The 56709-nt window shown below is 59.9% G+C and carries 51 protein-coding genes, 2 tRNA genes and 1 pseudogene (2 of these 54 running past the window's edge); 33 read left to right on the forward strand and 21 right to left on the reverse strand.

Translation table 11 applies throughout. From position 1 onward, the window contains the following. Positions 1-87, forward strand: the final stretch of a protein-coding gene (locus tag EK369_RS01120) for an FGGY-family carbohydrate kinase (protein ID WP_127111849.1). 1377 nt of this gene lie to the left of the window's left edge; only the last 87 of its 1464 coding nucleotides appear in the window; its start codon lies off the left edge, out of view; it ends in the stop codon at positions 85-87. Positions 88-191: 104 nt separating this feature from the next. Here the strand turns inward: EK369_RS01120 and EK369_RS01125 are convergent, their stop codons facing one another. Beyond that, positions 192-1124 (reverse strand): LysR family transcriptional regulator, encoded by a 933-nt coding sequence (locus EK369_RS01125; protein WP_127111850.1) that lies wholly within the window; start codon positions 1122-1124, stop codon positions 192-194. A 198-nt stretch (positions 1125-1322) separates the two neighbouring features. Between EK369_RS01125 and EK369_RS01130 the strand changes: the two genes are divergently transcribed. The 6 genes and pseudogenes from EK369_RS01130 to EK369_RS01155 all read left to right on the forward strand — a co-directional run bounded on the left by EK369_RS01130 (position 1323) and on the right by EK369_RS01155 (position 9476). After that, complete coding sequence (locus EK369_RS01130) at positions 1323-3017, forward strand: ABC transporter substrate-binding protein (protein ID WP_235871311.1); 1695 nt, start codon at positions 1323-1325, stop codon at positions 3015-3017. A 118-nt stretch (positions 3018-3135) separates the two neighbouring features. Next, the gene (locus tag EK369_RS01135) at positions 3136-4173 is read left to right on the forward strand and encodes an ABC transporter permease (RefSeq protein ID WP_127111851.1); all 1038 of its coding nucleotides are present in this window, start codon (positions 3136-3138) and stop codon (positions 4171-4173) included. Between the two features lie 4 nt (positions 4174-4177). Next, the gene (locus tag EK369_RS01140) at positions 4178-5329 is read left to right on the forward strand and encodes an ABC transporter permease (RefSeq protein ID WP_127111852.1); all 1152 of its coding nucleotides are present in this window, start codon (positions 4178-4180) and stop codon (positions 5327-5329) included. Continuing rightward, positions 5319-6956, forward strand: coding sequence for an arylsulfatase (locus EK369_RS01145; protein WP_127111853.1), 1638 nt, complete (start codon positions 5319-5321; stop codon positions 6954-6956). The genes EK369_RS01140 and EK369_RS01145 overlap by 11 nt, the downstream gene beginning before the upstream one ends. A 103-nt stretch (positions 6957-7059) precedes the next feature. Continuing rightward, positions 7060-7926: pseudogene (locus EK369_RS21960) on the forward strand (formylglycine-generating enzyme family protein). Further along, positions 7923-9476 carry a sulfatase gene (locus EK369_RS01155; protein ID WP_127111854.1) on the forward strand — a complete coding sequence of 518 codons (1554 nt, stop codon included), beginning with the start codon at positions 7923-7925 and terminating at the stop codon, positions 9474-9476. The pseudogene EK369_RS21960 and the gene EK369_RS01155 overlap by 4 nt, the downstream one beginning before the upstream one ends. Before the next feature lie 327 nt (positions 9477-9803). Here EK369_RS01155 and EK369_RS01160 read toward each other — a convergent pair whose 3' ends face one another. The 6 genes from EK369_RS01160 to fabI all read right to left on the reverse strand — a co-directional run bounded on the left by EK369_RS01160 (position 9804) and on the right by fabI (position 16472). Then, positions 9804-10028: a hypothetical protein gene (locus EK369_RS01160; RefSeq protein WP_127111855.1), complete on the reverse strand. Its 225-nt coding sequence runs from the start codon at positions 10026-10028 to the stop codon at positions 9804-9806. A gap of 78 nt (positions 10029-10106) precedes the next feature. Beyond that, complete coding sequence (trpE, locus tag EK369_RS01165; protein ID WP_127111856.1) at positions 10107-11618, reverse strand: anthranilate synthase component I; 1512 nt, start codon at positions 11616-11618, stop codon at positions 10107-10109. Between the two features lie 36 nt (positions 11619-11654). Beyond that, positions 11655-13496 carry a peptidylprolyl isomerase gene (locus EK369_RS01170; RefSeq protein ID WP_127111857.1) on the reverse strand — a complete coding sequence of 614 codons (1842 nt, stop codon included), beginning with the start codon at positions 13494-13496 and terminating at the stop codon, positions 11655-11657. Positions 13497-13597: 101 nt separating this feature from the next. Further along, positions 13598-14773, reverse strand: coding sequence for an aminotransferase (locus EK369_RS01175; protein WP_127111858.1), 1176 nt, complete (start codon positions 14771-14773; stop codon positions 13598-13600). A 346-nt stretch (positions 14774-15119) separates the two neighbouring features. Further along, positions 15120-15638: a xanthine phosphoribosyltransferase gene (gpt, locus tag EK369_RS01180; RefSeq protein ID WP_127111859.1), complete on the reverse strand. Its 519-nt coding sequence runs from the start codon at positions 15636-15638 to the stop codon at positions 15120-15122. A 15-nt stretch (positions 15639-15653) separates the two neighbouring features. After that, positions 15654-16472, reverse strand: coding sequence for an enoyl-ACP reductase FabI (gene fabI, locus EK369_RS01185; protein ID WP_127111860.1), 819 nt, complete (start codon positions 16470-16472; stop codon positions 15654-15656). 95 nt (positions 16473-16567) lie between these two features. Here fabI and pdxH point away from each other — a divergent pair, with 95 nt between their 5' ends. The 5 genes from pdxH (at position 16568) to EK369_RS01210 (ending at position 22728) form a co-directional block, all read left to right on the forward strand. Further along, a complete protein-coding gene (gene pdxH, locus EK369_RS01190; protein ID WP_127111861.1) occupies positions 16568-17173 on the forward strand; it encodes a pyridoxamine 5'-phosphate oxidase in 606 nt (201 codons plus the stop codon). 96 nt (positions 17174-17269) lie between these two features. Next, positions 17270-17827 (forward strand): cold-shock protein, encoded by a 558-nt coding sequence (locus EK369_RS01195; protein WP_127111862.1) that lies wholly within the window; start codon positions 17270-17272, stop codon positions 17825-17827. Next, on the forward strand, positions 17827-18312 hold the full coding sequence (locus EK369_RS01200; RefSeq protein ID WP_127111863.1) for a DUF192 domain-containing protein: 486 nt from the start codon (positions 17827-17829) through the stop codon (positions 18310-18312). The genes EK369_RS01195 and EK369_RS01200 overlap by 1 nt, the downstream gene beginning before the upstream one ends. Before the next feature lie 21 nt (positions 18313-18333). Next, a tRNA-Pro gene (locus EK369_RS01205) sits at positions 18334-18410 on the forward strand. 631 nt (positions 18411-19041) lie between these two features. Then, complete coding sequence (locus EK369_RS01210) at positions 19042-22728, forward strand: vitamin B12-dependent ribonucleotide reductase (protein ID WP_127111864.1); 3687 nt, start codon at positions 19042-19044, stop codon at positions 22726-22728. 186 nt (positions 22729-22914) lie between these two features. Here EK369_RS01210 and EK369_RS01215 read toward each other — a convergent pair whose 3' ends face one another. After that, the gene (locus EK369_RS01215) at positions 22915-23412 is read right to left on the reverse strand and encodes an RNA polymerase sigma factor (RefSeq protein ID WP_164726780.1); all 498 of its coding nucleotides are present in this window, start codon (positions 23410-23412) and stop codon (positions 22915-22917) included. 259 nt (positions 23413-23671) lie between these two features. Here EK369_RS01215 and EK369_RS01220 point away from each other — a divergent pair, with 259 nt between their 5' ends. Continuing rightward, positions 23672-23917: an EF-hand domain-containing protein gene (locus tag EK369_RS01220; protein ID WP_127111866.1), complete on the forward strand. Its 246-nt coding sequence runs from the start codon at positions 23672-23674 to the stop codon at positions 23915-23917. A gap of 151 nt (positions 23918-24068) precedes the next feature. Here the strand turns inward: EK369_RS01220 and EK369_RS01225 are convergent, their stop codons facing one another. The 3 genes from EK369_RS01225 to soxR form a co-directional block, all read right to left on the reverse strand. After that, a complete protein-coding gene (locus EK369_RS01225; protein ID WP_127111867.1) occupies positions 24069-25607 on the reverse strand; it encodes a trimethylamine methyltransferase family protein in 1539 nt (512 codons plus the stop codon). 218 nt (positions 25608-25825) lie between these two features. After that, positions 25826-27013: a pyridoxal phosphate-dependent aminotransferase gene (locus EK369_RS01230; RefSeq protein ID WP_127111868.1), complete on the reverse strand. Its 1188-nt coding sequence runs from the start codon at positions 27011-27013 to the stop codon at positions 25826-25828. A gap of 147 nt (positions 27014-27160) precedes the next feature. Then, the gene (soxR, locus tag EK369_RS01235; RefSeq protein ID WP_127111869.1) at positions 27161-27634 is read right to left on the reverse strand and encodes a redox-sensitive transcriptional activator SoxR; all 474 of its coding nucleotides are present in this window, start codon (positions 27632-27634) and stop codon (positions 27161-27163) included. Positions 27635-27711: 77 nt separating this feature from the next. On the opposite strand from soxR, the gene EK369_RS01240 reads away from it, so the two are divergent. Beyond that, a complete protein-coding gene (locus tag EK369_RS01240; RefSeq protein ID WP_127111870.1) occupies positions 27712-28086 on the forward strand; it encodes a VOC family protein in 375 nt (124 codons plus the stop codon). Then, positions 28079-29014, forward strand: coding sequence for a DMT family transporter (locus EK369_RS01245; RefSeq protein ID WP_127111871.1), 936 nt, complete (start codon positions 28079-28081; stop codon positions 29012-29014). The genes EK369_RS01240 and EK369_RS01245 overlap by 8 nt, the downstream gene beginning before the upstream one ends. On the opposite strand, the gene EK369_RS01250 is transcribed toward EK369_RS01245, so the two are convergent. Continuing rightward, a complete protein-coding gene (locus tag EK369_RS01250) occupies positions 29015-29257 on the reverse strand; it encodes an MmcQ/YjbR family DNA-binding protein (protein WP_235871312.1) in 243 nt (80 codons plus the stop codon). Between the two features lie 306 nt (positions 29258-29563). Here EK369_RS01250 and cysS point away from each other — a divergent pair, with 306 nt between their 5' ends. The 4 genes from cysS to EK369_RS01270 all read left to right on the forward strand — a co-directional run bounded on the left by cysS (position 29564) and on the right by EK369_RS01270 (position 34135). Continuing rightward, positions 29564-30928, forward strand: coding sequence for a cysteine--tRNA ligase (gene cysS / locus EK369_RS01255; protein WP_127111872.1), 1365 nt, complete (start codon positions 29564-29566; stop codon positions 30926-30928). Positions 30929-31010: 82 nt separating this feature from the next. After that, positions 31011-32642, forward strand: coding sequence for a citramalate synthase (cimA, locus tag EK369_RS01260; RefSeq protein ID WP_127111873.1), 1632 nt, complete (start codon positions 31011-31013; stop codon positions 32640-32642). A 3-nt stretch (positions 32643-32645) separates the two neighbouring features. Beyond that, on the forward strand, positions 32646-33356 hold the full coding sequence (locus tag EK369_RS01265; protein ID WP_127111874.1) for a class I SAM-dependent methyltransferase: 711 nt from the start codon (positions 32646-32648) through the stop codon (positions 33354-33356). Then, entirely contained in the window at positions 33353-34135 is a 783-nt protein-coding gene (locus EK369_RS01270; protein ID WP_127111875.1) for a squalene/phytoene synthase family protein, read from the forward strand. Before EK369_RS01265 ends, EK369_RS01270 begins: the two co-directional genes overlap by 4 nt. Positions 34136-34188: 53 nt before the next feature. Here the strand turns inward: EK369_RS01270 and EK369_RS01275 are convergent, their stop codons facing one another. After that, positions 34189-35397, reverse strand: a complete 1209-nt coding sequence (locus EK369_RS01275) for an MFS transporter (protein WP_127111876.1) — start codon at positions 35395-35397, stop codon at positions 34189-34191. A gap of 248 nt (positions 35398-35645) precedes the next feature. Here EK369_RS01275 and EK369_RS01280 point away from each other — a divergent pair, with 248 nt between their 5' ends. From EK369_RS01280 to EK369_RS01295, 4 genes are all read left to right on the forward strand, one after another. Next, the gene (locus EK369_RS01280) at positions 35646-36275 is read left to right on the forward strand and encodes a DNA-3-methyladenine glycosylase family protein (protein WP_127112488.1); all 630 of its coding nucleotides are present in this window, start codon (positions 35646-35648) and stop codon (positions 36273-36275) included. Beyond that, complete coding sequence (locus tag EK369_RS01285) at positions 36272-36937, forward strand: alpha/beta hydrolase (RefSeq protein WP_127111877.1); 666 nt, start codon at positions 36272-36274, stop codon at positions 36935-36937. The genes EK369_RS01280 and EK369_RS01285 overlap by 4 nt, the downstream gene beginning before the upstream one ends. Positions 36938-37164: 227 nt before the next feature. After that, positions 37165-38703, forward strand: a complete 1539-nt coding sequence (locus EK369_RS01290; protein ID WP_127111878.1) for a hypothetical protein — start codon at positions 37165-37167, stop codon at positions 38701-38703. A 326-nt stretch (positions 38704-39029) separates the two neighbouring features. After that, positions 39030-39614: an HNH endonuclease gene (locus tag EK369_RS01295; protein WP_127111879.1), complete on the forward strand. Its 585-nt coding sequence runs from the start codon at positions 39030-39032 to the stop codon at positions 39612-39614. Positions 39615-39727: 113 nt separating this feature from the next. On the opposite strand, the gene EK369_RS01300 is transcribed toward EK369_RS01295, so the two are convergent. Next, positions 39728-40645 carry a hydrogen peroxide-inducible genes activator gene (locus EK369_RS01300; protein WP_127111880.1) on the reverse strand — a complete coding sequence of 306 codons (918 nt, stop codon included), beginning with the start codon at positions 40643-40645 and terminating at the stop codon, positions 39728-39730. 121 nt (positions 40646-40766) lie between these two features. On the opposite strand from EK369_RS01300, the gene EK369_RS01305 reads away from it, so the two are divergent. Beyond that, positions 40767-41738 (forward strand): sodium-dependent bicarbonate transport family permease, encoded by a 972-nt coding sequence (locus tag EK369_RS01305; protein ID WP_127111881.1) that lies wholly within the window; start codon positions 40767-40769, stop codon positions 41736-41738. 105 nt (positions 41739-41843) lie between these two features. Here the strand turns inward: EK369_RS01305 and ocd are convergent, their stop codons facing one another. The 3 genes from ocd to rocF are packed head-to-tail and all read right to left on the reverse strand — an operon-like array spanning position 41844 to position 44742. Beyond that, complete coding sequence (gene ocd / locus EK369_RS01310) at positions 41844-42890, reverse strand: ornithine cyclodeaminase (protein ID WP_127111882.1); 1047 nt, start codon at positions 42888-42890, stop codon at positions 41844-41846. Next, entirely contained in the window at positions 42887-43819 is a 933-nt protein-coding gene (gene ctlX / locus EK369_RS01315; RefSeq protein ID WP_127111883.1) for a citrulline utilization hydrolase CtlX, read from the reverse strand. The genes ocd and ctlX overlap by 4 nt, the downstream gene beginning before the upstream one ends. Beyond that, positions 43819-44742 carry an arginase gene (gene rocF / locus EK369_RS01320; protein ID WP_127111884.1) on the reverse strand — a complete coding sequence of 308 codons (924 nt, stop codon included), beginning with the start codon at positions 44740-44742 and terminating at the stop codon, positions 43819-43821. Before rocF ends, ctlX begins: the two co-directional genes overlap by 1 nt. Before the next feature lie 117 nt (positions 44743-44859). On the opposite strand from rocF, the gene EK369_RS01325 reads away from it, so the two are divergent. Next, positions 44860-45285, forward strand: a complete 426-nt coding sequence (locus tag EK369_RS01325; protein ID WP_127111885.1) for an Lrp/AsnC family transcriptional regulator — start codon at positions 44860-44862, stop codon at positions 45283-45285. Positions 45286-45338: 53 nt separating this feature from the next. Here the strand turns inward: EK369_RS01325 and EK369_RS01330 are convergent, their stop codons facing one another. Next, positions 45339-45815: a disulfide bond formation protein B gene (locus EK369_RS01330; protein WP_127111886.1), complete on the reverse strand. Its 477-nt coding sequence runs from the start codon at positions 45813-45815 to the stop codon at positions 45339-45341. Further along, complete coding sequence (locus EK369_RS01335; RefSeq protein WP_127112489.1) at positions 45812-46390, reverse strand: YqaA family protein; 579 nt, start codon at positions 46388-46390, stop codon at positions 45812-45814. The genes EK369_RS01330 and EK369_RS01335 overlap by 4 nt, the downstream gene beginning before the upstream one ends. Positions 46391-46707: 317 nt before the next feature. Here EK369_RS01335 and EK369_RS01340 point away from each other — a divergent pair, with 317 nt between their 5' ends. From EK369_RS01340 to EK369_RS01365, 6 genes are all read left to right on the forward strand, one after another. Continuing rightward, positions 46708-47742, forward strand: coding sequence for a TRAP transporter substrate-binding protein (locus EK369_RS01340; protein WP_127111887.1), 1035 nt, complete (start codon positions 46708-46710; stop codon positions 47740-47742). 60 nt (positions 47743-47802) lie between these two features. Beyond that, positions 47803-49056, forward strand: a complete 1254-nt coding sequence (locus tag EK369_RS01345) for a flavin-dependent oxidoreductase (RefSeq protein WP_127111888.1) — start codon at positions 47803-47805, stop codon at positions 49054-49056. Positions 49057-49068: 12 nt separating this feature from the next. Beyond that, entirely contained in the window at positions 49069-49653 is a 585-nt protein-coding gene (locus EK369_RS01350; RefSeq protein ID WP_127111889.1) for a TRAP transporter small permease, read from the forward strand. Beyond that, positions 49650-51002: a TRAP transporter large permease gene (locus EK369_RS01355; protein ID WP_127111890.1), complete on the forward strand. Its 1353-nt coding sequence runs from the start codon at positions 49650-49652 to the stop codon at positions 51000-51002. The genes EK369_RS01350 and EK369_RS01355 overlap by 4 nt, the downstream gene beginning before the upstream one ends. Positions 51003-51079: 77 nt before the next feature. Beyond that, positions 51080-51165: transfer RNA gene (locus EK369_RS01360), tRNA-Leu, on the forward strand. A gap of 324 nt (positions 51166-51489) precedes the next feature. Then, a complete protein-coding gene (locus tag EK369_RS01365) occupies positions 51490-52623 on the forward strand; it encodes an acyltransferase family protein (protein ID WP_127111891.1) in 1134 nt (377 codons plus the stop codon). Positions 52624-52625: 2 nt separating this feature from the next. Here the strand turns inward: EK369_RS01365 and EK369_RS01370 are convergent, their stop codons facing one another. Then, positions 52626-52880: a hypothetical protein gene (locus tag EK369_RS01370; protein WP_127111892.1), complete on the reverse strand. Its 255-nt coding sequence runs from the start codon at positions 52878-52880 to the stop codon at positions 52626-52628. Between the two features lie 174 nt (positions 52881-53054). On the opposite strand from EK369_RS01370, the gene EK369_RS01375 reads away from it, so the two are divergent. Further along, positions 53055-54116 (forward strand): autotransporter outer membrane beta-barrel domain-containing protein, encoded by a 1062-nt coding sequence (locus EK369_RS01375; protein ID WP_127111893.1) that lies wholly within the window; start codon positions 53055-53057, stop codon positions 54114-54116. A gap of 3 nt (positions 54117-54119) precedes the next feature. Here EK369_RS01375 and EK369_RS01380 read toward each other — a convergent pair whose 3' ends face one another. Continuing rightward, a complete protein-coding gene (locus EK369_RS01380) occupies positions 54120-56186 on the reverse strand; it encodes a mechanosensitive ion channel family protein (protein ID WP_164726782.1) in 2067 nt (688 codons plus the stop codon). 186 nt (positions 56187-56372) lie between these two features. Between EK369_RS01380 and EK369_RS01385 the strand changes: the two genes are divergently transcribed. After that, positions 56373-56709, forward strand: partial view of an alpha/beta hydrolase gene (locus tag EK369_RS01385; protein ID WP_127111895.1) — the beginning only. The gene runs 1325 nt beyond the window's last position; the window shows 337 of its 1662 coding nt (coding positions 1-337); its start codon is at positions 56373-56375; its stop codon lies off the right edge, out of view.

The raw sequence follows: 56709 nt of genomic DNA on the forward strand, positions 1-56709 counted from the left end.
GTCTACAGCCACCTGGCCGCCGAAACCGACACACTTTTGCAGCGATCCCAGGAAATTCTACAGGCGTCGAGCAATCCCGGACAATAAAACCTGAACCACTCCCCATCATCATTTTTACCATGTTGCCTTAGGTGGTGCCAACACGCCTGCCTAGGCATCCAGGGTTTGCGCGGTCATCTGATTCCCGCCCGTCAGCAAGCGAGCAGGAAATCCACCAGTTTCTGGCTATCCGGATCGATCCGGGAGTTTTTTGGCACCGTGACATAATAGCCAAAACCCCTGTCCAGTTCTGCCGAACCGATTTCAACCAGCTCGTTTTTCTCAAGGTACTTAGAAATCATCTGGCGGCACCCCAAAGCGACCCCTTTGCCTTCGATGGCCGCTTCGATTGCCATTTTGTAGGTCGAGTAGATAAAGAGCGGCTCGACATCTATCTTAGGTCCGTAACATTCATGAATCCAATTCACCAGGCTGAACGAATTAACCCCTGTGGTTCTGGTATCCAAAAGATCCATTTCCAATATGTCGTCGGACGTCAGGCTGTCTGGGGCTTTATTTGTACATTTTTCAAGATAAGCTGGTGCGGCCACAGGAACCAAAAGCTCTTTGAACAGCAAAACCTGATCCCACCCTTCCAACTCTCCGTTGCTAACCAAGATTGCGATGTCGTTATCCCTACCCGACAGTTTGACAGAGTTTTCGGTTGTGAAGAGCCTTACCAGTATATCCCGGTTGCATTTCGCAAATTCCACAAGTTTGTCACTGAGCCAAAGGTCCGAAACAGAGGGTGCCGCCGAAACGGATACGACTTCTTTAAAGGCACTTCCGTAGCGACTTATAGTTTCGACCTCCTGTGCGAGAAACTCCAGCGCTATGGTGGCACTCTCATAAAGTTTTTTCCCTTTAGGCGTGAGGCTCAGCTTTTTCCCACGTCTTATGAACAAATCAACGCCCAGAAGAGATTCTAAGGTCGAAATCCTCCGGCTGATCGCTGCCTGGGTTACAGACAATTCGTCTGCCGTTGCAGTGAAGTTCATGTTCCTTGCGCAGGCTTCAAAAACGCGCAACGCATCAAGTGGGATTTTGTCTATCAACCGCCTGGATCTGTGCTTTTTTTTGTTCATCTCTGTTCTCTTATGGAGCGCTCAGTTCGGTTCGTTCATCAGGCTAATTCAGCCCTTAGATAACATCAGATTATCCATTTGCCCAAGCATTCTATAGGTTTTGATAACCTGAACAATTGCTATTCTGTTTCCCTAGGGGATAGGACCGAGATGCAGCGTTGGTGAAGAGGAGAACGCGCCAATGCAGGGCAGAGCCAAATGGCCAGAACCCGCAAAACATCTCTGTTCTCGCTTGGCGACATGGAGGAAAACATGAGAATTAATAACATCAGATCAATTGTCGGTACGTTGGCGACCGATGCAAAACAAATTGAGAACGGCACCGAAATGGATCGCCGCGAGTTTCTTGCCACGGCGACTGCACTGGGAGTTTCGAGTGTGGGTGCCTATGGAATGCTGGGCCTTACCGCCCCGGCACACGCCCAAGAAACGCCTCAAAAAGGTGGCAGGCTGCGGCTGGCGATACTGGTACGCGAACAAAAGGACCCCAGGACATATGACTGGGGTCAACAAGCGGGCATCGCCCGGCAGGTGAATGAATATCTCGTCCGCTACACCAAGGATTTCACCTTCGAAGGGCAACTTCTCGAAAGTTGGTCGGTCAACGACGAGGCAACCGAGTATACGCTGAATGTTCGCAAGGGCGTGCTTTGGAACAATGGCGACGAGTTCAATGCCGAGGATGTCGTATTCAACCTCACGCGCTGGTGCGAAAAAGAGGTCGAGGGTAACACCATGGCCAACCGGGTCTCGGCGCTGATTGACCCTGAGACCAAATTGGCTGCTGAAGGGGCGATTACCAAGGTTGACGATTTTACGGTGGTTCTGAAGTTGAGCAAGCCGGACATCGCCTTGATTCCAGCGTTGGCAGAATATCCGGCGTTGATCGTCCACCGCGACTTTGAGAAAATGGGGTCGGATTGGATTGCCAATCCCATCGGGACCGGGCCTTTTGAACTGGTCAGCTATGACGTCGGAAACCGGGTGGTGTTGAAGCGACGCGAGAACGGCTGGTGGAAAGGTTCGGCGCATCTGGATGAGGTCGAATTCATCGATTACGGCACCAAGACCGACGCCCTGATTTCAGCCTTTGAAGCGGGTGAGATTGACGCAAACCACGAAAGCAACGGACAGGCAATCCAGATCCTCGACTCGCTTGGTTTGGCCAAAAGCGAAGTTGGCACCGCAGCGACCGCCGTGGTGCGCATGAACGCCAATAATGCACCTTATGACGACCAGAGGGTTCGTAATGCCGTCCAGCTTTCGGTTGACAATAACGTGCCTCTTCAGCTTGGCATCGATGGTCTGGGTGAGGTGGCGGAAAACTTCCATCTTAGCCCGATCCATCCCGAATTTGTGCCGCTTGCCCCGATCACCAGGGACCTGGAAAAAGCTAAAGCTTTGATGACTGAAGCCGGACAAATGGATTTTGAGTTCGAGATCATCTCGGTCGATGATGACTGGCGGCGCCTAACGGCAGATGCCGTGGCAGCGCAAATGCGCGATGCAGGATTCAATGTTAAGCGCACAGTAATGCCCGGATCCACTTTCTGGAAAGACTGGACGAAATACCCCTTCTCAATCACAAACTGGAACATGCGCCCTCTTGGCGTGCAGATGTATGCGATTGCGTATCAGACCGGTGCCAAATGGAACGAATCCGGCTTCTCTGACGCCAGATTTGACGAATTGATCCAGCAAGCGCTGTCCACGCCGGGCGTCGAAGCGCGTAAAGTGTTGATTGGTGAAGCTGAGCAAATTCTTCAGGACAGTGGGGCGATCGTTCAGCCTTACTGGCGCTCGCTCTACTGCCACCATTCGCCAAATGTTCACGGTTACTACAAACATCAAACCGGCGAAGTCCACCTCGACGACGTCTGGATGTCTACGTAACCAAACCGCATGTTGCCGCAGGCCCTCTCCCACCTGCGGCAACATCAATCGACACCTATTGCGGGCAGAATTGCTGTATCGGTGACATGATGCAGCCTGACCTTTGGAGTTCCTCGTAATGTTCCGCTTTATTATCAGACGATTGGGTGTGCTGCTGCTGTCCGCATTTTGCCTATCTTTGATTATTTTTGCGGTCACAAATCTCGAACCGAACCTGCGCAACCTTGCGGTGACTCAAACCAATATGCGGGCAGGTGACGAGGCTCTGGACAGTTGGCTGGAAAAGAACGGTTATCGCGAACCGATGCTGTTGCGGTATGGACAGTGGCTTGGCGTTGTTCAGAAACAACCAGTTTTCGATCCCGCAACCGGCCAGCCCGCCAACCGGTTTGGGTTTTGCACGGACGTTCAGGAACCAAAATTCTCCGGCGTCCTGCAGGGCGATTGGGGGTGTTCAACCCGCTTCAAACGAGACGTGCTGGTCAGAATTGTTCCGGCGGTCAAGGCCACTGGTATTTTGATGTTTTGGGTCATGATCACGATGGTTCCGCTGGCTCTGGTACTGGGTGTTCTTTCCGGGATGCGCGAGGGATCCAGGCTTGACCGGGTCCTGTCATTCATCTCGATCGCCGGAACCGCGACACCCGAATATGTTTCCGGTGTGGTGTTTACCGTTATTTTTGCCTCCTGGCTTGGCATCCTGAACGGGTCGGCGGCCACGGCGACCAATATTGGGCCGACGCTTTATAACTTTACGCTGCCGGTCGTTACTGTGGTCTTTTTCGGCATGGGTTACATTGCGCGCATGACTCGGGCCTCAATGGTTGAGGTCATGCAACAGCAATATATCCGCACCGCACGACTAAAAGGCGTCAGCTTTCCCCGGATTGTCCTCCGCCACGCGTTGCGCAACGCACTGGTGACACCATTCACCGTCGTGATGCTTCAATTTCCCTGGCTGTTGAACGGCGTCGTTATCGTAGAAATAATGTTCCGATATCAGGGCTTCGGGTATGTGCTGGTTGAAGGGGCGGCCAATAACGACATTGAAATGCTGATGGCTTGCGGAACGATCTCGGTCATTCTCGTTCTGGTCACGCAGTTCATTTCGGATATTGGCTATGTCTACCTCAATCCAAGGATCAGGGTGAGTTAGACCAATGGAAGTGCAGCTGGTTATAAGTATCATTGCCGGGATCCTGGCGAAGTTGTGGCTACCACTTCTTGTCTTTGCAGCGATTGTGGCGGTCAGTGTCCGCTTCAGAGATCGCCTGGGGATCTTTGGCCGGCTGTGGAGCCACGGATTTGGAACGCTGGGGCTGTCGATCATCCTGATCTGGTCCCTGATTGCCATATTTGCCGAACAAGTTGCCCCTTTTGACCCGCTTCAACAGTTTGTCTTGATGAAGAACCAGCCACCCGGCGCGGTCGAGGCGCAGTCGGGGGAAATGTTCTTGCTGGGAGCAGATCGGTTGGCGCGGGATGTGTTCAGCCGAATTGTGCATGGCAGTCAGTTCGTTCTTTCCATCGCGCCGGTGGCAAGTGCCCTGGCGCTTTTGACCGGTCTACTACTTGGGCTGCCAGCGGGGTATTTCGGCGGCAAAGTGGACACGGTACTGTCTTTTGCCGCCAATCTGATACTGGCCTTCCCGGTTATCCTGGTGTTTTACCTGCTGGTTTCCCCTGGTGTCAGTTCGTCGGGGCTGCCCCAGATGTTGGGCGCGCTGGTGTTGATATGCCCGATTGCATTTACGCTTTTGCTTATCTTCTCGCGTTACACCCATCAACGGCTCAAGCCGATTTTGTTGACTGCGATCACACTCGCCGTCGGGGGCTGGCTGTTTGCTGCGGTGATCTTTGATGCCGATCCACTCGGGGTGCTTTTTGTGCCCGATGCCGTTTTGAACATCTTGGTTGCGGTTGTGCTGATTGCCTGCCCGGGGATATTTCGGGTGACGCGCAGCCTGACGCTGGATGTGCTGTCGCGGGACTTTATCGCAGCGGCCAAAACCCGGGGCGAAACCAGTTGGTACATCATGCTGTTTGAAATCCTGCCCAATATTCGCGGGCCTCTTGTCGTGGATTTCTGTTTGCGCATTGGGTTCACGACCATCCTGCTCGGAACGCTTGGGTTCTTTGGCCTGGGACTTGCCCCCGACAGCCCTGATTGGGGCACTTCCATCAAGGATGGCAGCGCGATACTGCGCCTGTTCGCCTGGCCCGCACTCTTTCCCGCTCTGGCGCTAATGTCGCTTGTTCTGGGTCTCAATCTACTTGCTGACGCCATCAGAGAATTATTCCATGAAGACTGACCAAACCAACCTGAAAGCCGGATCAACGCGGCCCAATATTATTCTCATCCTCGTCGACGATATGGGGTATTCGGATATCGGCTGCTATGGCAGTGAAGTCAAAACCCCCAACCTTGATCGGCTCGCACGGCAGGGAATGCGGTTTTCGAGCATGTATAATGCGGCGCGTTGCTGTCCTACCCGGGCGTCGCTGTTGACAGGGTGTTACCCGCATAAGGCGGGGATTGGACACATGATCGGTGATTTCGGCATAGAGTCCTATCGCGGCCGGCTGCTCGACGAAAACGTGACGATTGCCGAGGCCCTGAAAAGCGCCGGGTATGATACTCTGATGTCCGGAAAATGGCATGTCGGTGGTGATTATGACAGTCGTTTCACCGATCAATGGAACCCGGGCGACGAAGAACATCCGGTCCCGTTGCAACGGGGTTTTGACCGATTTTATGGGCTTCTTGATGGGGCATCGAGTTATTTTAACCCCCATTTCATCATGGAAGACACAAAAAGGGTCCTGCCCGATTGTGATGACTACTACGCAACCGATGCCTTTTCCCGAAAGGCAGTGGACATGATCAGGGACCAGCAGTCCAGCGACAACCCGTTTTTCCTATATCTCGCCTACACCGCCCCGCATTGGCCGTTGCACGCCCCCGAAGAGGATATTGCCAAATATGAGGGCAGTTTCAAGAAGGGTTGGGATTATCATCGTGGCGCACGAATGGAAGAGTTGAAAGCCTCGGGTATTTTGAAGGATGGCTGGAACATTTCTCCCCGTGACCCGCTCGTGGATAGCTGGGAAGCAGTTTCCGACAAAAGCTGGGAAGATCGGCGCATGGCGGTTTACGCCGCGCAAGTAGAGCTTTTGGACAAGGGGGTCGGCCAGGTGCTGGACGAGTTGGACCGGTTGGAAATAGCAGACGATACCGTCATCATGTTCCTGTCTGACAATGGTGGCTGTGCCGAGTTGTTGGCCGAAGACGGTTGGGCACGGTTTTATGCAGGCAAATCTTTGGACGGTCGCGATGTTCGCTTGGGCAACCGGACCGACCTTCTGCCCGGCGATGCAACCACGTTCATGAGTTATGACCGTGGCTGGAGCAATCTGTCGAATGCCCCGTTTCGGCTACATAAACGTTTTGTGCATGAAGGCGGCATTTCAACGCCGTTCATCGTTCGCTGGCCTGGCGAGGTCGAGGCAAATTCAATAGCTCACAAGGAATGTCACGTGATGGACGTGCTTCCGACCTTGCTAGACATACTGGGCGTTTCTTCGCCAACAGAGCGCGCGGGCCTGTCAGAGGCGCCAAAAATGGACGGCGAGAGTTTTCTGGGATGTCTTCAAGGTCGCACCGAGCCACGGCAGACTCCGATTTTCTGGGAACATCAGGGCAATGCCGCGATCCGGAACGGCGAATGGAAACTGGTGAAGACCCATGGCGGTGATTGGGAACTCTACAACATGGATGACGACCGGACCGAGATTAAAAATCTGGTAGAGGGCAACGAGTCGATACGAGAGCGATTGCTAAGAGACTATAACGCCTGGGCCGAATATTGTGATGTCCGAGACTGGGTCGAATTGGAAAAGATGTTTCAAACGCTTTACCCCGGTTCGAAGTTGCATTGAGCGACCGTCCGAAAATTACCGCAGCATTTCTTTGATGCGACCAAAGAAAAATTAAGGATTCGTGCAACTTGAACCCGAGCCTGACAAAATTGGCCCCACAGCGATGTTGAACCAAGATCAATCATCGACCTCGCGGATCGTCACCCTGAAAACCGGGACGTTCCTCATGGGTGCAAAACAAGGCTGCCATGGCGGCGATGGCGAGGAGCCGGTTCGCAGGATACAGGTGTCAGGCTACAGGCTTTCGGCCTGTACCGTGACCAATGCCCAATTTCGCAACTTTGTTGAAGCAACTGACCATCAGACCACCGCAGAAGCATTTGGCTGGTCCTTTGTATTTGACCCGACCTCCGCAAGCTTGGATCAGCCGGGATCATAGTGGCGCAAAGCTGATAGCGCCTGCTGATATGCACCGGAAGGTGACGGATCGACCATAGATGAACTGCAGGATCATCCGGTCGTCTATGTGTCGTGGCACGACGCGACTGCGTTCGCCAATTGGTCGGGCGGTCGGCTGCCGACCGAAGCGGAATGGGAATTTGCCGGTCGGAGCGGGCTAAACCAAAAACGCTATCCATGGGGCGATGCCTCGCCGCTTGACAAGTTTCGCTGCAATATCTGGCGGGGAAAATTTCCCCATGAAAATACCGCTGCCGACGGGTTTACAAAGACTTGCCCCGTCGATGCCTTTAAGCCAAGCCGCTACGGATTGTTCAATATGGTGGGCAATGTCTGGGAGTGGACGTCAGACTGGTTCAGCCGGGACTATCACACCGTCAGCAATGTGCAAAAGAACCCGCAAGGCCCGCCCTACGGTGATGGTAAGGTGCTGAAAGGCGGCTCTTATCTTTGCCATAAATCTTACTGCGCCCGCTACCGGCTTTCAGCCAGAAGCGCATCAGCGCCTGATATGACAACCGGACATATTGGCTTCCGTGTTGCCTTTGATCTCAAGGAGTCACACTCATGAAAGCCATTGTCGTTATGTTCGATACCCTGAGCCGGCATTTTTTGCCCAGCTACGGGAACGATTGGGTGCACGCCCCCAATTTCAAGCGCCTGTCGGGCCGCGCGATCACCTTTGACACGTCTTATGTTTGTTCAATGCCTTGCATGCCTGCTCGACGGGACTGGCATACCGGTCGCCCGAACTTTCTGCACCGCAGCTGGGGACCGTTGGAGCCGTTCGACGACAGCATGCCAAAAATGCTTAATGATGTGGGTGTTCACACCCATCTGACTACGGACCACAACCATTATTTTGAAGACGGCGGGCTGAACTACCATACCCACTACACAACCTGGCAATATTGGCGGGGGCAGGAAGGCGATCCATGGATTGGCGATCTTAACGAACCTGACATTCCCAAAGGCGCGTTTGGCAAAAACGGTATTTATTCCGAGCCCCAGGTGTTTGAGGACTATCGCAAGGCATTTCCCGAAGAAAGCGATGCCTCCATGCAGCGGCTGCGATACCTGACCCGGCAGGACTGGATCAATCGCGGCAAGATGAATGTCGAGGAAAATCAGCCGCAAGCACGCACATTCAAGGCAGGACTCGATTTCATCGAGAGGAACGCGGATCACGACAACTGGATGCTGCACATCGAAACCTTCGATCCGCATGAGCCTTTCTATACGCTGGATCGCTACAAGGAATTGTACAAGGAACACCACGACAAATACGAAGGGCCGTTTTTCGATTGGCCCATGTATGCCCGGACCACCGACCACCCGGAAGAAAACAAACACCTTCGGGTGGAATATGCAGCCCTCGTCAGCATGTGTGATGAATACCTGGGCAAGGTGATGGACATGATGGACGAAAAGGGGCTGTGGGACGATACCATGCTGATCGTCTGGACCGATCATGGATTTTTGCTGGGCGAGCACGAATGGTGGGGCAAGATGTCGATGCCGATATATCAGGAAATCGCCCATACGCCGTTTTTCATCTGGGATCCACGCGCTCGGGCGGCTGGAGAACGGCGCAGATCCCTTGTGCAGCCCTCAATTGACCTCGCCCCGACATTGCTGTGCTTCTTCGGACAGGAGCCCACGAAAGACATGATCGGCAAGGATCTGGCGGGCGTTATTACGGATGATACGCCAGTGCGGGACGCCGCGATCTTTGGCATGCACGGGGGCCATGTGAACGTCACCGACGGGCGATATGTCTACATGCGGGCGCCGCAAAACCCTGACAACAAGCCTCTCTACCAGTACACACTGATGCCAACGCATATGCGCGCATCCTTTGCTGTCGAAGATTTCAAGAACCTACAGACCGCAGAACCCTTTTCGTTTCAAAAAGGTGCCTGCACCATGAAGATTGAAAATGTCACCTGGGTTGCCCGTGACAAACAATTCGAAACCATGCTGTGGGACACTGCCTCGGACCCTTCCCAGCAGGTGGCGCTAAACGAACCAGCTTTGGAAGTACACATGCAATCCCATATGGTCGCGTTGATGCAGGAAGCCGATGCACCATCAGAACAATTCGAAAGGCTGCTTCTTTGATAGCCCATACTGACCGCTATTCCTGCAAGCTCTCCCCCTTCTTCGTCAGGAGGAACAAGGGAAATGGTGCGGCCAGTCTGGCAATAGGCGTGAAGTCATACCTGACGTAAATTTGGCACTTTACCGATCCTGAAGTGCCCCGGTTATCACCTGACGAGTGCTTTGCCACCCAACCTTCTGGCGACAATCGTCCAGTTTGTCCACCGTGCTGGAGAGCCACCACTTACGCAGCAAAACAGGCGTTACCAAATGGACAAGCGTCGCCGTAAGGCGGACATTCTGCGGACGAAATCTAACGGCAGGTCTGTCCGCGTCTTGCTCAATGCCTTACAAAACCTTGCTGCACCCGGTGCCAATGGCTGCATTTTGCGCTGAATAGCAGTGCTCAAGATGATGCGCGCGCGGCAAAATCTTTGCTGCGTGCGCGCGCAGCGAAAAAAGTGAATTCACAGGAAGGGCTCGAACGCGCCGTTCGCTGCCCGGTCGATCAACGGCGGCTTTGGCGTTGTCGGGCTGTGGAGTCAAACACTGAGCCGCGATCATCAATGCCATGGGCGAAAAGTTGGTGGGTTGAAAACCCACCCTACGGGCCTCGTGGTGCGAGGCCCCGGCTCGGGGGCAGGGGCGATCTTACCCGTTGCCGCTACCCGTAAACCGGGCCGCATCCGCTGCCGCCCGGCGGATGGCGTTGGATTTGTGCACGGTTTCCATGTACTCGGCCTCGGGGTCGCTGTCGTAGACGACGCCGCCGCCGGCCTGGATATAGAGGGTCTGGTCTTTCACGATGGCCGTGCGGAGCGCGATACAGATGTCCATGTCGCCGCCTGAGCTGAAGTAGCCCACGCCGCCGCCGTATAGCCCGCGTTTTTCCGGTTCCAGCTCGTCGATGATCTCCATGGCACGCACTTTGGGCGCGCCGGAGACGGTGCCTGCGGGCATGCCTGCGAAAAAGGCGTCGAGCGCGTCTTTTTCATCGTGCAGCTCACCCACGACGTTTGAGACGATATGCATCACGTGGCTGTAGCGTTCGATGATGAATTGTTCGGTGGGGCGCACGGTGCCGATCTTGGAGACGCGGCCCGTATCATTGCGGCCAAGATCGAGGAGCATGAGGTGCTCTGCCAGCTCTTTCTTGTCGGCGAGCAGATCCTCTTCGAGCGCCTTGTCCTCTTCCGGCGTCGCGCCACGGGGGCGGGTGCCTGCGATGGGGCGGATGGTGACCTCGTCGCCAAAGACGCGGACGAGGATTTCGGGGCTGGCGCCCACCACCTGAAAGCCGCCGAAGTTGAAATAGAACATGAACGGCGAGGGGTTGGTGCGGCGCAGGGAACGGTAGAGTGCAAAGGGCGGCTGGCGGAATTCCTGCGTCCAGCGTTGGGCGGGCACGACCTGAAAGATGTCACCGGCGCGAATGTAGTCCTTGGCCTTTTCGACCGCCTCCATGTAGCCCTGTTTGGTGAAGTTCGACACCGGGGGGGCGATTTCATGGGCGTCGCCCAAGTCGCGGGCGGCTTGTGGCATGGCGCGTTCGAGGTCGCGCACGGCGTCCATCACACGCTCGGCGGCCTGCGCATAGGCGGCGCGGGCGGATTGTCCGTCAGAGACCCAAGCGGGAGAGACCACGGTGACCTCGCCTTTGACACCGTCCAGAACGGCGACAACCGAGGGGCGCAGCATGCAGGCGTCGGGCAGGCCAAGCGGGTCGGGGTTAATGTTGGGCAGGTGTTCCACCAGCCGGATCATGTCATAGCCGAGGTAGCCAAACAGCCCGGCAGAGGCCTGTGGCAGGTCCTCGGGCAGGTCGATTTTGCTTTCTTCGATGATGGCGCGCAGGGCGGTCAGCGGATCGGCGTCCTGATCGACAAAGGCCTCGGGGTCAAAGCGGGCGTCGCGGTTGATACGCGCGTTGGTGCCGTGGCACTGCCAGATCAGATCGGGTTTCATGCCGATGATCGAATAACGGCCACGCACTTCGCCGCCGGTCACAGACTCGAGCATGAAGGCGTCTTTTTGCGCGCCGGTCAGTTTCAGCATCAACGACACGGGCGTGTCGAGATCCGCCGCGAGACGGGCATAGACAACCTGATTTTGCCCGGCCTCGTAAGCGGTGGCGAAGGTGTCCAGGGAAGGGGTCAGATCCAAGGGTTTGGCCTCATGCGTCCGGGTCTTGGTCCGGGGTTACTGGAATTGCGCGTGCACCGCGTTCAGCGCCTGCTGGTTGATGGTCACACCCTGTACGAACTGGATGTCGCGGGCGTAGGCCTCGAAGACGTCCTGCGACAGCGCCTGCGCGCCCTGTTGCAGCACGGCGTTCAGGAGGTTGGCAACTTCGGGGTTGGTGCGGTCCGGCGCGGTGATGGCGGTGAGTTTCACGATCAAGAGCTCAGCGCCATCCGGCACGGTGGTCACGCCACCCTGTTCCATCTCGAAGATGGCCGAGACAAAGCCCTCGGGGGTGTCGGCCACAAAACCAGTGCGCAGCAGATCAGGTTGCTCCTGTGCCTCAAGACCAAAGGCGGCAAAATCAACGTCGCCGGACAATTGCGGCACAAGCCCGTCTGCCATTTCCTGCAGGCGACGCAGGGTTTCGGCCTCGGCCCAGGCGGCGGTGACGTCGTCGCGCACATCCGCAAAAGGTGCCGGGGTGGCGGCGGTCTCGCCATCCAGACGCAGGGCAAAGATGCCGCCGTCGGCCAGCGTGTCGACCTCGGGGAAGTCTTCGGTCGTGACGATGGTGGCCAGGGCACGGAAGGTTTCATAGCCCGCGATCCCGGCGCTTTCGCCCTCGTGCCAGCCGATCTGACCCAGCTGCATGTCGGATTCTGCGGCCAGCTCTTCCAGGGTGGCGCCCGCGGCAAGCAGGTCTTCGAGATCACCGATCTGGGTTTCAATCAGGCGACGGGCGCGTTCTGCGGCCAGTTCTTCGCGCAAGGTCGGCACCGCATCTTCAAAGGCGGTTTCCAGCGCGGGCAGAATGCCGTTGAGACGGAACAGCGCCGGGCCGAGGTCGGATTGCACCGGGCCGATGGTGGCCCCGATCACACCGGCAAAAACAGCCTCGGCCGCAGTGCCAAGATCGCCTGCGGTCACATCGCCCATGTCCACGTCGGCCAGCGCGAGGCCACGTTCTTCGACCAGCATTTCAAAGCTGGCTTCGCCAGAGTTAAGACGCGCCCGTGCCGCTTCGGCCTCGGCCATGTCGGCAAAGGCGAGACGTTCGACAAGGCGGCGCTCGGGGCGGTTGAATTCGCTGGAGCGCGAGCGAAACAGCTCTTGCAGGGCGGCTTCGTCAATCTCGATCGTGTCGATCAGCATGTCCGGTGTCAGCCAGACATAGGTGATCTGACGCATGGCGGGCAGGGTGAACTGGTCGATGTTGGCGTCATAGTACCCTTGCAGGTCCGCATCCGTCGCGGTCGCCGCAGGGGTCACAAGGTCGTCGGCGGTCAGCCGCGCCATCAGGACCGAGCGTTGCTCGCCCACGAAATTCAGGATCGTGTCCCCATAGACCTGCGGCATGGCCACGCCCGACACCACCGAGGCCTGAACCAGGGTGCGCGCGGTCTCTTCGCGGATCGCTTCTTCGAAGTCTTCTTCGCTCATGCGGGTCTGTTCCAGCGCATAGGCATAGGCGTCGCGGTCAAATTCGCCGTTCACACCCTGAAAACCCGGAATGGCCAGCAGCTCATCGCGCAGACGCTCGTCGCCGACCGAAATCCCCATGCGGGCGGCTTCGGCGTCCATGGCGCGCTGCACCACGAGATTGCCCAGCACAAGGCTGTCCATGCCAGCGGCCTGGGCCTCGCCAAAGCTGACCGACCGGCCCACTTGCGCCTCGAGCGCGCGCAGCTCCTGTTGCAACAGGCGGGCGTAGTCGTCGATCGAGATGTCTTTGCCTCCGACATCGCCGACGGTGCGCACGGTGCCTCCGAGGTTGGTTACCCCGAACCCTCCGAGCCCCAGAATAAGGAGCGCCATGAGAATCCAGACCAGTGTTTTCGACGTGTTCCCTTTGGACATCGCGTCCCCCTGCCTAAGCGGTCAATTCAAACGTTCCGGGATGTCTACGACGCCCGCCCCAGAGGGGCAAGGGGGCGGCAGGCTTTGAAAGCGTCGAAAGCTCAGATTTCAAAGGCAGCGAGGCGGTCGAACAGCGTCTTGATCCCGGCGCGGTCGACATTGGCAAAGGCAATGCGCATTTGCTGGCGGCCCGCGGGGTCATTTTGGGGCATGAACATGGTGCCGGGCAGGGTGAGGACATGGGCCTTTTGCACCAGCGCGCGCGCCAGATCGTCCGAGGCCATGTCAAACGGATGCCGCAGATAGGCGAAGTAGGCGCCCACGCCCATCAGCGCCCAGCCCTTGTTGGCGATGCGCGGCATGTGGTCCGAGATCGCGGCGCGCCGGTCGAGGATCTCGGCGCGTTCCCCTGCCAGCCACTGCGCGAGGTTCTGCATGCCCCAGAGGGCCGCATGCTGGCCCAGCTGGTTGGGGCAGATGGTGACGGTATCAAGAAACTTTTCCGCCTCGGCCAGACGGCTTTCGCTGGCGATCATCGCGCCAACGCGGTGGCCGGTCAGCCGGTAGGCCTTGGAAAAGGAGTAAAGCTGGATCAGGTGATCGCCCCAGTCGGGGTTTTCAAACAGCGCATGCGGCGCGCCGGGGCGCAGGTCGAAATCGCGGTAGGTCTCGTCGATCACCAGCTGCAGGTTGCGGCGCGCGGCCAGATCGGCAAAGGCGGCGACCAGCGCGGCGGGGTATTCCACACCACCGGGGTTGTTGGGGGTGACCAGCACGATGGCGCGGGTGCGCTCGGTGATCAGCGCCTCGGCGACGTCCGGGTCGGGCAAGAGGTCGGCGCCGGTGGCCAGTGGCACGGTGCGCACGCCCTGCATGTCGAGCCACATTTTATGGTTGAAATACCAAGGGGTTGGCAGGATGATCTCATCCCCTTCGGCAGCCAGTGTCATCATGGCGGCACTGAAGGCCTGATTGCAGCCCGAGGTGATGGCAACTTCGCTGTCGGCGATGCTGCCGCCATAGGCTGCGGAAAACTGCGTTGCCACCTCGGCGCGCAATTCCGGCAGGCCCAAAACCGGGCCATAAAGATGCGCGTCGGCTACGGTCATGGCCACATCGGCGATGTGTTGGCGCAGCGCTTGGGGCGGCGGGTCGACCGGCGCGGCCTGGCTGACATTGATCAACGGCTGTGCGTCGGAAAAGGTCACCCCGTCCAGCCAGCGGCGGGCCTCCATCACTGGGGGCGCAAAGGTGGTGGCGGTCCGGGGCAGTGTCATGAAAGACTCCAACGCTGGTGTTGTTCAATTGAGCGCGCAAGCGCGCACAGGTTTGATTGGTTTTTCGGCTCGGGCTCACCAAAGCAGCATCAGATCCACCCGCGCCTGAACCTTGTCTGACAGAGCGTCATCCCCCGCGCAACAAGAATGGCCGTCTCCCCGCAAGCGGGGCCCCTCGTCAATTCTTGTTGCCCGAGAACTGCCGCCCCGTCTGCCAGGTCACAGGCGAGGGCGGCTCCGAAGCAGCATTGGTTGGGGCAGGTCGTTGGGGTCAGCGCAGCCCCTGCTTCGTGTTGCCGGAAATACTCCCGCCGGAGGCATCCCGCACCATCAGCACGCGCTGCCGTCAGTCGGTGCCGCGGTAGGGCTCAACATATTGCAGCGCCATGTCCCACGGGAAAAAGATCCAGGTGTCCTGGCTGACGCCGGTGATGAAGGTGTCGACCATGGGTTCGCCCTGGGGCTTGGCATAGACGGTGGCGAAATGCGCCTTGGGATAGAGGTCGCGCACCAGTTCGAGGGTTTTGCCGCTGTCCACCAGATCGTCGACGATCAGGATGCCGGTGCCGTCACCCATCAGCTCGGCGTTGGGGCTTTTCAGCACCTCGGCGTCGCGTTGCTGGTCCTGTTTGCCACCGCCCGAGTGGTAGGATTTCACACTGATCGTGTCGACGGTGCGGATGTCCAGTTCGCGGCTGACGATCATGGCCGGGGCCATGCCGCCGCGGGTGATGGCGACAACCGCGCGCCACGCGCCGTCATCGGGGCCTTGTCCGTCCAGGCGCCAGGCAAGCGCCCGGCTGTCGCGGTGAATCTGGTCCCAGCTGATGTGGAAGCCTTTTTCGTGGGGCAGGCGGTCGCTCATCTGATCTTCTCCGAGTTACTTACGGCCGGTCACGGCGTCGATGTCTGGGGCGTCGACGGCCTTCATGCCGACCACGTGATAGCCTGCGTCCACGTGCAGGGTTTCCCCGGTGACGCCGCTGCCGAGGTCCGACAAGAGGTAGAGCGCCGAGTTGCCGACGTCATCAATGGTCACGTTGCGGCGCAGCGGCGAGTTCAGCTCGTTCCATTTCAGGATATAGCGGAAATCGCCGATACCAGACGCCGCGAGGGTCTTGATCGGGCCGGCAGAGATGGCGTTGACGCGGATGCCGTCCTTGCCCAGATCCTCGGCGAGATACATGACCGAGGCTTCCAGAGCGGCCTTGGCGACCCCCATGACGTTATAGTGCGGCATCACCTGTTCGGCGCCGTAATAGGTCAGGGTCAGGGCGCTGCCGCCCTCGGCCATGAGTTTCTCGGCGCGCTGCATTACGGCGGTGAAGGAATAGACCGAGATGTCCATGGTCATCAGGAAGTTGTCCTTGGAGGTCTCGACATAGCGGCCGCGCAGCTCGTTCTTGTCGGAGAAACCGATGGCATGCACGATAAAGTCGATCTTGCCCCATTTCTCTTCGATCTCGGCAAAGGCGGCGTCCAGAGAGGCAGGATCGGAGACGTCACAATCAATCAGTGTGTCGACGCCTAGTTGATCAGCCAACGGGACCACGCGTTTCTTGAAAGCATCGCCCATGTAGCTGAACGCCAGTTCGGCGCCAGCGTCGGCACAGGCCTTGGCGATGCCCCAGGCGATCGACTTGTCGTTGGCCAGACCCATGATAAGGCCCCGCTTGCCCGCCATCAGATTGTTTGACATTCGCGTCTTCTCCGTCCCAATTCGGTTTTAAGGACGTTTAGGCGATACTGTGGGTTGCTTCAAGTGCAGCCTGACGTGGCGAAAGGGTAAGGAAAATGACGGACAGAACCGGGATATTCGCAGGCGACTCGCCGTTTGAGATCGCGCGCAGCTGGTTGGCCGAGGCCGAAAAGGCCGAGCCGAACGATGCCAATGCCATTGCGCTGTCGACCGTGGATGCGGATGGATTGCCCAATGCGCGCATGGTGCTGCTGAAGGACATCGAAGACGATGCTTTCGTGTTTTACACCAACTACGGCAGTGCCAAGGCGCGGGAAATCGATGCCGCAGGCAAGGCGGCGTTTGTCATGCACTGGAAGTCTCTGCGCCGTCAGATCCGGGTGCGCGGTACGGTCACACGTGAAGACGGGCCGCAGGCGGATGACTATTACAACTCGCGCTCGCTCAAGAGCCGGTTGGGGGCCTGGGCTTCGCGGCAGTCCGAGCCGCTGAGCTCGCGCGCCTCGTTGATGGCCGATGTGGCCAAGGTTACCGCCCAGCACGGCCCCATGCCCAAACGACCCCCGTTTTGGGGCGGTTTTCGCATCACGCCGGTGGAAATCGAGTTCTGGGCAGATGGAGCATTCCGGCTGCACGATCGCTTTCAATGGCGCAAATCAGCGTCATCTGACGCCTGGGAGATACAGCGCCTAAATCCGTGACATTCGCGTTACGTAAAATGCAAGGCCTTGATTTACGTTGGGTTTTTTTCTTGCCGTCGGAAAACATTTAACGCAGACTCCTATTCTAGGCTAGGGATGAGCTTACGTAGGGTTAAGGTGTTGAGTGAAAACGAAAAAGAGACGGTTCGAATCGTCGGCCAGGTAAAATGGTTTGATCCGGTAAAAGGGTTTGGATTTGTCGTTTCCGAGAGCGGCGGGCCGGACATTCTGTTGCATGCAAATGTTTTGCGCAATTTCGGGCAAAGCTCGGTTGCTGACGCTGCGCGGGTCGAAATCGGAATTCAGGAAACCTCGCGCGGGGTGCAGGCGGTGGAAGTCTATCGCATCGACGTGCCTGATGCGGCCGCGACGGCAGGGTTGGCGGACTTTGTCGATCTTGATCCGGACGAAATGGCCAACGCGCCACTGGAACCTGCACGGGTGAAATGGTTCGACAAGGGCAAGGGATTTGGCTTTGCCAATGTGTTCGGCCGTGGCGAAGACGTGTTTGTGCATATCGAGGTGCTGCGGCAGTCCGGTCTGTCGGACCTGCAACCCGGCGAGGCATTGGCCTTGCGGGTCATTGACGGTAAACGGGGACGTATGGCCACCGAAGTCATGGCCTGGGAATCTGCGGTGACAAGGGACGACTGATGTCGCGTATCGTTTTGGTGGGGGCGTTGTGTGCCCTTGGGGTGTCGGGGATGGCCCTGGCGGACCCTGCGTGCCGCGAGGATACCGTGCATCTGCGCGGCGACTGGGGGCAGGCGGTGTTCCGGGTCGAAGTGGCGGACACCGAAGAGGAACGGGCGCAGGGGCTGATGCATCGCGACAGCCTGTCGCCAAGCGCGGGCATGCTGTTTGTGTTTCAAAAGACGGGCCCGGTGTCTTTCTGGATGGAAAACACGCTGATTCCACTCGACATGCTGTTTGTGGATGAAACCGGGCAGGTCACGCACATCCACCCCGAGGCGCAGCCACTGGACCGTACCGCGATTCACAGCCAGGGCGATGTGCGCTATGTGCTTGAGATCAAGGGCGGACTGGCCCGCGCCATGGGCATTGTGCCCGGAAGCGCGCTGCGCCACCCATCTATTTTGCAAGACGGTGCTGTTTGGTCTTGTGAGGGCGGAAGTTAGCGGCTAAACACCGCCTCGGTCCGGGGCGTAGCGCAGTCTGGTAGCGCACCTGTTTTGGGTACAGGGGGTCGCAAGTTCGAATCTTGCCGTCCCGACCATGTCACATCATCGTTGAATGAGGATGCGCGCCACGTATGTGGGGCGTGGCCCGAAGCTGAGCGATGGGCCGCCTGGTACAAGTCCAGCGTGTCGGTGTGACAGAGAATCACCAGTCACAGCGGCACGGGTGCGTGACGAAAACACGTCATTTTCATATATATTGTGTTAAGCTTTCTTAACGCCCCACATCTTGTGGATAACTCGGCCTTCTGGGGACAAGTTTTGGAATCTTATTGTTTTCTAAGGGCTTCCCGGAACCGGCTAAGGTGACGCGTTTAGAACGGGCGCAAATGGGTGTGGTCAGGAATCGGGCAGGGGTGCTGACGCGTCAAAATCCTAATGGCGGGTCAACCGTAAAAATCGGCGAAAAACGCAAATAAAAGGTTTGACCATCTAGGGCCGAATACGCCAGATTGTGTGGGCAGATCGGGAGCGCCACAACATATAGTGGCGAAGAGGGTCAGGCAGGGACATAATCACACCGCGAACCAAAGCACGACTTTGGCCAACTTCGGCAAACCTTAGCTTTTGCCGGGCGCTGATATTTTGTCTGCCCTGACTGCTGGTCGCACGGAAGTAGCCGGGCGCGAATGCCGGGTAGGGGACAACAGGCAGGGACGAGAGTCAGCGATGAAAATCGAAAGAAAATTTACCAAGGCAGGCCAGGACGCATACGCAGAGCTGGATTTTGTGACCACCGAATCCGAGATTCGCAACCCGGATGGCACCATCGTCTTTCGGTTGGACGCAGTGGAAGTACCCTCGACCTGGAGCCAGGTGGCCAGCGACGTGATCGCGCAGAAATATTTCCGCAAGGCGGGCGTGCCCGCGAGCCTGAAGAAAGTGCGCGAAAAGGGCGTGCCAGAGTTCCTGTGGCGCTCGGTGCCAGCAAATGACAACGTCGAGATCGGTGGCGAAACCAGCGCCAAGCAGGTGTTCGACCGTCTGGCAGGGGCATGGACCTACTGGGGCTGGAAAGGCGGCTATTTCAGCACGGAAGAAGATGCGCGCGCCTATTTTGACGAGATGCGCTATATGCTGGCGACTCAGCGCGCCGCACCAAACAGCCCGCAGTGGTTCAACACCGGCCTGCACTGGGCCTATGGCATCGATGGTCCAGCGCAGGGCCACTATTATGTCGACTATAAGAGCGGCAAGCTGACCAAGTCGAAGTCGTCTTATGAGCATCCGCAGCCGCATGCCTGCTTTATCCAGTCGGTCAGCGATGATCTGGTTGGGGACGGCGGCATCATGGACCTGTGGGTCCGCGAAGCGCGTCTGTTCAAATACGGCTCGGGCACTGGCACCAACTTTTCGTCCTTGCGCGCTGATGGCGAGTCGCTGTCGGGCGGTGGTAAGTCTTCGGGCCTGATGGGCTTCCTGAAAATCGGTGACCGCGCGGCGGGCGCGATCAAGTCGGGCGGCACCACGCGGCGTGCGGCCAAAATGGTGATCGTGGATGCCGACCACCCGGATGTTGAGGAATACATCAACTGGAAGGTCAAAGAGGAACAAAAGGTCGCTTCGATCGTGGCCGGTTCCAAGATGCACGAGCAGAAGCTGAACGGCATCTTTGCAGCGATCAAGGCCTGGGACGGCGCCGAAGCGGATGCCTATGATCCCAAGGTCAACGAGACCCTGAAAGCGGCGATCCGTGACGCGAAATCTGTCATGATCCCAGAGACTTATATCAAACGCGTGCTGGATTATGCCAAGCAGGGCTATGCCAGCATCGAGTTCCCGACCTATGATACGGACTGGGATTCGGAAGCTTACGCCTCTGTGTCGGGCCAGAACTCGAACAACTCGATCCGCGTCACCGATGCTTTCCTGAAAGCGGTCGAAGATGACGCCGACTGGGAGCTGATCCGCCGCACCGACGGCAGCGTCGCCAAGACCATCAAGGCGCGCAAATTGTGGGAAGATGTGGGCCACGCGGCCTGGGCCTGTGCCGATCCCGGCATCCAGTACCACGACACTGTGAACGCCTGGCACACCTGCCCGGAAGACGGTGAGATTCGCGGCTCGAACCCGTGTTCGGAGTACATGTTCCTGGATGACACCGCCTGTAACCTGGCGTCGATGAACCTGTTGACCTTCCTCGACGATGGCGTGTTCCAGGCCGAGGATTACATGCACGCGACCCGTCTGTGGACCGTGACGCTGGAAATCTCGGTCACCATGGCGCAGTTCCCGTCCAAGGAAATCGCGCAGCTGTCTTATGATTTCCGCACCCTGGGTCTGGGCTATGCCAACATCGGTGGTTTGCTGATGAACATGGGGCACGGCTATGACTCGAAAGAGGGCCGTGCGCTGGCCGGTGCGCTGACCGCGATCATGACCGGCGTGGCCTATGCCACTTCGGCCGAGATGGCAGGCGAGCTGGGACCGTTTGACGGCTACAAGCGCAACAGCCAGCACATGCTGCGCGTGATGCGCAACCACCGCCGGGCGTCGTATGGCGACACCGAAGGCTACGAGGCCCTCGCAGTGAAGCCGGTGGCGCTGGACATGGACAACTGTCCGGATCAGAAGCTGGTGGCGCTGGCACAGTCGAGCTGGGACGAAGTGCTGCGGCTGGGTGAACAGCATGGGTTTAGAAACGCGCAAACCTCGGTGATTGCACCGACCGGCACCATTGGTTTGGTCATGGATTGCGACACCACGGGGATCGAGCCGGACTTTGCTCTGGTGAAATTCAAGAAACTGGCCGGTGGTGGGTATTTCAAGATCATCAACCGCTCGGTGCCTGCCGCGCTTGAGAATCTTGGCTATTCGTCGAGCCAGATCGAAGAGATCGTCTCATACGCCGTGGGTCACGGCACCATGGGCAACGCGCCGGGCATCAACCACACCTCGTTGATCGGGCATGGTTTTGGTCAGAACGAGCTGGATAAGATCGAAGCCGCCCTGGGCAGCGCGTTCGACATTCGTTTTGTGTTCAACCAGTGGACGCTGGGCGAAGAATTCTGCACCAATGTGCTGGGCATCCCGGCGGAAAAGCTGAACGATCCGTCGTTTGACCTGTTGTCGCACCTCGGGTTCACCCGCAAGGATGTTGAGGCGGCCAACGACCACGTTTGCGGCACGATGACATTGGAGGGCGCGCCGTTCCTCAAGGAAGAGCATTATCACATCTTTGACTGTGCCAACCCTTGCGGCAAAAAAGGCAAGCGTTATCTGAGTGTTGACAGCCACATCACCATGATGGCCGCGGCCCAGTCGTTCATCTCGGGCGCGATCTCGAAAACCATCAACATGCCCAACGATGCCACCATCGAAGACTGTCAGAAAGCCTATGAGCTGAGCTGGTCCTTGGGCATCAAGGCCAATGCGCTGTATCGCGATGGCTCGAAACTGTCGCAGCCTCTGGCGGCGGCGCTGGTCGAGGATGACGAGGACGCGGCAGAGACGCTGGAAAGCGGCACACCGCAGCAAAAGGCCGAAGTGCTGGCCGAAAAGATCATCGAAAAGGTGATCGTCAAGGAAATCGTCAAATCGCACCGTGAAAAGATGCCCGAGCGTCGCAAAGGCTATACTCAGAAAGCGGTTGTCGGGGGCCACAAGGTTTACCTGCGCACCGGTGAGTATGAGGACGGCAACCTCGGCGAGATTTTCATCGACATGCACAAAGAGGGTGCAGGGTTCCGGGCGATGATGAACAACTTTGCCATCGCCGTGTCGGTTGGTCTGCAATATGGCGTGCCGCTGGAAGAGTTCGTCGATGCCTTTACCTTCACCAAGTTCGAGCCCGCGGGCATGGTGCAGGGCAACGATTCAATCAAGAACGCGACCTCGATCCTGGATTACATCTTCCGCGAGCTGGCGGTGTCTTATCTGGACCGCACCGATCTGGCGCACATCAAGCCACAAGGCACGATGTTCGACGATCTGGGCCGTGGCGAGGAAGAGGGCGTGTCGAATGTGCAGGAAATCAGTGAAACAGCGGCCTCCAAGTCGTTGGAAGTGCTGAAACAAATCTCGTCGACGGGATACCTGCGCAAACGTCTGCCGCAAGAGTTGGTGGTGCTGAATGGTGGCGCTGCGGGCGGCACTGCGCTGAATGGCGCCGGGGATCCGGTGGCCACATTGCAGACGCTGGTGCCCGAAACCGCAACCGGGACCACCGGGGCGGTGGCGACGGCGGCCACCACAACGGCGGTGTCCAGCGGCACGGTCAGCATGGACCCACGCGCCAAGGCCAAGATGCAGGGCTACGAGGGTGACCCTTGTGGCGACTGCGGCAACTACACGCTGGTGCGCAACGGCACCTGCATGAAATGCAACACCTGCGGGGCAACCAGCGGGTGCAGCTAAGGCAAAATCTTCTAGAAGATTTTGCGACGGGGAGATTTTTCTAGAAAAATCTCTTGATCGACAAAGGTTACGGGGCGGGTGCGCTCGTCCCGGCACGACGCTCAGGCCGCAGGCAAAAACCACGGGCGGTAACAATGAGTGAGCCTGAGCGGCGAAACTGGGGGGCCAATGGCCCCCCATTTTTCTTTAGTCCAACAGGCTGGCGACCGCGTCTTTCTGGTCCAGCCCGATGTCTTTGCGCAATCGCGCCCGGGCGCGGGCAAGGCGTGAGTTGACAGTGCCGACCGGCAGTTTCAGCCGCTGTGCAATGGTTTGCGGGCTGGTTTCGCCCAAGATCACCAGCGTCATGACCTCGGCCTGATCCTGCGGCAGGCGGCGGATGGCGGCGGTGACGTCCTGATAGGCCAGCACCCCGGGGGCGTCGGCGGGGCAGCTCAGGTGGTCCTCTTCCAGTTCCTTGGTTGGCTTGTGATCGCGCCAGCGGCTGCGCGACAGGTTGGCGAGCGCGGTCATGGCATAGTTTTCCAGATCATTTGGTGTTTCCCCCGCCACGTGGCGGACCCAGAGGCGCAGCATGACGTCCTGCACCATGTCCTCGGCATTCTCTGGCGTGTCTGCCAGCCGCCGGGCGCGGCGACGCAGGCGGGGCAAAAGGGGGATCAGGGCCCAGTCTGTATGTTTCATTGTCCACGTGACCTTTTTCATTGCTTTGGTCACAGGGTTTCGTGGATTGCCGGGCGCGAAAAGGTGGGGGCAATCCGCCGATGGCGAATGCCCTCTCTTTTTGGGCGAGGGATTGCCGCCGTGCGCGCCCGAAATGGGCGAAAAGGCGCGGGGAGGTCGGGGGACGGGCCCGGCGCGGGACGGAAAGTTGATTTCGGGGGTCTTCCAATGTGAGGGCGCAGAACAGCGCCTTCATTCAATGACCAAAAGGAAGCAAATCATGAAACTCAAAGCATTCCCCGCGATTACCGTTCTTGGCCTTGCCCTGCCGACCTTGGCGCTTGCCAGTGAAATGGATGCCAACGGCGATGGCGTTCTGACCATCGAAGAGGTTCAGGCGGTGTTCCCGGATATGACGCCCGAGGGGTTCTCGGCGCTGGACATGGACAGTGACGGCACGCTGAACAAGGACGAAGCCATGGTGGCGGTGCAGGCGGGCGCGTTGCCGGAGTCGGCGACCAACTGATCCAATCCGCCAGAATTGTGACCCGCGCCCCCCAAAAACGCCGTGGGTCACGATAGCGTTTCAAGCCAAACCAATTTGGGGTTTTTGTTGAAACGCTTTTTGGGAAGCCGGGCGAAATTGCGGCGCCCGGCTTTCCTTTTGTTTCAGGAGTTTACGTGGGCAAGTGGATCTTGAACCGGGCGCGGATGGCCTGATCCTTGACCGGATCAAACCGCGCGGCCGAGGGTTTCGACAGGATCTCTTCCTTGCGTTCGGTGGCCTTCTTGTTGAGATCCGGCTTGCCGACCTCGACCCATTCCTTGGGCGAGGTGCGATCCCCCAGCGATGGGTAGACATAGTCGGATTGCATCCGCGACAGCGTTTCGCTGGTGCCGAGGTAATGGCCGGGCCCGCCGAGGCAGACCTCGCGCATCTGGTCGAGCGCCAGGGTGGTTTCATTCACGTCGATGCCGCGCAGGCAGCGCATTGCGTGGCCGATCAGGTCATCCCCGAGGATCAGGGATTCGTGACAGAAGCCCAGCAGCGAGGCGTGCATGCCGACGGATTCATAGACCATGTTGAGGCCCGAGAGACCGGCCATGACGTTCGAGCACATCTGCTCCCAGCCGGCCTGCATGTCGGGGGTTTTGGCATCGGTGATGCCCGCGGCGGCACCACCGGGCAGGCCGTAGAAGTGGTGCATCTGGGCACAGCCCGCGGTCAGAAGCGCCTGTTCGCCGGAGCCGCCGGTCATCGCGCCCGAGCGCAGGTCGAGACCAAAGGGCCAGGTGCCGAAGATCGCCGGGTGGCCGGGTTTCACGGCGTTGACGTAGACCAGACCGCCAAGGCATTCGGCCACCGCCTGGGTGATCGCGCCTGCGATGGTCGAGGGGGCGGTGGCGCCTGCCATGCCTGCCGAAAGCAAGAGCACGGGCATGCCGCCTTCGATGCATTTCTCCATGACTTCGCAGGATTCGGTGGCGAACTTCATAGGAGGGACGACGAAGCAGTTGGAGTTGCTCACGAAGGGCCGGGCGCGCCATGCCTCTTCGCCGCCGGCAATCATGTGCAGCATTTCAAAGGCGTCATCCACGAAATCGGGTTCGGTGAACGAGGTGCCGACGTGTTTGGTGGTGCCCGAGGTGGTGGCGTAGATGGTGTTGAGGTCCATCTCGCGGTTGTCGGCAATGTCGCGGCAAACCATGGGGCGTTGCAGGAAGTGGACGTTGTCAAGCGTGTCGGTGATGCGGGCGGCGTCGTGCAGGTCCTGCACGGTGCTGTCACGGTACTCGCGGCCTTCAACGTCAACCATGTGCACGGCGGCTCCGGCGGTGCCGAAATGCACGCGGTTGCCCGAGAGTGTCAGGTCGTTTTTGCCATCACGGCTGTAGAGGGTGATTTCCCGGCAGGCCTTGGACAGGGCGTCTTCGACCACGGAGCGGGGGATGCGGATGCGGCCATCTTCGCCCAGGATGCCACCGGCTTTGACAAGATATTCGACACCAGAGGGTGGGGCATCGGCGAGACCGATGGTTTCCAGCGCTTCGAGTGCGGCCTCGTGAATCTGCTGCATCTGCTCGTCGGTGAGCGCCTTGTACATGCCGCCCTCCATACCGGGGCGAATGGCGCGAAGATCATCGCTGAGGGGGGCTGCACGGGTTGCACGACGGGCGGCACGGCCACCGGAACGGCGGGAAGCTGATTGAGACATGTTGTGTAAGGTCCTGTTTTGACGTCTGAATTCGAGTTTGGGTTTCAGATATCAAAAGCGGGTCTGCCGCGTGCGGCGCGACCCCGTTCTGCCCCGATGGTGATCACCACCAGTTGAATTTTGCTGCGAATGCCCTGCATGCGCCATCTCCCTAATTGGAGAGATACATCGTCTAAGGAATCAGACAAGTCTGTTAGAAAAACGACGCAATGTCGTTTTTAGGCCAGCTGGGACTGTTTGGTGAGGGTCGCGGCCAATTCGCACAAGGTTTTCAAGGCTTTGGCAAAGCTGTCATCGTCGATGGTCATGGCCACGCGGACGTGTCCTGCGGCGGCCTGGCCAAAGCTTTCGCCGGGCATGACGGCAATCTTGTGGGCATCGAGCAGACGGTTGGCAAATTCTTCGCCGCTGAGGCCCGTGGCGCGGATGTCCAGCATCAGGTACATGGCCCCCTGCGCCGGGACCAGCCCCACGGTGTTCTGGGCCGCGAGGATGTCGCGCGCCAGGGCGCGGCGGCGGCGGAAGGGTTCGGCCACCTTGTCCTCGAGCGGGCTGCCCTGAGCGAGGGCAAATTCAGCGGCATCCTGAATGAACCCTGCGACACCGTATGTGGTGTGGGTCGCGAGGTTGATGAGATGGGTGATGGCATCTTCGGGGCCGCAGATCCAGCCGACGCGGCTGCCGGTCATGGCGTGGGATTTCGACATCGAGCCGACAACCAGCGTACGCTCGGCCATGTCGGGCAGGGCACGGGGGCTGATGTGCTCGCCGTCCCAGACCTGGGTGTCATAGACCTCGTCCGAGATCAGCAGGAGATCGTGATCGCGGCAGACCTGTGCAATGCCCTCAAGGGTTTCGCGGCTGTAGACGATGCCGGTGGGGTTGTTGGGGGTGTTGATCAGCAGCGAGGTCGCACCGGGGGCCACGGCGGCAATGTCCTCGGCGCGGGGCTGAAAGGCGTCTTCCGCACGGGTCTGTATGGCGACGGGCGTGGCGCCGACGCCACGCAGGGTGCCGGGATAGGTGGCGTAATAGGGGTCGAGATAGAGCGCCTTGTCGCCTTGGTTGCAGGCCGCCAGATGCGCTGCAAACAGGGCCGACTGGCCGCCGGGGGTGATGAGGATATTCTTGTAAGTGGTTGGTACACCAGTTCTTTTCTGGATGCGCGCGGCCACCGCTTGGCGCAGGGACAGGATGCCGGGCACCATGGCATAACCGGTGTGACCCCCCATCGCCGCCTTGTCCATGGCGTCGAGGATCACCGGATCGGTGCGGATGTCATGTTCGCCAATGGTCAGCTCGATCACCTTTTCGCCGTCGGCAATCATCTGGCGCGAGCGATAGAAAACCTCCCACCCGTCCGAGCCGCCGCCGGTCAGATGCGTGATGCGTTGGGATAGTTTCATGGCGCTGTCTCCTTGGATATTGCTTAGGAAATGGCCCGATTGAGGGCCACGCGTCAAACCCTATTCAGGGTTCCGGAAAACTTTCGAATAGCGTTCGGGAAAGCCACGAGCACAGGGGCAGGACCCGTGGGGCGGGACCGAATGCTATCAGGTGGCGTCGCTGACCTGATCGCCCAAAAGATAGCGCGGGCCCTGACCTTTGCGGGCGATACGGTCTTCGGGGTTGTAGAGTTTGCAGTTCTGTAGTGACAGGCATCCGCAGCCGATACAGCCGTCCAGTTTGTCACGCAGGGCCTGCATTTGGGCGATGCGAGTGTCGAGGTCACGGCGGAACCGGCCCGAGATACGCTCCCAGTCACGCTTGGTCGGGGTGCGGCCCTCGGGCAGGGATTTCAGGGCCTCGCGGATTTGCGGCAGGGTAAAGCCAAGCCCTTGCGAGATCATCACGAAAGACAGGCGGCGGATGTCGGCGCGGTCAAAGCGCCGTTGGCCGCTGTCGGTGCGAAAGGGAAAGACCAGCCCTTCTTCTTCGTAGAATCGGATGGCCGACGGGGCGAGGCCCGTGCGGTCGGATACCTGCCCGATCGACAAGCCGGATTTTGCAAGGCATTTGTTTTGCATGGATTTTTCCGTTTGACCTCAAGTGTACTTGAGGAATTAGGATAGTCACAATTCAACTTTCTACAAGGAGTTAAGTGATGAAACTGGAACATGTGAATATCTGCGTTCCCCATCCCCGCGCCCATGCGGCCCAGCTGATCGATATGTTCGGCTGGCACGTCCGCTGGGAGGGCGAGGCCAAGGACAACGGCTACACCGTGCATGTGGGAGACGACGAAAGCTATCTGGCGCTCTATGCGCCGGCCTGGGATCTGAACCCCGAGAGCAAGCGGTATCACCATATCGCGGGGCTGAACCATGTGGGTGTGGTTGTGGACGACATTGCCGCCACCGAGGCACGGGTCAAGGCCGCAGGATACACGCCGCACAGCCATGGCGACTATGAGCCGGGGCTGCGGTTCTACTTCGACGGGCCTGATGGCATCGAATACGAGGTGGTGAGTTATGACTGATCGGATTGGCCCGGTTGGGTTGTTGCTGTGGGTTGGCCTGCTTTTGGGGGTGAGTTTTCCTCTGAGCAAGCTGTCTGCGGCGGCCGGGGTGCCGCCTCTGACGTGGGCGTTGCTGGTCTCGATGGGGGCGAGTCTGCCGTTGTTTCCGTGGCTGGCGCTGCGGGGGCTGTTGCGGCTGCCGCGGGGGCGGATGCTGCGCTATGTGCTGGTGTCCGGTCTGGTCAGTTTTGCCCTGATCAACATCATGATCTTTGCGCTGGTGCCACGGGTCGGGGCCGGGCAGGTGGGCATGATGTTTGCCCTGTCGCCGGTGGCCACGTTGGCCTTGTCGACGGTCTTTGGTCTGAAGGGGCCGGGGCGTCTTGGGGCCTGGGGCATCGGCATCGGGCTGGTAGGGGCGCTGATGGTGGCGCTGGGGCGCGGAAGTGTTGACGGCACGCTGATGTGGTCCTTGCTGGCGTTGCTGATCCCCGTTGTGCTGGCGGCAGGCAATGTCTATCGCACGCTGGACTGGCCCGAGGGCGAGCACCCTATGGCGCTGGCGTTCTGGAGCCATCTGGTCGCCATGACCGCGCTGGGTCTCGGCCTGTTGGTGACGGGGCAGGGCGTCAGCCTGCAACCGCTCGCGGCGGTGCCGGTGGCCGCATTGGTGCAGGCGGTGGCGGCGGGGCTGACCTTTCCGGCCTATTTCCGGCTGCAAAAGCTGGGAGGGCCGGTGCTGCTGAGCCAGGTTGGCTATGTCGCGGCGGCGGTGGGTCTGTTGGCGGCAACGCTTGTTCTGGGCGAGCGCTACGGCCCCGTCAGCTGGCTCGGGGCCGGGATCACGGCGGTCGGGATTGCGTTGACCATCCTGGCGCAATCCGGGCGCAGCTTGCGCTATCCCCTGGGGCGCGTGACCCGTGCAAAGCTGGCGCAGGGGCGGTGCTGATCAGACGCGCGGTGCCAGCGTGGCCTGCAGCTTTTTCGTGAGGCTCGCGCGGGTGATGTCGTAAGACACAAAGATGCGGTGGCGCAGCTCGTCTGCGTCCCCGCCAAAGGGGATCAATACCCGGCTGCGATGGAAATAGGGCGCCTTGATGCCCACTCCGTCCCCGATCCGTGGTTGCGCTATCTCGATGTCGGGGGGCTTGACCGAAACGCCACCACCCACCGCCCCGGTTGAGGCAAACATCTTGCCGCCGACCTTCCAGGCGTCATGGCCGCCTTAGGGGAGCGAGCCTTCGGCGCCGGGCAGGGGCTTGGTTGACGAGATCGTGCGACATCGGGGCAGGGTGCCAGAACGCCGAGGGGCTGCGCAACTGTCCGCTTGACCCACAGGAGTGCGCCGCCTATGGTCCGGCCCATGAACACCGCACGCAACATCATCATTATTTGCTGCATTCCTGCCTGAGACAATCTGGCGGGCCGTTCTTCTATTCCAAACATGCATTGAAGTTGTTAAGCCCGCCGCAAGCGCATTTGTGCCTGAGGACGAGACATGACGACGATTAAACTGCACAACTCGAAGAGCCGTAAAAAAGAGGTGTTCGAGCCGATCGATGCCCAAAACGTGCGCATGTATGTCTGTGGCCCGACGGTCTATGACCGCGCCCATATCGGCAATGCGCGCCCCGTGGTGGTGTTCGACGTGCTGAACCGGTTGCTGCGTCATGTCTATGGCGACGCGCATGTGACCTATGTGCGCAATTTCACCGACGTGGATGACAAGATCAACGCGCGGGCGGCCGAGTCGGGGCGTCCGATTTCCGAGATCACCGCAGAGACAACGCAGTGGTATCTGGATGACATGGGCGCGCTGGGGGCGATGGAGCCCGATCACATGCCGCGCGCCACGGCCTATATCCCGCAGATGGTCGAGATGATCGAAAAGCTGATCGCGGACGGGTTTGCCTATGCCAAGGACGGTCATGTGCTGTTCCGGGTGCGTGCCTACAAGGATTACGGCGCGTTGTCGGGGCGCTCGGTGGATGACATGATTGCCGGAGCGCGGGTGGAAATCGCGCCCTACAAGGAAGATCCGATGGATTTTGTGCTGTGGAAGCCTTCCGATGCCAGCCAGCCGGGGTGGGACAGCCCATGGGGGCATGGGCGTCCGGGCTGGCATATCGAATGCTCGGCGATGTCCTATGAGCTGTTGGGCGAGAGTTTCGACATTCACGGCGGCGGCAATGACCTGATGTTCCCGCACCATGAAAACGAAGTGGCGCAGAGCTGCTGTGCGCATCCCGAGGGAGAGTTCGCGCGCTATTGGCTGCACAATGAGATGCTGCAGGTCGAGGGCAAGAAGATGTCCAAGTCCCTGGGCAATTTCTTTACCGTGCATGACCTCTTGGCGCAGGGCATTCCGGGCGAGGTGATCCGGTTCGTGTTCCTGTCGACGCATTACGGCAAGCCGATGGACTGGACCGCCAAGAAAGCGGGTGAGGCCGAGGCAACGCTGCGCAAGTGGCGAACGTTGACCGAGGGCGTCGAGCCCTCGTCCAACGTGGCCGCGTCGGTTGTTGCGGCTGTGGCGGATGATCTGAACACGGCCGGGGCGATTGCGGAGTTGCATAAACTGGCCGGGGCCGGGGATGCGGCGGGCCTGTTGGCAGGCGCGCAGATGCTGGGATTGCTGACCAATGAGCTGGGGGATTGGGCCAAAGGGGTGGACCTGTCGGCCTATGAAGCCTTGTTGGCGCAAGCCCGTTCCAAAGCCATGGAAACCAAGGATTTCTCCGACGTGGACCGGATCAAGGCGGCTCTGGGCGCGGCGGGTGTTGAGGTGCGCATGAGCAAGGCGGGGGTCGAGTTGTTGCCCGCCGCCGGGTTTGATGCGGGCAAGCTGGAGGGGTTGCTGTGATGGTTGTGCTCCGGTGTTCAGAAATTCTTCTAGAAGAATTTCCTGCGGCCAAATTTTCTAGAAAATTTGGGAAGGTGATGTCATGACCAAGGAACGCCTCTATCTCTATGACACCACCCTGCGGGATGGCCAGCAGACCCAAGGGGTGCAGTTCTCTACCCCTGAAAAGGCGCAGATTGCCGACGTGCTTGATACGCTGGGTGTGGATTACGTTGAGGGCGGCTGGCCGGGTGCCAACCCCACCGACAGCGAGTTTTTTGACGCCAAGCCCAAGATGGCCGCGACATTCACCGCCTTTGGCATGACCAAGCGCGCAGGCATGTCGGCAGAGAACGACGATGTGCTGGCGGCGGTGATGAACGCAAACACGCCTGCGGTGTGTCTGGTGGGTAAGACCCATGATTTCCACGTGGACAAGGCCCTTGGCATCACGCTGGAAGAAAACACCGAGAACGTGGCGCGGTCGATCGCGTATCTGGTGGCACAGGGGCGCGAGGCGCTGTTTGACGCGGAGCATTTCTTTGACGGCTACAAGGCCAATCCGGGCTATGCATTGGAGGTGGTCAAAGCGGCCTATGACGCGGGCGCGCGCTGGATCGTGTTGTGTGACACCAATGGCGGTGCGCTGCCGCGCGAGGTCTACGCGATCACCAAGGCGGTGATCGCGGCGGGCATTCCGGGCAGTCACGTCGGCATCCACACGCACAATGACACCGAACATGCGGTGGCCAATTCGCTGGCGGCGGTGGACGCCGGTGCGCGCCAGATCCAGGGCACGCTGAACGGGTTGGGCGAGCGCTGTGGCAACGCCAACCTGACCACGCTGATCCCGACCCTGTTGCTGAAAGAGCCCTATGCCAGCGCCTATGAGATGGGCGTTAGCATGACGGCGCTGGCCGGTCTGACCCGCGCCAGCCGTCTTTTGGATGACATCCTCAATCGTGTGCCGATGAAGCAGGCGGCCTATGTGGGGGCCTCGGCCTTTGCGCATAAGGCGGGGCTGCATGCCAGTGCCATTCTCAAGGATCCGTCGACCTATGAACATGTCGCGCCGGGGATCATTGGCAATGAGCGCATCATTCCGATGTCCAACCAGGCCGGGCAGTCGAATCTGCGCAAGCGGCTGGCGGATGCCGGGCTGGAGGTTGACAAGGGCAATCCTGCGCTCAGCGCGATCCTGAACCGGATCAAGGAACGCGAGGCAGATGGCTATAGCTATGACACGGCGCAGGCGAGTTTCGAGCTGTTGGCGCGGGATGAGCTGGGCCTGCGCGAGGCCTTTTTCGACGTGGAACGTTACCGCGTGATCTCGGAGCGCCGTCGCAATGCGCGCGGTCAGCTGGTGGTGGAATCCGAAGCGGTGGTGACGGTGCAGTTGCCTTCGGGCAAGAAGACCACGAGCTATTTCAAGAACGAACATTCCGACGAGATGAGCGATGACGGGCCGGTGAACGCGTTGTGGCAGGCGCTGAAACAGGACCTTGGACCCTATCAGGCGGGGATCGCCGGGGTGCGGTTGGTGGACTTCAAGGTGCGGATCACCAATGGTGGGACCGAGGCCGTGACCCGGGTCATCATAGATTTCGAAGATGAAAAGGGCCATCGCTGGGCCACGGTTGGGGTTTCGGCCAATATCGTGGACGCCTCGTTCGAGGCGCTGTTGGAAGCGCTGAACTGGAAGCTGATGCGCGACGGCGCGGTAAGGGCGGGATAAGCCATGGATTGGGACGCGTTTTTCAAACTGCACGACGAGTTGCCTCGCGAAGGGCCGGGCACGGACGGGGATGTGCTATGGGCGGCCGAACTGGGCGGCGTGCCTGCGCACGCGCGCATCCTGGATGGCGGCTCGGGGCCGGGCGGTGATATTGCCGCGCTGTTGCAGGTGGCGCCCGAGGGGCGTGTATTGGCGGTCGAGATGCATCAGGGCTTTGCCGATGCGGTGGCCAAGCGGTTCGAAGACGACAAGCGGGTCACGGCCAGGGTGGGCAGCATGATGCGCGAACACGGGCCGTTTGATCTGATCTGGAGTGCCGGGGCGGTTTACTTTGTCGGCGTTGCCGAGGCGCTGAACACATGGCGCAAGGCCCTGGCACCGGGTGGTGTTGTGGCCTTTTCCGAGCCCTGCCTGTTCCGCCCGGCGCCGGATGACGCGGTCGAGACGCTGTTCGAAGGGATACTGCCGGATGACGAGGCGGGCATTCGTGCCAAGGTCGAAGCGGCGGGGTACGAGGTGCTCGGCACACGCCGGATCAGCGACGCCGGGTGGGAGGCTTATTATCAGCCGCAGGAGGCGCGCATCGAGATGTTGCGGCAGGGGGCGGACGACGCTTTGAATGCGGTGCTGGATGAGGCTGAGGCCGAGATTGCCGTGTGGCGCAAACATCGCGAGGACTTTGGCTATCTCCTCTGTGTGACACGACCCCTATGACCGCAGACCTTGAGCGCGACATAGCCGCCTGTGCCGGCTTGGTGCAGCGCGGGGACCCGGACAGGTTCATGGCGGCGATGGCGGCACGGCCTGCGGCGCGGGATGTGCTGTTCCCGATCTATGCTTTCAACCTTGAGGTGGCGCGCGCGCCGTGGCTGACGCAAGAGGCGATGATCGCCGAGATGCGGTTGCAGTGGTGGCGCGATGCATTGGAAGAGATTGGGCAGGGCGCGCCTGTACGCCGCCACGAGGTGGTGACCCCGCTGGCCGAAGTGCTGGATTCGCAAGGGGCCGCCTTGCTGGACAAGCTGATCGTGGCGCGGCGCTGGGACATCTACAAGGATCCCTTTGAGGATGCCGCGCATTTTGCCGATTATCTGGATGCGACTTCGGGCAACCTGATGTGGTGTGCCGCGCGGGCCTTGGGAGAGGCCGACGAGGCCGCAGTGCGCGATTTGGCCTATGCCAGCGGGCTGGCCAGCTGGTTCCGGGCGATCCCCGAGTTGGAGGCGCAAAAGCGCGTGCCACTGGTGGATGGGCGGCCCGAGGCCGTGGCGCTTTTGGCCCAAGGCGGATTGGCCCGGCTGCGCGCCGCACGACACGCGCGCTCAGGTGTGTCCAAGGCTGCAGGTCAGGCTTTGTTCGCGGGTTGGCAGGCCGAGGCGATCCTGAAGCAGGTCGCGGCCGAGCCACAGCGTGTGGCCGAGGGGGCGCTGGGACAAAGCGAGTTTGCCAAAAAGGCCGGGCTATTGCGGCGGTCCTTGACGGGGCGGTGGTGAAAATCTTCTAGAAGATTTTCGGACCAGCAGAATTTTCTAGAAAATTCTGTACCTCAGGCGTCTTTCGGGCGGAACATCAGCCAGATCAGCGAGGCGCCTGCCAGCATCAGGAAGGGCGCCATGGCCAGGTTGACCGAGGTCCAGCCGGTCTGGGCATCGCCACCGGAACAATTCATCAGACCGCCCGAGGCCAGCGAGGCCACGGTGACACCGCCAAAGACGATGAGGTCGTTGAGGCCCTGCATCCGGCCACGCTCGGACGGTTCATGGGCGCCCGCCAGCATGGTGGTGGCACCAATGAAGCCAAAGTTCCAGCCAACGCCCAGCAGGATCAGCGCGATAAAGAAGTTCTCAAGCTCGACCCCCTGCAGCCCGACGGCACCCGCGGCAGCCAGGATGACAAGGCCGGTGGCCATGATCTTTTCCACGCCGAAACGGGCGATCAGGTGGCCGGTGAAGAACGAGGGCACAAACATCGCCAGCACGTGGGCCGAGACCACGTCGGCGGCGCTGTTCTGTTCAAATCCGCAGCCCACCACGGCCAGCGGGGTCGAGGTCATCACGAGGTTCATCAGCGCATAAGACACCATGGCGCAGATCACCGCCACGGCGATGCGTGGTGTCTTGAGCAGCTCCAGCCGCGAGCGGCCCTTGGGCGAGTCGGCGCTGGGGGCCTGCGGCTTGGGGATGTTGATAAAGAGGAACAGGGCTGAGCCGATCACGTTGATCAGGATCACCCCCAGATAGGTGCCCAAGAACGGAATGACCATCGCGTCGCTGGTGACCTTGACCAGCTGCGGGCCGATAATGGCCGAGGCCAGACCGCCGGCCATGACGTAGGAAATCGCCTTGGGGCGGAAATCGTCCGAGGCCGTATCGGCGGCGGCAAAGCGGTAGAACCCTTGTGCGCTCATGTAGATGCCGGTCAGAAGGCTGCCGAGCAGAAACACATAGAAACTGTTGAGATAGAGGCCATAGGCCCCGATGGCCCCGCCCAGTGCGCCACCCGCAGAGCCAACAAAGAACCCCACCCGGCGGCCGTATTTCTGCATGATCGCCGAGAGCGGCGTTGCCGCCAGCATCGAGCCCACAACAATGAGCGAAATCGGCAATGTGGCAAAACAGGCGTTGGTGGTCAGAGACTGCCCCGCAAGGCCGCCAATGGTGAAAATCATCGGCATTTGCGCACCCAGAAAAGCCTGTGCAAGCACAAGGATAAACACGGTGCGTTTGGCGCGGGTATCGTCGATGGCGTGGCTCATGCGCCAACGGTTAGCTGGTTAACTAGCGAAGGTCCAGATGGGCAATACCGCGACGCGACGTTTTCCGCGATCGTCCGGATTCTTCGGACGGGGGCAGGTCAGCAATCCCAAAATGGGCGGTAGCCCCGGGGCTTGGCGCGCAGGCCGCTCTTGTGGGTCATTTGCGGATTGGCGATTGCATTGCCGCCCCGATCGCGCCAAGCATTCCTGAGCTTCGCAAACCGGAGAAGGAGAGCGCCGTGGGTGACATGGTCGGACGCATCATTGAAACCGACGCCTGCGTGGCCGAAGGTGCGGCGTGGCTGATTGCGCAGGAGCCGCGATTTGCCCCGGTGTTGGAACAGTGCGCGCCCTTGCCTTTGCGGCGGCGGGCCGACGGGTTTGCCCAGCTTCTGAGCGCCATTGTCAGCCAGCAGGTCAGCACAGCCTCGGCTGCTGCGATCTGGAAACGTATGCAGGACGCGCGGCTGACCGGTCCGCGCAAAATCCAATGGGCCAGCGATGACGATCTGCGCGCCGTGGGGCTCAGCCGTCAGAAAATCCGCTATGCCCGCGCGCTGGCCGAGGCAGGCATCAACTATGCCGATCTGCGTGGGCTTCCGGATGACGCGGTGATCAGCACCCTTGTTGCCGTGCCGGGGATCGGCCCCTGGACAGCCGAGGTCTATGCCATGTTCTCGCTGGGTCGTGCGGATGTCTTCGCGCCGGGCGATCTGGCGTTGCAGGAAGCCGCGCGCATCCTGTTCGAGCTGCCCGAGCGGCCCAGTGAAAAAGCCTTGCGGCAAATGGCCGAGGACTGGAGCCCGTGGCGGTCGGTTGCGGCGCGCGCGCTTTGGGCCTACTACCGGGTGGCAAAGGACAGGGAAGGGATCCGATGACTCGCGTTTTATCAGCAGGCCGCAAAGAGCCGATTTCAGGCACCACCCGCAGCGCGGTGGTCTTTCTGCATGGATATGGTGCGAACGGAGCCGACCTGTTGGGGCTGGCCGATCCCCTGGCCGAGCATCTGCCGGACACGCTGTTCCTGGCGCCGGATGCCCCGGAAAGCATTCCGGGCATGCCGATGGGGCTGCAATGGTTCCCGATCCCGTGGATCGACGGCTCATCCGAGGAAGAAAGCGAACGTGGCCTGCAGGCGGCGGCAGAAGATCTGAATGCCTTTCTGGATGCGGTGATGGTGGATGAGGATCTGTTGCCTGAGCAGGTCGTTCTGTTCGGCTTTTCCCAAGGCACCATGATGGCGTTGCATGTGGCCCCGCGCCGTGAAGACGAAGTTGCGGGGATCGTGGCCTTTTCCGGACGCCTGCTGGCGCCGGAACTGCTCGGGGATGAGGCGCAGAGCAAGCCGCCGATCCTGCTGGTGCATGGCGATCAGGATGACGTGGTGCCGGTACAGTCACTGCCACAGGCGGCAGAAGCCTTGCAGAACGCCGGGTTCACGGATGTTTATGCCCATATCATGAAAGGCACCGCGCACGGGATTGCCCCGGACGGCCTGTCGGTGGCGCTGGCGTTTATGCGCGACAAGCTGGGGCTGTGAGCCAAGCAAGTGACCAAGTGGCAAATCTGCCATAGAACGTAAATCGAAAATCGGTATCGGGACGGAAACGGTTATAGTTCTTTGCGTCCTGAAATGCAGGTTCTATAAGAACTCAATTGATTTTTTCGTCCGCCTCGGAGGCCGCAATGCGTAGAAACTCCTTTCCTTCCATTTATTCATTTCTTCTCGGGACAGTATTCACCGCTGGTTTCGGCACACTTGCGCCGATGGCATCAGCGGAATCAGGTACAATCGTTTTGGCAGATCATCCGGTGCGGATGTTGTCATTCGACACTGCCAACACCTATCACAAGGGCTCGGTAGAGCTGTCCCTTGGAACGTCACAGGCGAACCCGGACACGGCATCGGGAACCGGCAACCAATTGTATTATGGTGGCGGCAGCTATGCGGTAAATGACCGGCTGATGCTGGGCATGGATCTTCACAACTATGTTGATCCGGTTGGCGGCCTTATCGGTGGTGCCCTTCCGGATGTACACATGACGACGCTGGCGGGGTGGGGTAAGTATCAGCTGTATTCCGGTGATCGCTTCAGCGTTTCGGCCTTGGGATCGATCGAGAACTTTCTCGAACTGGAATCACCTTTGTTTGGCGGCGACGCATCTGGCACCACGATCGGGGCCCTGAAGCTCCCGGTGTCTTATGATGTGTCCAGCGATCTGCAGCTGCACTTTGTGCCCGCGTTGTACTACATGCCGAGCACCGTGAACGGCGTGGATTTCTATGGCACCATTGCGTCACTTGGCTTTGGGGCCACATACAGGGCCAGTGATCGCTGGGCTCTGTTCGGCACCGTGGATGCACCCATCAGCGGAACCAACACGATTGCTAGTGACGGATCCTATGAAAAAACGCCGGTCTGGTCGGTCGGCGCACGATACAATGTCTCTCCGAAAGCCGCACTGGAAGGCTATGTGACCAACGGTATCGGGATGACGCCTGCGACCAGTGTCCTTACATTCTGGCCCGAAGGCGATGAACCTCTGATCGGAATGAGATTGGTGTATACGCCCGGCGCAAATCGCCCGAACAGTTATCGTGGTGCCCCCGCGCCGCTGACCGCGCGTCAACGGACTGTACAACAGGACGGATTCACGATGGGCTCGGCAGATGTGTCTGAGCCTGGCGATGTCCGGGTATCTGCCTGGTATGGGTCGGACAACCAAGCCGGTGCGCTGCTGTCGATCAGCCCCGACCGTGACGGTGAATTTCAGTTCATCGTAGAGCAGTATTCCGACAATGCGACGGCTGACCAATCCTTGGTTCCGACGTCCGATGCCCGCTACATGCTGGGGCCAAAACTGCGCTTGATGGATCAAAACAACGGAGACTCTTTCTCGCTGAGCGCCAGGGCACTGTATGGTCGTCGCATTGATACCACGCAACGTATCGGGGTCTTTTTTGCTGAACTTATCGGCAGCTACAAAGCGTCCAATGGCGCCATTTTCACGGTCAACCCGAAGGTTGCGGCCTTTGGCGACACCGAAATTGCGGGCTTGGGGCTTGGGGTGAACTATGCCGTCTTTGACGGCCTGGACCTGATCGCCGAGGTGACGCCCGTGGCGCTTGACGGGTCAGATTTCACCTGGGCTGCAGGGCTGCGCTATACCGTCGGGAACAGCGGTTTCAGCATTGATGCACAAGCGACAAACGCGATTGGTCGTTACGGCATTGGTGGCATGGTTGCGCAGGACGACACCAGGGTGTCTTTGACGCTTTCAAAAGTCTTTAACGTGCTGCGGTAAACACCCGGCACATAAAAATGCGATTGCCTGAAAATCGGGCAATCGCACCGTCATGACCGCGTTACATTCCCGGCCTATCCCGTCTTTGTGAAAACCGTATATCGTGAGGCTTGCCAGATGCTTGCCACGATATATAGTAGGTTTGAGCCGGGGCGGGGCTGCCTGCTTTGGTGCTGGAACAAGAGCAGGCGACAGTGTTTCGACTTATTGTTGAGATACGACAATGAGGCGAAGCACCCGGAACCTAACAAGGGTGTGGGCGTTTCGAAATCAACTTGTGTCCCAAGTTTTTCCCGAAACGCGATAGGCGGAGGACGACTCGAGCCATGGATGGCGACTTCAGGACAGACTTTGTAAGGCAACCTGCGGGGGCGCGACAGCACCCGGCGCTGGTGTTGAACGCGGATTACAGACCCCTTTCCTATTACCCATTATCCTTGTGGCCCTGGCAGGATGCAATCAAGGCCGCCTATATGGATCGTGTTGATATCGTTGCAGAATATGACACGGTGGTGAGGAGCCCCAGTACCGAGATCAGGATACCCAGTGTGGTGGTTCTGAAAGATTATGTGAAACCTCAAAAGCGCGTGGCCTTCACGCGCTTTAATTTATTTCTGAGGGACGAATTCTGTTGCCAGTACTGTGGCAGCAAGGGCGACCTGACCTTTGACCACGTCATTCCACGGGCCGCGGGCGGGGTGACCAGCTGGCAGAATGTGGTGGCGGCCTGTTCGCCCTGCAACCTGAAAAAGGGGTCCAAGTCACTGCAGAAGGCACGCATGCATCTGCGCAAACCACCCCGGCAACCGGCGGCAGAAGAGTTGCGGAATACGGGCCGCAAGTTTCCGCCGAACCACCTGCACGAAAGCTGGATGGATTTCCTGTACTGGGATGCCGAACTCGAGGCATGAGATGGCGAATTCTCCATGTTGTACAACTTTTCTGGGGCCACCTGACCAAGTTGTACAACATGGTTATTTACCAAATTTCAATTACTTGTTAGCGGTTCCTTAAGCAATTTGACTCAGCTATCCGGCAGTTGGGCCATGATCCGCTCGGCCTCGGACTGAAGCGCCTGAGCGAGGATATCACTGCCCGGACGCGGTTCAAACGCGGCGGGCTGGATCAGCGAAATCACCCGAAATGCCCGCGCAGAGTCGATGCGCCGCAAACGGACGTCGTCGACATTTCGCGCCTCTGCCGCGGCATAGAGGCGGGGCAGGATTCCAACACCACTGCCTGCCGCCGCCATGAGCCGGATCGCGGCCAGGCTGGTGCCTTCGTATTCGTCGGGCACATGGGCATTGGCGGCGGCGGCCAGCTCGACCACAATTCCCGACAATCGGTGCCGTGGCCCGAGGGTCAGCAAGGCCTGCCCGGTGAGATCAGAGAGCGCCAGCGGGGCGGTGTCGGACGCCAAGGGGTCATCCTGCGCGAGGCCCGCCCAGAGGCTTTCGCGAAACAGCGGTGTCTGCAGCGTGCCGGGGTGATCCTCGGGCGTGGACAGGATCATGTCGAGCCGCCCGCTGCGCAGCCCTTGCTCCAGATCGTCGGTGGCCTCTTCTCGGATCACCAGCCGAAAGTCCGGGTGCGCACGGTGCAAATGGCGCACCACGCCGGGCAGGAGATAGGGTCCAATGGAGGGCAACACGCCCAGGCGCAGACGGCCCTGGAAAATCCCGTCGCCAGTGACCGAGGCGCGCAGATCCTCAACCTCGTTCAGGATACGGCGGGCGCGGCGCACGATGTCGACGCCTGCCTGGGTCAGCGTGGCCCCGTGGCGCCCCCGGTTGAAGATGCGCGCTCCAAGATCGGCCTCGGCCTCGGCGATCTGGGCTGAAAGGCTGGGCTGGCTGACGTTGAGCCGCTCGGCCGCCTGACCAAACCGGGCACAATCGGCCACGGCGACGATGTATTCCAGCTGGCGCAGGGTGGGGCGCATGAGGGTCTTCTTTCCTTACATAGCTGCAGGCTATTAAAAACACAGTTTATATATATTTTACTGCGGGACAGGGGCAAGACATATCGCTTCGACAACGAGAAACCCCGTTTCGGAGGACAAGATGGACGGTGCTCTTTCCCTGCTGGCAAACAATTTGCTGGTCCCAACAATCCTATTTTTTGCGCTCGGCCTTGTGGCGGCGGTGATGCGCAGCGACCTTTCGATCCCGGATGGCGCGGCCAAGGTGATGTCGATCTACCTGTTGTTTGCCATCGGTTTCAAAGGCGGCGTCAGCATTTCGGACTCGGGCGCTTCGGCGAAACTGTTTGCGGCTTTGGCGGCCGGGGCAGTCTTGTCCTTTGTCATGCCCTTCATGGCCTATGCGTTCTTGCGCGCGATCACCAAACTCAGCCGGTTGGACGCGGCGGCGGTGGCCGGACACTATGGGTCGATCTCGATCGTGACCTTCGTGACGGCTGCCAACCTTTTGGAAACAAGCGGTATTTCATCCGAAGGCTACATGGTGGCCGTGGCAGCAGTGATGGAGGTTCCGGCGATCCTCTCGGCGTTGTGGCTGGCGGCACGCAGCCGTCCGGGCACCAGGCTGGACGCCAGGCTGATGCGCGATATCCTTGCCAATGGGTCGATTGTTCTTTTGGTCGGGGCTTTCCTGATCGGCGCGATCACGGGCAAGCCGGGGCTGGCGCAGATCGACCAGTTCATCGTGGTGCCCTTTACCGGCGTGTTGTGCCTGTTCCTCCTGGACATGGGGCTGAACGCCGGGCGCAGCCTGCTTGCGCATCGTCGCGAGATCAGCGGCGGGCTGGTGGCCTTTGGCTGTGTGATGCCGGTGGTGGGCAGCCTCATGGGCTTTGCCATCGCGGTGCTGATTGGCCTGTCGCAGGGGGGCACGTTCCTGTTCATGACGCTGGCGGCCTCGGCAAGTTACATCGCCGTGCCTGCGGCCATGCGGATCGCGCTGCCCGAGGCCAAGTCAGGGGTGTATCTCTCGGCCTCGCTTGGCATCACCTTTCCGTTCAACCTGACCGTGGGCCTGCCGCTTTATGCGTGGATCTCCAACTGCGTGGTCTAGGCCCCCACAGACCCCTGCTTCTTTTGGCCAAAAATATCCCGGGGGGTCCGGGGGGCTGGCCCCCCGGCTACCAGTGCGGTCCGGGGGGCTGGCCCCCTGAACCCCTTAGGCCTTGGCGCGTTGCAGCATGCCAAACAGATCGCGGGGATCGTCGGGGTCGGCCAGGAGATCGAGGTCATAGTGATAGGGCGTGTCTTTGACCTTGTCGCGGATGTAGCGCAGCGCCGAGAAGTCCTCGATCGCGAACCCAACCGAGTCAAACAGGGTGATCTGGCGGTCGCTGGTGCGCCCCGGTGTCTGGCCGGTGACCACCTGCCAGAATTCGGTGACGGCAAAATCCTCGGGCATCTGCTGGATTTCGCCTTCGATGCGGGTCTGGGGCGGGAATTCCACAAAGACGTCAGAGCGTTCCAGGATGCCCCTGGCCAGTTCCGTCTTGCCGGGGCAGTCGCCGCCGATGGCGTTGATATGCACGCCCGCGCCGACCATGTTGTCGCTGAGGATCGTGGCGTTCTGCTTGTCGGCGGTACAGGTGGTGAGGATCTGCGCGCCTTCGATGGCCTGTTCCGGTGAGGTGCAGATCACGGTTTTCAGGCCCGTGCTGGCGAGGTTGGCGGCGCATTTCTCGGATGCGGCGCGGTCCTTGTCATAGAGTCGGATGGTCTCCACGCCGCAAATGGCCTTCATCGCGAGGCTCTGGAACTCGGATTGGGCGCCATTGCCGATCATGGCCATCGTGTCAGACCCCTTTGGGGCCAGATACTTGGCGACCATTGCTGATGTTGCCGCGGTGCGCAGGGCGGTGAGCATGGTCATCTCTGTGAGCAGCACAGGATAGCCGGTGTAGACATCCGCGAGCAGGCCGAATGCGGTCACGGTCTGCAGGCCCTCGGCGGTGTTCTTGGGGTGGCCGTTGACGTATTTAAAGCCATAAGCCTCACCATCCGAGGTGGGCATCAGCTCGATCACACCGACATCGGAATGCGAGGCAACGCGGGGGGTTTTGTCGAACAGCTCCCAGCGGTGAAAATCGGATTCGATATAGGCGGCAAGATCGCGCAGCATAGGCTCAACCCCGATGTGGTGGATCAGGCGCATCATGTTGTCGACGCTGACGAAGGGGACGAGGGCTTTGTCGGAAGGGGTGCTCATGACGGGGTCCTTTCGGTGCGGCGGGTCAGGTGAATGCCCGCGAGCATGCAGCGGACCGAGCCGCCGGCGGTCTCAATTGTGGGGATGTCCAGCGGCAAGGGTTGCGCGGATTTTTCAATGATTGCAATTTGTTGCGCGGTGAGGCTGCTGAGGGCACGCGACGACAGCGCGAGGATGCGGCGATCCCCGGTGAGTTCCATGGCATTGCCTGCAAATTCGCCAATCTGGGCATGGCTGAGGTCGATCACATGGCGTCCCGATTGTTCCAGACGCTCGGCCACGGTGCGGCGGCGGGCGGGATCGACGATCATCTCAAGGCAGACCAGCGCATAGTCAGTGCCGATGCCCATCAGGACATTGGTGTGATAGACATCGCGGCCCTGCACATCCTTGGCCTCGAACGCGATGGGTTCATAGTTGAAGTGCGTGCAGAAACGTTCCAGCAGGATGGGGTCGGCGCGGTTCGACTGCACGGTATAGGCAATGCGGCCGATGTGGTCCAAGACCATGGCGCCGGTGCCTTCGAGCGCGAGACCATCCTGTTCCAGACCGGAATAGTCGATCACGTCCTGCACGCGGTAGTCACGTTTCAGCATCTCGATCACGCCCGAACGACGTTCAAGGCGGCGGTTGGCGGCAAACATCGGATAGATCGCGATATGGCCGCCGGTGTGGGTGGAAAACCAGTTGTTGGGAAAGACGCTGTCAGGGGTCTCAGTGCTGCTATCGTCAAAGACATGCACGATCACGCCAGCCTTGCGCAGGCGCGCGACAGCGGTGTCGAACTCGGCCAGCGCGGTCTCGGAGGTGGCGTCGGCAGAGCGGTTCGACAGGGTCTGGAACGCGTTGTCGTCGCGGGTTTCCGGGTTGGAACAAAAGTGATGTGGGCGGATCATCACCACCGCGTCAGGGGCTTGAAGCGTCTGCATCAATAGCTCCGCGTGACACGGTCAAAGATACGGCGGCCAAGGGCCGAGGCGGCGAGGTCAACCATCAGCTTGGCGGTGCGGCCCCGGGTGTCGAGGAAGGGGTTCAGCTCGACCAGGTCCATCGAGGTCATCAGGCCGCTGTCGTGCAGCATCTCCATGACCAGATGGGCCTCGCGCACCGTGGCGCCGCCGGGGACAGTGGTGCCAACGGCAGGGGCGACATCCGGATCCAGAAAGTCGACATCAAGGCTGACGTGCAGCATGCCGTCCGCGGCGGTGACGCGATCGAGAAAGGCCTGCAGCGGTTTGGCGATGCCGTGTTCGTCGATCTCGCGCATGTCGTGGCGGTGGATGTTGCTGGTTTGCAGGGCGGCGCGTTCAGCGTCGTCCACCGAGCGCAGGCCGATGATACAGATGTTTTCTTCGGGCACGGGGTTGGTCACGGCGGGAAACCCGTCAAAGCCGTCGCGGCCCGCGAAATAGGCCACGGGCGTGCCATGCAGGTTGCCGCTGTCGCTGCTTTCCATGGTGTGAAAGTCGCTGTGCGCATCAAGCCAGAGCACAAACTGCGGCCGGTCCTGGCGTGCCGCGTGGTTGGCGACACCGTGCACGGTGCCTGCAGAGAGGCTGTGATCGCCGCCGAGAAAGATCGGCAGGCCTTGGGTCATGGCGGCGTCGGCGGCCTCGGACAGGGCCTGGGTCCAGGCGATGGTTTCATTGAGCGCATGCACCGGATGGTCGGGCTGATCGCCATCATGGGCGGCCGGTGTCAGGTTGCCACGGTCGATGACGCTGTGCCCCAGTGCGATCAGGGTCTCGGCCAGATCCGCGGTGCGATAGGCGTCTGGGCCCATCAGGCAGCCCCGGCGGCGCTTGCCCGAATCCACAGGTGCGCCGATCAAAATACAGGTTTTGGGTGTCATGGGAGTGTCCGTCGCGATGTCTTTGTGCCATCCTGCTTTCGATATGTGTTGAAGTGCACCCGACAATTTGTTCAAAGCGGGTGGTGTTCTTGCAAATCGAAAGGGATATGTGCCGAAATGGATGATCTTGATCGCAAGTTGATCTCGGCGCTGCGCCATGATGCGCGGGCTTCGTTGTCGGACCTGGCGATTCTGCTGGACGTGTCGCGGACGACCGTGCGCGGACGCATCGAACGGCTGCGCGAGCGTGGCGACATCGTGGGGTTTACGGTGGTCCTGAAAGAAGACGCCCACCGGGATGCGGTGCGCGGGCTGATGATGATCGGTATCGAGGGGCGTGGGGCGGACCGGGTGACGCGTCAGTTGAACGGGCTGACGGCGGTGCGTGCGATACACGCGACCAACGGACGCTGGGACCTGATAGTGGAACTGGGCACCGATACGCTGGAGGACCTGGACGCGGTTCTGGGACGCATCCGGCGGTTCGAAGGGGTCAGTACCAGCGAGACCAATCTGTTGTTGGCAACACGGAAGATGGGGTAGGAAAATCTTCTAGAAGATTTTCCGTGGGGCAGAATTTTCTAGAAAATTCTGGGTCAGAAGAGGCGGATGGGGCCGTTGGGCTTCGTTGCGATCCAGAACCACAGACCCGCGACCACCAGCGAGCCAACGGCATTCAGGTTGGCCATGGTCACGCCGAACATCTCCCAGGGGATTTCATCACACATCGGCATTACCGGCGCCTCGAGGCTGAGGAGATCGCCAGCGTCCGAGCTGAGGCCTGCGCCGGTACAGGACGAGGGGCCGGGCCACCATTTGCGTTCGACACCGGAGTGATAGAACCCAATGAGCGAGGTCGACAGCGCGCCGACCCCGGCGAGGTAGTACCAGACGCGGTGGCCAAGGAAAAAGGCCAGCCAGCCAAAGCCAAGCGCGGCCCAGTGGCCCCAGCGTTGCCAGTAGCACATGGCGCAGGGAAGGATGCCCGCGGCCTCGAACCCCCAGGCGCCGAGGATCGACACGACCGAGAATAGCGTGAGGGCAAGGGTGATGAGACGGCGCGGCAGGGTCATATGAATTTCACCAGAACAAAGCCCCCGACAAGGAGCAGGAAGAACAGGGTTGTCATAAGCCCCAGACGCTTTTCGATAAAGTCACGAATTGGTGCGCCGAATTTCCACAGCAGGGCCGCGACAAGAAAGAACCGGAAGGCACGCGCGATGATGGCCGTGGTGATGAACACGCCCAGCGGCATACCGGTCCAGCCGGACATGATGGTGATGACCTTGAACGGGAAGGGCGTGATGCCCGCGCCCAGCACAGCCCAGAAGCCGAAGTCGTTAAAGCGGGTGTTGAACTCGGCCACCGCATCCGCCTTGCCGAGGCTGGTCAGGATCGGCTGGCCGATCTGTTCAAAGGCAAAGGCGCCGATGGCATAGCCCAGAAGCCCGCCAAGCACCGAGGCGACCAGCGCAACGCCGGCGATCAGCCAGGCCTTGTTGGGTCGGGCGAGGATCATCGGGATCATCATGACGTCCGGTGGGATCGGAAAGAACGAGCTTTCCACGAAGCTGACCAGCGCCAGAACCCACAGGGCCCGGGGGTGATCGGCAAGACGCATGGTCCAGTTGTAAAGGTTGGTCAGCATGGCAATCCGTTGAAACAATTGTGACCCCTCAAGGACGGGAAATCCGCGCGGAATTCAAGAGCGGATACGCGATTGGACCCAGTTTTTCGCCGCTTGTGAGTTTTGCCCGGACACAAGACACAGGCGGCATCGCGCCCTGGCGTCTGGAAACCGGGAGCGGGATCACAGACTCATTAGTTTTGGTTTCGCCTGTATTAAATCTGTGCGAAGTGGGGAGAAAAAGCGTGACTCGCCACAGGTGTATGTGATTGCATGTTTTTGACGGCCCCGGTGCGAGGGGCCTGACGCATCAAGTTGCGATACTGGGAGGACACACAATGAAATTCACGCTTAAAGCGGCACTGGCTGGTGCCGTCGCTGTAACCCTGACTGCGGGGGCATCCTTTGCACAGGAGGTGACCCTGCGCTGTCAGCACTTTGTTTCACCGAAATCCGCGGTGCCGTTCTATTTCATGCAGCCCTGGGCCGACAAGGTGATGGCGGACAGCAATGGCCGCATCAAGGTCGAGCTGTATCCGGCCATGCAGTTGGGGGGTAAACCGCCTGCGCTGTATGACCAGATCCGCGACGGTGTGATCGACTGTGGCTGGGCGCTGCCGGCCTATACGCCGGGCCGTTTCCCGGAAACCGAGGTGTTTGAGCTGCCGTTCATGACCTCGCTCAGCGCCGAAGCGTCGTCCAAGGCGTTCTGGGAATTCTACGAGAAACACGCGACCGAACGTCTGGGTGATATTCACGTGGTTGCGGTGCACGTGCACGGCCCCGGTGTTGTTCACAAAAAGGGCGACCCGATCATGGCGAACGCGGACTTTAACGGTCTGAAGCTACGCGGCCCGTCACGTCAGGCGAACGCCCTGCTGAAAACGCTGGGCGCGACCCCTGTCGGCATGCCGGTGCCTGCCTTCCCCGAAGCGCTGTCCAAGGGCGTTGTCGATGGCGGTGTGATCCCGTGGGAGATCGTTGTGCCGCTGAAGGTGCATGAACTGGCCGACAGCCACACCGAGATCGGTGGCGACCGGGCGCTCTATAACACCACCTTTATCTGGGGCATGAACAAGGACAAGTACAACAGCCTGCCCGATGATCTGAAGGCCGTGATCGATGCCAACTCGGGGCTTGAGGCCTCTGGGCTGGCGGGTAAGGCCATGGATACCGGTGACGACGTGATGTTCAAGGTTGTGAAAGAGACTGGCAACCCGATGCACACGCTGGACGGCGCGCCGCTGGACGAGCTGAAGGCGATCGGCGCGGCCCAGACCGAAGCCTGGATTGCGGATATCACCTCGAAGGGCCTTGATGGTCAGGCGATGGTCGATGATGCGATGGCACTGGTTGCCAAGCATTCGCAATAATCTGACGATCCGAGAAAAGGGACGCGCCTCACTGCAAGGTGGGGCGCGTTTTTGCAAGACATGACTGTATTGATTGCAGGCGCAGGCATTGGGGGCCTCTCCCTTGCGCTGTCGCTGAACCAGCTGAACATCCCATTTCGCATCTTTGAAGCCGTGCGCGAAATCAAGCCGTTGGGGGTGGGGATCAATCTGCAACCCCATGCCACGCGCGAGTTGTTCGAGATGGGGGTGGACGACGGGCTGGACCTGATCGGGCTGCGCACCGAAGAGGTGGCCTATTTCTCGCGCCAGGGTGGGCTGATCTGGTCCGAGGCGCGCGGGCTGAAGGCGGGCTATCACTGGCCGCAGTATTCGATCCACCGGGGTGGGTTGCAGATGCACCTGCTGCGCTGTCTGCAAGAGCAGTGCGGGCTGGATGTGGTCGAGATGGGCCACGCGGTCACCGGATGGAAGAACACCGCAGAAGGTGTTGAAATCACATTGGAAAGCCGCAGTTCCGGTGAGAGCCTTGGCACGGTCAGCGGGGCGATTTTGGTGGCGGCGGACGGGATCAACTCGGTCCTGCGCAAGACGCTCTATCCTGATGAAGGCCCGGCCCATTGGGGCGGCACGATGATGTGGCGCGGTGTGACCAAGGGGCCAAAGTTCCTGACAGGTCGGTCGATGGCGATGGCCGGGGAAAAACACCGCAAGTTCGTGGTCTATCCGATCGAGGATACGCCTGATGGCGGCAGTCTGATGAACTGGATCGCCGACCTGACCATGCCCGAGGATTACAAGTGGCGCGAACAGGATTGGAACCGCCCCGGCAAGCTGGAAGATTTCCTGCCCGAATTCGAGGATTGGAACTTTGGCTGGCTCGATGTGCCGGATGTGATCCGCAGCGCCGAGGCGATCTATGAATTCCCGATGGTGGACCGCAATCCGCTGCCGCAATGGTCGTTTGACAACATGACCCTTTTGGGGGACGCGGCCCATGCGATGTATCCCATCGGATCAAACGGCGCCTCGCAGGGCATCATCGACGCCCGTATTCTGGCGCGCGAGCTGCGCGACAAGGGTTTGAATAGCGGCGCACTGAAATCTTATGACGATATTCGGCGCGAGAGTGTTAATGCACTGGTGTTGAAGAACCGCGGCGACGGGCCGGACAAGATCCTCGACATCGTGGCGGAACGGGCGCCTGATGGGTTTGACGACATCGAAACCGTCATGCCTCTGGACGAACGCCGGGCTTTTGCCGATGGTTACAAGAAGGTTGCGGGCATGGATATCGAAACCTTGAACACCCGCGCGCCGTTGATTGCGCTCTGACTGGGGAGAGATATGGCACTAGCTTTGAATGCCGAGCGGCGGGTGGGCCGCATTGTTGCCGCCACTTCGCGGTGGATGGCCATCGGGGGTGGTATCCTGCTGACCAGCATGGCCGTGATGACGGTGGTGTCGATCATCGGGAGGATGTTCACAGGCTTTGGTCTGGGGCCGGTGCCGGGGGACTACGAGTTGGTCGCCAATGGCTGCGCGCTGGCGGTGTTCGGTTTTCTGCCGTTTTGCCAGCTGCATCGCGGCCATGTGACGGTGGACATTCTGACGGTGCAGTTTTCCAAGCAGGTGCAGGCGATCATCGGGTTTGCCGGGGATCTGCTGATTTGCATTGCTTCGATCGTGATCCTGAAACAGCTCTGGCACGGTTTTGGCGAAAAGTTCCCCTTTGGCAGTGACGGTGTGCGTGAAGCACTGGGGATGGGCTACAAGCCGTTTTTCCCGGAAACTACTTATGAATTGGAGATCCCAGTGTGGATTCCTTATGGGTTTGCGCTGGTGGGCGCGACATTGTTTGTGATCGTGTCGCTTTACACGGTCTGGCGCAGCTTTAACTGGATGCTGCAGGGCGAGGAGGGCGCGCTATGACCGGATTGACGCTGGCCCTTACGGGCTTTGTCCTGATGCTGGGCGGGATTTTCCTGCGGGTGCCGATTGCGCTGGCGATGGCGCTGACCGGGTTCTTTGGCACCTGGTATGTGCTGGGCACGCCCAATGCGCCGATGGCGCAAATGAAAACCCTGACCTACGAGACCTTCTCGAACCAGGGGCTGTCGATTGTGCCGCTGTTCCTGTTGATGGGGCAGTTTGCGACGCGCACCGGCATGTCTTCGGCTCTGTTCCGCGCGGCGAGTGACTGGCTGGGGCACCGCAAGGGCGGTGTGGCCATGGCCTCGGTCGGGGCCTGTGCGGGGTTTGGTGCGATCTGTGGATCGTCGCTGGCGACCGCATCAACCATGGGGCAGGTGGCCCTGCCGGAAATGCGCAAGCGCGGCTATTCCGACAGCCTGTCCACCGGCGTGCTGGCCGCAGGCGGCACCCTGGGCATTTTGATCCCACCCTCGGTCATTCTGGTGATCTATGCGATCATGGCCGAGCAGAATATCGTCAAGATGTTCATGGCGGCGATGGTGCCGGGGATTCTGGCGGCTTTGGGCTATATCCTGACCGTGGCGATCTATGTGCGGGTGCGCCCGAACAGCGCCACCACAGCCGAGCGCATTCCCATGCGTGACCGTTTCAAGACGTTTTTTGCCACATGGCCAGTGATCATGATCTTTGGCCTGACCATGGGCGGCATCGTGGGCGACTGGAACTGGGCCAAACCCGGTCCGCAGGCGCTGTTCACCCCGAACGAGGCCGCAGCCTTTGGCGCCACGGCTACGGCGCTTTATGGCATCGTGGTGGGGCGTCTGAACCTGCACGGCTTTATCCAGGCGATCCTGGAGACGGCCAAGGCCACGGCGATGATCTTTTTCATCCTCTTGGGGGCTGAGATTCTGAAAGGGTTTTTGGCGCTGACCCGCGCGCCGGACATGCTGGCCGAGTGGGTTCTGGCCGCGAACTTTGCGCCGATCACGGTGCTGGTCGTAATGCTGATCGCCTATCTGGTGTTTGGCTGCGTGATGGATTCGCTGTCGATGATCCTGCTGACGATCCCGATCTTTCTGCCGGTGATCGAGGTCCTGGACTTTGGCATGAGCGCCGAGGACACGGCGATCTGGTTCGGCATCATCGCACTGATCGTGGTCGAGGTCGGGTTGATCACGCCACCTGTGGGGATGAACCTGTTTATTATCAACGGCGTAGCGCGGGATATTCCGATCTCCAAGACCTATGCGGGCGTGGCGCCGTTTGTGCTGTCAGACCTGATCCGGGTGGTGATCCTGGTGTCCTTCCCGGCAATAACGCTGTGGTTGGTCGGAGTGATGTTTTAGCGTCAAATGTGCGATTTCAGGGTGGACGCTGGCGTCCGCCTTGGATAAATCAGTCGGGCAGTTTGATGCTGTACAGTGCCCAAGTGGCGGAATGGTAGACGCAGGGGATTCAAAATCCCCCGCCTTAACGGGCGTGCCGGTTCGAGTCCGGCCTTGGGTACCAGCACTGTTTTTTCCAGATCGTATTGGACAGTTGGTGGCGACTTGGTTGCCGGGCGATCATCGCCTTGTCTTTGCTGTATTGGCTTTCGTGGAAACGCCTGAAGAGTCATTGGTATCTATCACCATACGGGCAAAGTAGGGGCTTTCGAAAACCTGAAAGCGAAGTACACTAAAGCCATGGAAACCCGGAAACACTCGACTGAGGGACAAGACGCAAGGCAATACCTGTCAGTAACGTCTTGTGGCCCTTTGATATGTCCCAAGAGTCAGGATTTGAACGTGGATCATTGGACGCCAGCAAGACATCCGAACAGGCAGATACCTGTTGTCTGAAGCAGGCAATCAACATCTGATCGGTGGCGAAGGCGAGCCATCCAGGCTTGGCGATGTATCGACCATGAAGGTCGCTCTGGCACTTTTGCTTGTATTTACCCATGGCCTGACATGGTTGCATGGAGTGGATGGGAGCAAAACGCACCTTGCGCCGGCTGTGCCCGTGTTCTTGTTTATCTCCGGCTACTTCATGTTCGCCAATTACAAGCGCGCGCCTTATCCGCTGCGGTTCATGGCCACCCGATACCTCAAGCTGTTGCCGATAATGGTTGCTAGTCTGGTCGCGTCCTGTGGTCTTATCCTTCTTTATTCCGGGTGGCCGATCCCATCCTTTGCCGCGGCAGAGTTGCCGTGGCTTGCCTTGGGAATGCTGACTGTTTTTCAGAGCTACGTGCCGCCGGGTTTTGACGCGCTCGACGGGTCAATAAGAAATGGCTCTCTTTGGTTTATTGAAGCTATTCTGGTTCTTTATGCGACCCTCCCGATCATTGCTTGGGGAGAGCGGCGCTGGAAGGGGCTGTTGCTTGTGCTGTTTGTGATCAGCGCCTGTTTTTCCACACTGTTTCCCGCATATGTTCAGAGTGTTGGCGGGCTGCAGAGTTTTGCAGCAGACCTTTCCATACCTCCCAAGGAAGAGCTGAATCCTGTGATCAAGCACGTGATGCTCATTGGTTTGCGTGTCATGACATCTGCGTGGATGTTTTATGCTGGATGCCTGGTGCGTCGGTACCAGAAAGAGTTGTTTTCACGCGGTCTGGGGGTCGCGTTTTTGTGTGTCGGGATGGCTGTGACCTTGCTTCTCTATGCTGGCGGCCACGGAGACTGGAACCATTTCGGCTCGACTCCGCTATGGTATTTCCCTGCATACCTGGTTGGCTGGCTCTTTCTGAATCGCGTTTGGTTGCAAAAGCTTCGCGTGCCGCCGATCTCAATTGGTCTTTATGTTTGGCACATTCCGGTTTTTCATGCACTGAACTATCTGGGCTACGGGCAATTGTGGATCGCCGTGCCTGCCGTCATGGGAATTGCCTGGCTCAGTTTGCTGCTCATCGAGCGGCCCATGGCCCAACTGATCTCTCGCTCCAAAATCATGCGCCAACGGCGACCCAGTCTCCCGTTGGGCTAAAATCAGCCGCAACGAATGCTGAGCGTCAGGCGGGCAGGATTGTCCGGATCTGTCTGGCGTGAGATTTCTTCGTAGCCGATCGAACAGAGCCGTGCGGCGCGCTGGTCGCAGAGATCCGGGTTTCCGGTGCAGGTGATGCGGATTTCTCCACCGGCAAGGCGCCGGGAGTCTACCGTGCCGGAGGCCAGACCAGGCGCGGTCTGCGCAAGAACAGCCAGGGTGAGCAAGGCGACGGGTCGGGTGTTTCTCAGTCTCATATCCTGAGACTTATCGCGGCTCTGCAATCTGTCCAGTGGGATGCGGCCCGGCAGCCACAGGGCAGGGGAAAGGTCAGACATCCTCTGGTCGGGCTCATTGGGAAGCGACTAGGATGAGGCGACCCTGGCCCCACCTTTGATCCGAGAATGATGATGTTGCCGACCTGCTTTACAATGACTGATGTCTGCGCCCGGATGGCGCGTATGGCGGGTGTCATTTCTGTGGTTGCCTGTGCGCCTGCCGTGATGCTGGCCGAGGGCGCAGGCGATGCACCCGAGCCCGCCGCAGAGGAAGCAGGCGCTGTCTCGGGTGGAATCCTGCCGCAACTGGCGATGTCCCTGCGCCTGCCGGAGAACCTGCAACTGCGCTACCCGAATGCGCCGCAGCCCACCGAAGAGCCAGTGATCTATGACCGCGTGCTGCCGTTTTTCGGGCAAAAGGCGGTGGATCGTGGCTACACGCTGCCATTGCCGTTTGGAATCTCGGTGATCGGGGTCGGCAATGAGCAGGCACAGGAGATCACCGATGTGGCCGTGGCTCTTGGCAAGGGCGCGCCACCACCGCCCGGGACTGAGTTGAAGGATCTGCCCTTTGTGACGCTGGAAAACGTGGTCAGTGACACCACCACCAAGCAGATCAAGCTGGACGCATGGATTCTGCCCAACATCAACGTTTTTGGTGCCATCGGACGGGTTGAGGGTGTTGCCAATCTGGACGTGGTGGTCGATCTCGACACGGCCTTTCCACCACCGATTTGTACGCCGGTTGACCCGTGTGGCTCAGTCACGGCGAACTTTGATGCGGGGGTGGATGCGACCACCGTGACGTTGGGGGCCAGCGCGGTTTACGGCTGGGACAACTTCTTTCTGGTCGGCAGTGCCGCCTTTACCGACACGCTGGGGGACAGTTCGGACACGGTGATACGGTCGGTCTCGGGCAGCCTGCGGTTCGGGCGCAACTGGATTGTGGGCAACGGCATTGCGCTGGCGCCTTATGTGGGTGTCTCGTACCTTGATTATGACGAAGAGATCGAAGGGGTGACCAAGCTGGAGGACGCCTTTCCCGATGGCGACAGCCTGGACGTGCGCTATCGGGCGAACTCGACCAATGTGGACAAATGGTCAGGGGTGCTGGGGCTGAACATGGGTTTTCGCAACGGCGTGTCGGTGCAGGGAGAATACAACAAGAGCGCCAGCGGGGATCGGGTGCTGGTGTCGCTGGTACAGAGGTTCTGAGGGCTAGGGGTTGCCGTCTTGCTTGAGGGCATCCTCGATGGCGACCTGCGCGCCTGCGGCGCCGGTTGACCCACCTCCGGTGGAGCGTACGCGGACTTCGCGTACGGCAACGTCGATGCCTTCTTCCTTGAACATCTTGCGCACCTGTTCATAGACGATACGGCGCAGCTGGAACTGTTCGCCGGGGTGGCATTTGAACGAGGCGCGCACGATCATCGCGCTTTCGTCCATCATCACCACGCCTGCGGATTTCAGAGGCTCGACAAAGAGATGGCCAACGCCTTCGTCTTTCAGCAGCTCTTTGCCCAGCTCCTTGAAGCGTTTGCGCAAGGCATGGGTGTCGGTGTCAAAGGGCACGCGGAAGTCCATCTTGAAGATCACCCAGTCACGGGAATGGTTGGCGATGGTCTGGATTTCGCCAAAGGGTACGGTGTGCAGCGCGCCCAGGTGGTGGCGGATTTGCAAAGAGCGGATACCGGCGCGTTCAATGGTGCCCATGGCAGAGCCTGTGTCGACGTAGTCGCCTACGCGAAAGGCATCGTCGAGCAGGAAAAAGATGCCGGACACGATGTCTTTCACCAGCGTCTGACTGCCCATTCCGATGGCAAGCCCAATCACACCGGCCCCGGCAAAAAGCGGCAGCACGTCCACACCGATGGCAGACAGCCCGATCATGCCGGCAACAATGGCGATGCCCACCAGCATGATATTGCGCACCAGCGGCAAAAGCGTCGCGATGCGGGTCTGGCGCGCGGTTTCGCTTTCGCCCTCGCGGGGGGCCGAGCGGGCCAGCACCCGTTCCGAGCCGATCAGCACCAGTTGCCAGAGCACATAGGCGATGAAGAAGGTGATGAACATCTGCGTCAGCGCAGGCACCACGCCATCCGAGACCCGCGATGCCAGGCCAATGCCACCCCAGGGGGTGCTCCAGATCCGCAGCATCAGGACAATGGTGGCCACCACGGCCGAGGCACGCCCCAGCCGGGCAAAGAACTGGGCAAAGCTGGGCATGTCCGGTTGTTCGGGGTCGCGATTTCTGAGGTCGACGCGGGCGGCCCAGTCGTCCAGCAAGAGACAGATCGCCAACAGACCCATGATGACAACAAAGCTGAGCATGGCCAGTTCATTGGCCTCGGCCCGGCCAAGCAGCAACAGCACCGTGGCGGCAAACCAGCTGAGTACGACATAGATCGTGGCAAAGAGGTGCCAGACCAGCGCAAAGGACGACCAGCCTTTGCCACGGGGGCGGCCTTCGGGGCCCTGGGCGATCATCCGGGCGATGCCTGCCCGGTTGCCGAAAAAGGCCAGGATCACGGCGGTTGCGACAAGCGAGCGGGTGACCAGCACGAACAGCAACACGGCGGTTGAGGCCATGCCGCCCGCGTGAAACAGCGTGGCGGTGGTAAAGAAAAACGCCGCGGCGATGGCGATCATCAGGGCGTGGGAGTAGAGTTTTCTGGCGTCAGGATCGGACAGGTTCGCCACCCGCATTTCCGGGCGGAAGGGCGACAGCACCATGCGGATGGCAATGGCAAAGAGGCGCACGGCGACAATGGCGCTGAGATAGGTCATGACCACGGTTTGGGCAATCGGGTCTGCCTGGGTTGCCATCAGCAGCGGCCAGCCGCCCACAAGCGTGAAGATGCCGAGGCCGAAAAAGTTGGCCAGCCCCCAGGCCGCGCGCTGGCCCATGGTGACGGGATGGGCGGCGTCAGGGCGCGGGCGGACGCGGGCGAGAACTGCGCGATAGGCCATTTCCGCCAGAACCCCGAGACCAAGATAAAACAGCGCGCGGAAAAACAGCCCCACGGCGCTGAAGCCGGTTTCCGACAGGCGGGCAAAAAAGCCGCTGACCTCGCCCGGAAACGCCGGGACCGACGACATCAGCGCGCCAAGGTTCTGGGCCGCGCGGGCAGAGGAGGCCATGACCACGTCAAAGATCGCCAGAGTGTTGCCGAAAAAGGCCTCGGCCTCGACCAGTTCCGCATCCGTTGCGGCGTAGGCCAAGCTGGCAATGCCCAGGGTCATGACGAGTGACATGACGAGGGCGGCAAAGGCAGATCTGATCATGAGGTGTCCCCGGCGCATTGAGTTACGCAAAGGCTAGCCCACAACACCTTGAGCAAACAAGGGAAACTGTTTGACCGAATGCGGGGCTATGGTAGCCTTTTACACAACCCGCTGTGGGAATTTGAGATCAGAGATTGACTGGGGGATGCCGACGTGAAGGCGACATGGATTGCAGGAGTGGTCGGGATGACCCTGATCGGGGCCGGAACCTGGGCCGGTCAGAGCATGGCACAAGAGCTGCCGGATATGGAGACCCTGACGATGTTTGCCGCTTACGAGGAGCGGCTGGCCGGCGATCCGGGCGCGGCATTGGCTATGGCGGACAGCATTCTGGCGCGGGCCGATGATCCGGATTTGCGGCTGCGGTTTGCCGAAAGCGCGCTGGCGGTGGGCAATCCGACCAAGGCGCTGGAGCTGTTGCAGCCGATTGTGGACGGGCTGGAACGACACGGCGCCGCCTTTGACATGACCGACCCGCGTGCGGCTCTGGCGCTGGACCTGATGTCCCGGGCCTATGCGGCGC

This window comes from Shimia sediminis (genome assembly GCF_003990645.1).
GTDB lineage: Bacteria > Pseudomonadota > Alphaproteobacteria > Rhodobacterales > Rhodobacteraceae > Shimia > Shimia sediminis.

What these genes read in the sequence shown, in the direction of transcription:
- EK369_RS01200 (WP_127111863.1), top strand. Translation starts at nt 17,827, where the DNA reads ATGTCGCGTATCGTTTTGGTGGGGGCGTTGTGTGCCCTTGGGGTGTCG.
- EK369_RS01170 (WP_127111857.1), bottom strand. Translation starts at nt 13,496, where the DNA reads ATGTCCAAAGGGAACACGTCGAAAACACTGGTCTGGATTCTCATGGCG.
- EK369_RS01330 (WP_127111886.1), bottom strand. Translation starts at nt 45,815, where the DNA reads ATGACCCTGCCGCGCCGTCTCATCACCCTTGCCCTCACGCTATTCTCG.
- rocF (WP_127111884.1), bottom strand. Translation starts at nt 44,742, where the DNA reads ATGACACCCAAAACCTGTATTTTGATCGGCGCACCTGTGGATTCGGGC.
- EK369_RS01195 (WP_127111862.1), top strand. Translation starts at nt 17,270, where the DNA reads ATGAGCTTACGTAGGGTTAAGGTGTTGAGTGAAAACGAAAAAGAGACG.
- EK369_RS01380 (WP_164726782.1), bottom strand. Translation starts at nt 56,186, where the DNA reads ATGATCAGATCTGCCTTTGCCGCCCTCGTCATGTCACTCGTCATGACC.
- EK369_RS01145 (WP_127111853.1), top strand. Translation starts at nt 5,319, where the DNA reads ATGAAGACTGACCAAACCAACCTGAAAGCCGGATCAACGCGGCCCAAT.
- EK369_RS01240 (WP_127111870.1), top strand. Translation starts at nt 27,712, where the DNA reads ATGAAACTGGAACATGTGAATATCTGCGTTCCCCATCCCCGCGCCCAT.
- soxR (WP_127111869.1), bottom strand. Translation starts at nt 27,634, where the DNA reads ATGCAAAACAAATGCCTTGCAAAATCCGGCTTGTCGATCGGGCAGGTA.
- ocd (WP_127111882.1), bottom strand. Translation starts at nt 42,890, where the DNA reads ATGAGCACCCCTTCCGACAAAGCCCTCGTCCCCTTCGTCAGCGTCGAC.
- EK369_RS01270 (WP_127111875.1), top strand. Translation starts at nt 33,353, where the DNA reads ATGACCGCAGACCTTGAGCGCGACATAGCCGCCTGTGCCGGCTTGGTG.
- pdxH (WP_127111861.1), top strand. Translation starts at nt 16,568, where the DNA reads ATGACGGACAGAACCGGGATATTCGCAGGCGACTCGCCGTTTGAGATC.
- cimA (WP_127111873.1), top strand. Translation starts at nt 31,011, where the DNA reads ATGACCAAGGAACGCCTCTATCTCTATGACACCACCCTGCGGGATGGC.
- EK369_RS01140 (WP_127111852.1), top strand. Translation starts at nt 4,178, where the DNA reads ATGGAAGTGCAGCTGGTTATAAGTATCATTGCCGGGATCCTGGCGAAG.
- EK369_RS01175 (WP_127111858.1), bottom strand. Translation starts at nt 14,773, where the DNA reads ATGACACTGCCCCGGACCGCCACCACCTTTGCGCCCCCAGTGATGGAG.
- EK369_RS01335 (WP_127112489.1), bottom strand. Translation starts at nt 46,390, where the DNA reads ATGCTGACCAACCTTTACAACTGGACCATGCGTCTTGCCGATCACCCC.
- EK369_RS01245 (WP_127111871.1), top strand. Translation starts at nt 28,079, where the DNA reads ATGACTGATCGGATTGGCCCGGTTGGGTTGTTGCTGTGGGTTGGCCTG.
- EK369_RS01160 (WP_127111855.1), bottom strand. Translation starts at nt 10,028, where the DNA reads ATGGCATTGATGATCGCGGCTCAGTGTTTGACTCCACAGCCCGACAAC.
- EK369_RS01305 (WP_127111881.1), top strand. Translation starts at nt 40,767, where the DNA reads ATGGACGGTGCTCTTTCCCTGCTGGCAAACAATTTGCTGGTCCCAACA.
- EK369_RS01350 (WP_127111889.1), top strand. Translation starts at nt 49,069, where the DNA reads ATGGCACTAGCTTTGAATGCCGAGCGGCGGGTGGGCCGCATTGTTGCC.
- EK369_RS01125 (WP_127111850.1), bottom strand. Translation starts at nt 1,124, where the DNA reads ATGAACAAAAAAAAGCACAGATCCAGGCGGTTGATAGACAAAATCCCA.
- EK369_RS01280 (WP_127112488.1), top strand. Translation starts at nt 35,646, where the DNA reads ATGGTCGGACGCATCATTGAAACCGACGCCTGCGTGGCCGAAGGTGCG.
- EK369_RS01300 (WP_127111880.1), bottom strand. Translation starts at nt 40,645, where the DNA reads ATGCGCCCCACCCTGCGCCAGCTGGAATACATCGTCGCCGTGGCCGAT.
- EK369_RS01275 (WP_127111876.1), bottom strand. Translation starts at nt 35,397, where the DNA reads ATGAGCCACGCCATCGACGATACCCGCGCCAAACGCACCGTGTTTATC.
- EK369_RS01230 (WP_127111868.1), bottom strand. Translation starts at nt 27,013, where the DNA reads ATGAAACTATCCCAACGCATCACGCATCTGACCGGCGGCGGCTCGGAC.
- EK369_RS01130 (WP_235871311.1), top strand. Translation starts at nt 1,323, where the DNA reads ATGGCCAGAACCCGCAAAACATCTCTGTTCTCGCTTGGCGACATGGAG.
- fabI (WP_127111860.1), bottom strand. Translation starts at nt 16,472, where the DNA reads ATGTCAAACAATCTGATGGCGGGCAAGCGGGGCCTTATCATGGGTCTG.
- EK369_RS01210 (WP_127111864.1), top strand. Translation starts at nt 19,042, where the DNA reads ATGAAAATCGAAAGAAAATTTACCAAGGCAGGCCAGGACGCATACGCA.
- EK369_RS01285 (WP_127111877.1), top strand. Translation starts at nt 36,272, where the DNA reads ATGACTCGCGTTTTATCAGCAGGCCGCAAAGAGCCGATTTCAGGCACC.
- EK369_RS01265 (WP_127111874.1), top strand. Translation starts at nt 32,646, where the DNA reads ATGGATTGGGACGCGTTTTTCAAACTGCACGACGAGTTGCCTCGCGAA.
- EK369_RS01370 (WP_127111892.1), bottom strand. Translation starts at nt 52,880, where the DNA reads ATGAGACTGAGAAACACCCGACCCGTCGCCTTGCTCACCCTGGCTGTT.
- EK369_RS01155 (WP_127111854.1), top strand. Translation starts at nt 7,923, where the DNA reads ATGAAAGCCATTGTCGTTATGTTCGATACCCTGAGCCGGCATTTTTTG.
- ctlX (WP_127111883.1), bottom strand. Translation starts at nt 43,819, where the DNA reads ATGCAGACGCTTCAAGCCCCTGACGCGGTGGTGATGATCCGCCCACAT.
- EK369_RS01375 (WP_127111893.1), top strand. Translation starts at nt 53,055, where the DNA reads ATGACTGATGTCTGCGCCCGGATGGCGCGTATGGCGGGTGTCATTTCT.
- EK369_RS01215 (WP_164726780.1), bottom strand. Translation starts at nt 23,412, where the DNA reads ATGAAACATACAGACTGGGCCCTGATCCCCCTTTTGCCCCGCCTGCGT.
- EK369_RS01295 (WP_127111879.1), top strand. Translation starts at nt 39,030, where the DNA reads ATGGATGGCGACTTCAGGACAGACTTTGTAAGGCAACCTGCGGGGGCG.
- EK369_RS01220 (WP_127111866.1), top strand. Translation starts at nt 23,672, where the DNA reads ATGAAACTCAAAGCATTCCCCGCGATTACCGTTCTTGGCCTTGCCCTG.
- EK369_RS01345 (WP_127111888.1), top strand. Translation starts at nt 47,803, where the DNA reads ATGACTGTATTGATTGCAGGCGCAGGCATTGGGGGCCTCTCCCTTGCG.
- EK369_RS01290 (WP_127111878.1), top strand. Translation starts at nt 37,165, where the DNA reads ATGGCATCAGCGGAATCAGGTACAATCGTTTTGGCAGATCATCCGGTG.
- EK369_RS01135 (WP_127111851.1), top strand. Translation starts at nt 3,136, where the DNA reads ATGTTCCGCTTTATTATCAGACGATTGGGTGTGCTGCTGCTGTCCGCA.
- EK369_RS01225 (WP_127111867.1), bottom strand. Translation starts at nt 25,607, where the DNA reads ATGTCTCAATCAGCTTCCCGCCGTTCCGGTGGCCGTGCCGCCCGTCGT.
- gpt (WP_127111859.1), bottom strand. Translation starts at nt 15,638, where the DNA reads ATGAGCGACCGCCTGCCCCACGAAAAAGGCTTCCACATCAGCTGGGAC.
- EK369_RS01325 (WP_127111885.1), top strand. Translation starts at nt 44,860, where the DNA reads ATGGATGATCTTGATCGCAAGTTGATCTCGGCGCTGCGCCATGATGCG.
- EK369_RS01340 (WP_127111887.1), top strand. Translation starts at nt 46,708, where the DNA reads ATGAAATTCACGCTTAAAGCGGCACTGGCTGGTGCCGTCGCTGTAACC.
- cysS (WP_127111872.1), top strand. Translation starts at nt 29,564, where the DNA reads ATGACGACGATTAAACTGCACAACTCGAAGAGCCGTAAAAAAGAGGTG.
- EK369_RS01355 (WP_127111890.1), top strand. Translation starts at nt 49,650, where the DNA reads ATGACCGGATTGACGCTGGCCCTTACGGGCTTTGTCCTGATGCTGGGC.
- EK369_RS01250 (WP_235871312.1), bottom strand. Translation starts at nt 29,257, where the DNA reads ATGTTTGCCTCAACCGGGGCGGTGGGTGGTGGCGTTTCGGTCAAGCCC.